This window comes from Kitasatospora sp. NPDC058048, assembly GCF_042885555.1.
Taxonomy (GTDB): Bacteria; Actinomycetota; Actinomycetes; order Streptomycetales; family Streptomycetaceae; genus Kitasatospora; species Kitasatospora lactacystinica.
In genome coordinates this window covers 1-54,643 of the sequence record NZ_JBHVRT010000043.1, presented here as the reverse complement: position 1 = coordinate 54,643, position 54,643 = coordinate 1, and the positions used below count along the sequence as shown (strand labels likewise).

The following is a 54,643-nucleotide window of genomic DNA, read 5'->3' as shown; positions in this document are numbered from 1 at the left end:
GCGATGGTCTCCAAGGACTTCGACGACCTCACCGAGTCCCCCCGGCTGGGCTTCGCCATCGTCGGCCGGCTCTGCCAGGCGTACGGTTTCCAGATCTCGCTGCGCCGCTCCGCGTACGGCGGTGTGCGGGCGGTGCTGGTCGTGCCGCAGGAGCTGCTCACCACCGCGCCGCCGACCGGGCGGGCGCACGGCATCGGCGCCTTCTCCGGCCCCCGTCCGCTCCCGGCGAACCCGCCCCGGCACGCGGCCCCGGGCCGTCCCTGGGGCACCCGGACGACCTCGGCCGGCGTCGGGCCGTCCTACGGTTCGACCAACCCGTGGGGGCCTTCCGGCCCGGGCGCCGGGGACGACGAGGTGATCGTGACCGAGTGGACGCCCAACGGCCTGCCGCAGCGCCGGCGGAGCCGCCCGATGATGCCGCGGGGCTTCGGCGGGGCCGCGCGCGCCACCGCGCAGCCCGCCGGACCGGTGGCGGGGCCGCCGGCCCGGGCGGCGGGCCCCGCCAAGGAGCCGAAGCAGCCGGGCCTGTGGCTGGAGGCGTTCATGGACGGCATCAAGGGCACCGGGCCGGGCCCGTCCGGCCCGGCGGGTGCCGGACGGACGGGTACCGGACAGGCGGGTGCCGGACACACCAGCGCCGCGCACACCAGTGAAGACACGGCAGGGAAGGGCGAGCAGTGATTCCGCACCGCAACAACATGGACTGGATCCTCAACGACCTCGCGGACAGCGTCCCGTGCGTGCGCCACGTCATCGTGCTGTCCGCCGACGGCCTGCGGATCGCCCAGTACGGCACCGACCCGGACACCGCCGACCGCCTCGCCGCCGCCTGCGCCGGGCTGCAGAGCCTGGCCGGCGCGATCGGCCACGAGTTCCCGCACGGCGACGGCTCGATGCGGCTGGTGGTGATCGAGGTGGACGGCGGCTACTTCTACCTGATGGCGGCCGGTGACCGCGCCTATCTCGCGGTGCTCGCCGACGAGGGCGTGGACGCCGGGCTGGTGAGCCACCAGATGCGCGACCTGGTCGCCCGGATCGGCGAGCACCTGTCGACCCCGCCGCGCAATCCCGAGGCGGTCGCGTGAACCGGCACCCGGCCCGGCCTGCCGCGGTGGGCTGCGACGGCGGGACGGGCACATGAACGAGCACAGCGAGGCGGTGGCATGACGGCCGAGAAGGGTGGCTGGGACGGCCCCGAGCCCGACCGGCTGTACGTCATCACCCGGGGCCGCAGCGGCCCCTCCGGACCGGGGGTCTTCGACCTGGTCACCCTGATCGTCTCCCGTGCGGAGCCGGCCCCCGCCCACCAGCCGGAGCAGGCCGCCATCCTGCGGCTGTGCCGCTCCCCGCTCTCGGTGGCGGAGGTCTCCGCCTACCTGGAGCTGCCCGTCAGCGTGGTCATCGTCCTGCTGGCGGACCTGCTCGACGACGGGCTGATCGAGGCCCGCAGTTCCGCCGTGCCCGCGGCGGAGCTTCCCGACCGTGCCCTGTTGGAGGCGGTGATCCATGGACTTCAGCGGCTCTGACACGGTGGTCGGGCCGGCCGGTCCGGACCTGCTGCCGGACACCGTCACCACGGCGGTCAAGGTGGTGGTGGTCGGCGGCTTCGGCGTCGGCAAGACGACGCTGGTCGGCGCGGTCAGCGAGATCCGCCCGCTGACGACCGAGGAGACCATGACCCAGGCCGGGGTCGGGGTGGACGACCCGACCGGGGTCGAGCAGAAGACCTCCACCACCGTGGCCATGGACTTCGGCCGGATCAGCATCAGCGACCGGCTCGTGCTCTACGTCTTCGGCACCCCCGGCCAGGAGCGGTTCTGGTTCCTCTGGAACGGCCTGTTCGAGGGCGCCCTGGGCGCGGTGGTTCTGGTGGACACCCGCCGGCTGGAGGTCAGCTTCGAGGTGATCGGGCGCCTGGAGGAGCGCGGCGTGCCCTTCGTGGTGGCCGTCAACGGCTTCCCGGAGGCGCCGCCCGTCCCGCTCGACGAGGTGCGGGACGCGCTGGACCTGCCGTCCGAGGTGCCGATCGTCGCGTGCGACGCGCGCAGCCGGGAGTCCAGCCGGGACACCCTGATGACCCTGATGCACTACCTGTACGAGCTGGCCGCCCCGTCCGGCGGCTGAGCCGACGGTCCGTCCGTACCACCCCGACCGACCGCCCGTCACCGAACCCACCCGCGACCGGAGACCCCCGTGACCACCCCGTTCCCCGAACCCGCCTTCCCCGCCGGCCCCGCCTCGCCCGCCGCCCCGCCGCCCGGCTGCCCGGCCCACGCGGGCGGCGGCATCGCCCCGACCGGCCCCGGCGGCCTGCGCCGCCTGTACGGGCCGGAGGCCGAGGCCGACCCGGCGGGCCTGTACGAGAAGCTGCGCGCCGAGTACGGCGAGGTGGCCCCGGTGCTGCTGCACGGCGAGCACCGGGCCTGGCTGGTGCTCGGCCACGGCGCCAACATCGCCGCGATGCGCACGCCCTCGCTGTTCTCCCGGGACTCGCGCCTGTGGAGCGCGTTCCGCAACAACGAGGTCCCGCCGGACTCGCCGCTGCTGCCGGTGGTCGCCTGGCAGCCGATCTGCGTGTTCGCGGACGGCGACGAGCACCGCCGGCTGCGCGGCGCGCTGCTGGACGGCCTGAACGGCTTCGACCGGCGCGGCATCCGCCGTCACGTCCGCCGCTTCACCACCGACCTGGTCCAGGTGGTCGGGCCGACCGGCCGGGCCGAACTGATCTCCCAGTTCGCCGAGCACCTGCCGATGCTGGTGATGACCAAGCTGCTCGGCATGCCGGACGAGTACGGGCCGCAGCTGGTGACCGCCGCCCGGGACCTGGTGAAGGGCACCGAGACGGCGATCGCCAGCAACGAGTACGTGGTCGCCGGTCTGCGCCGGACCATCGCCATCAAGCGCGACAGCCCCGGTGACGACCTGACCAGCCGCCTGCTGGCGCACCCGGCCGGGCTGACCGAGGACGAGGTGATGGAGCACCTGCGGGTGGTGCTGCTGGCCGCGAACGAGACCACCGTCAACCTGATCGCCGACTCGTTGAAGATGGTGCTCACCGACCCGCGGTTCCGCGCCCACCTCTCGGGCGGCCAGATGACCCTGGGCGAGGCGCTCGACCAGGTCCTCTGGGACTCCCCGCCGATGTCCCTGGTGGCCGGCCGCTGGGCGACCGCCGACACCGAGCTGGGCGGTCAGCGGATCGGTGCCGGGGACCTGCTGCTGCTCGGGCTGGCGGCGGGCAACGTCGACCCGGTGGTCCGGCCCGACCTGGCGGCCCCGCTGTACGGCAACCGCTCCCATCTGTCCTTCGGCGCCGGTCCGCACGAGTGCCCCGGCCAGGACATCGGGCGGCACGTCGCCGAGGCCGGGATCGACATCCTGCTCACCCTGCTGCCGGACGTCCGGCTCGCGGTGCCCGAGGAGGAGCTGACCTGGAGTTCGGCCTGGATCTCCCGTCATCTGACGGCGCTGCCGGTGGAGTTCACCGCCCGCGACATCGAGCCGGACCCGCTCTCGGTGGCGGAGGCCGAGGAGGCGGAGGCGGAGCAGGCGAAGGCCGGGGCCCAGCCGGCGGAGCAGGGCGGCTCGGCGGCGGAGCAGGCCCTCCCGGGCCCCCGGAACGCCGAGCGCGCCGGGACGGCCGGGCCGCCGGGCCCGACGGTCCCGGCGCAGCGCCGCGGCTGGTGGGACGTGCTCACCGGTCTGTTCCGGCGCTGAGCCGCCCCGGGCCGCCCTTGTCCGCCCCGGGCCGCCCGGTGCACGGCTGACCTGAGCCGGTCGGCCGTGTGCCGGGCGGCCCGGCCGTCAGCCGTCGCGCCCGTCGGTCCGGCGCCGGTACAGGGTGAAGGTGTCCACCGGGGTGAGGTCCCCGTGCGGTCCGTCGAAGGTGTAGTAGATGACCTTCATGGTGGTCGTGCCACCGCGCCGGTCGCCCGGGTCGACCTCGAAGGCCGCGAAGCCGTGGGCGTGGGTGCGGTCCTGGACGGCGGCCCAGGGCGCGTCCTCGGTGACCCAGACCGACTCCCGGTACGGCGCGCCCGGCTTCGGGTCCTCCAGCCCGACGACCACCCGGCCCTTGGGCTTCTCGAAGAGGTCGTCCTGCGTGGTGGCGGCGTTGCCGCCGGCCCCGATGATCATGTGGACGGTGCCCCGCCCGGTGTCGACCAGGTCGGTGCGGGTGTCGGTCGGCACCGGGGTACGGGTGTCGTTGGGCAGGGTGCCGCGGACGGGGTGGGAGCGCTCGTAGTAGTGCTCGTGGCCGCACACCACCAGGTCGACCCCGTAGGCGTCGAACAGCGGGCCCCAGGTCTCGCGGAGGCCGAGGTCGCTGCCGGAGCCGTGCATCGAGCTGGAGATCATCGGGTGGTGCATGCAGACCACGATCCAGTCGATCGCCCGGCTGCTCCGGGCCGCTCGCAACTCCCGCTCCAGCCAGCACCGTTGGGCGCCTCCGGAGTAGCCGCGCAGGTAGACGTCGCCGGAGTTCTGGATGGCCTCGTCGTCGTTGGCGAGGCTGATGAAGCGCACCGAGCCGACGGTGAAGGCGTACCACATGCCCCGGGTCTCCTCGTCGGAGGAGGCCGAGGAGTCGGGGAGGGTGAAGTAGGCCTGGTAGCCGGTCGCGCCGATCGGGCCGTTGCCGCCCTCGTTCTCGTGGTTGCCGACGCAGGGCATCCAGGGCCGCAGCCGGGTGGAGCGGCTGTTGCTGATGAACCAGTCGGCCCAGGTCGCGGTGCGGCTCTGGCCGTGGCGGCCGGCGTAGGAGGAGTAGCAGAGGTCGCCGTTGATGAGGTTGAACAGCGGCCCGACGCGTTCGACGGCGGCGACGATGTCGGCGGAGGCCGCGGTGCCGACCTGGCTGCTCATGAACACGGGGTACTTGCCGAGCGGGGAGGGCATGCCGTCGGGGAAGGTGATCCGGCGGCGGAGGTTGGGCGCGGCCTGGTCCCCGAAGCTCGTGAAGGTGAAGGGGGTTCGGCCGCGCGGGGCGGTGGTGAAGGTGCCGGTCTCGGCGTTGGCACCGTCGTGGCCGGCGCTGTAGAGGTAGGTGGTGCCCGGGCGCAGGCCGGTGAGCCGCGCGTGGTGGACGTACACCTCGGCCTTGTCGATCGAGTCCCGGTAGGTGCGGGTCTCGGCCTGGACAACCCGGCCGAGGCCGCCGTCCGGTGAGCCGTACCGCACCTGTGGTCGGCGCACGGACTGCGGGGTGAGCCAGGAGACGGTCATCTCCGTACTGGCGTCGGTGCCGAACTGCAGGTGCAGTCCGGTCACCGAGGCCGTTCCGGCGCGGTGCGGGGTGGTCTGCAGGAGCGGACCGGCGGGCGCGTCGTCGGCCGGCTGGGCGGCCGCGGGTTGCGCGGCCGCCGTCCCTGCCGCCACGAGGGCGGCTCCGGCCGCCGAGGTGCCCTTGAGGATGGACCTGCGTGCAATGGTCATGAAATCTCCGCCTGCCGAGTGGGGGGTTCGACGGGCAGTCACTTTAATGACATGAGCACGTAAAGACGATCGTTTTGACGAGGAAGGATCCGACTACGCCTTGCGGCCGACTCCCCCGTACACCGAGACCGTGTCCCCGCCCGAGCCCGGGACCTCGGCGAGCTCCGGGTGCCAGTGGTTGATCAGGACCACCCCCGGATCGTCCAACTCCAGCCCGGCGAAGAAGAGTTCGACGCGCTCGCGCGAGCGGAAGTGCAGCGTGATCCCGGCGTCCTCGTACCGGCGGGCGGCGGCCGCGCTGCGCTCCGGCGCGATGTCGGCCGTCCCCGCGGACAGCGCGAGGAAGCTGCCGGCGGGCAGGGCGTCCAGGATCTTGCGGACGGGCGGGTGCGCGGCCTCGTCGGAGAGGAAGTGGACGATGTTGATCAGCGTCAGGGCGACCGGCTCGCGGAGGTCCAGGGTGCCGGCCACCGCCGGGTCGGCGAGGAACCGCTCCGGTTCGCGCAGGTCGCCCTGGACGTAGGCGGTGCGGCCCTCGGGGGTGCTGGTGAGCAGGGCGCGCGAGTGGGCGAGCACGATCGGGTCGTTGTCGACGTAGACCACGCGGCAGGCCGGGTCGACGGACTGCACGATCTCGTGCAGGTTGGGCGCGGTGGGAATGCCGGTGCCGACGTCCAGGAACTGGCGCACGCCGTGCACCTCGGCGAGCCGGCGCACCATCCGGTGCATCACGGCACGGGCGGCGGTGGCGTCCGCGCGCACGCCGGGCAGGTCGGCCAGGACGCGGTCGCCGACCTCGCGGTCCGCGGGGAAGTTGGTCTTGCCGCCCAGCAGGTAGTCGTAGACCCGGGCCGAGTGCGCCCGGTCGGTGCGCAGGTCCACCTGCGGCGGCTCGTCGAACCCGGGCTCGGTCAGCCAGCTCTCCGACAGGCCGGTCCCCGGCGGGCGGTCGTAGGACCCCCAGTCGTCCGAACCCCAGTCGTCCGGACCACCGGCACCCGGACCGGTGTCCGATGCGCCGCCGTCCCGTCCGGCAGTGTCCGGCATGTCCGTACCCGAAGCGTCGGTACCCATGCTCCGCCCTCCCCGATCAGCAATGGTCCGGACCACTCAACCACAGGGAATGACTGTCCGTCAGGCGGTTCCCGGTGTCCGCTGAACCGAGGCTTCCGCGCCCCGGACGGCCGCGGCGAAGGACGGCACCTTCATCGCCGTCAGCAGCGCGAGGGCCGGACCGGCCGTGCAGACGGTGACGTATCCGGGGATCAGGCCCAGCAGATGACGGCCGTTCAGCCACTCGGCGAGCAGCGGGAAGGTGCCGCCGAACGCGGCGATGGTGGTCGCGTTGACCACGCCGAGGCCGACCGCCCGCACCTCGGTCGGGAACAGCAGCCCGGTGAAGACGTTGAGCGTGCCGAGCACCGTGGCCACCAGCATTCCCAGCAGCACGGCGACGACCTGGAACGGCAGCCAGCCCTGGCGCAGCCCGGCGAGCAGGATGCCGACCATCGGGATCGGCAGGCCGAAGCCGATCCGGGCGACCGGCAGCAGGCCGAAGCGGTCGGCGGCGACGCCGGTGAGCAGCATGGTGGCCAGCACCACGACGAGCACCACCGTCATGAAGGAGGCCGCCTCCTCCTTCCCGACCACGTGGTAGGCGGCGGCGTACTGCGGCAGGTACGCCAGCGCGAAGTAGTAACCGACCGTCCCCCCGAGGGTGTTGAGGAAGACGGTGAGCACCGCCCAGCGGTGCTCGCTCAGCGTCCGCAGGAACGGCGGGCGGACGGTGCGCCGCGCGCGCTCCCGGGTGCGGCGGAACTCCGCGCTCTCCGGCGCCCACCGCCGCACCCAGACGGCGGCCAGCCCGAGCAGTGCGGCGACCGCGAAGCCCAGGCGCCAACCACCGTTCTCCAGGCCGGACTTGCCGATGGTGTGGATCAGCACGGTGAGCACCCCGAAGGAGAGCAGCGAGCCGAGGACGATTCCGCCGTAGGAGATCGAGCTGAACGCGAAGCGGTGCCGGGGCGGGGCGGTCTCGGTCACGTACGCGGCCACGCTCGGCGCCTCCCCGCCGAAGGCGAGCCCCTGCACCACCCGGGCGAGCACGGCCAGCAGTGCCGCCCAGACCCCGATGGCCTGCTGGCCGGGGATGACGGCGATGCCCAGGCTGGCGGCGGCGATCACCGCCATGCCGAGGCTCAGCGCGAAGCGCCGTCCCCTGGTGTCGCTGAGCCGCCCGATCAGGTAGGAGCCGACCGGCCGGGCGACGAAGCCCACCGCGAAGGTGACGTACGCGCCGAGCACGCCGCTGACGCCGTGCTTGCCGTGCCCGAAGAGGTCCGCCGCGAAGTAGGGCGCGAGGACGGCGTAGATGCTCCAGTCGAAGGACTCGACCACCGATCCGACCGTCGCCGCGGCCAACTCCCGCCGCCGCCCGCCGGCTTCCGCCTGCTCACGGAGCGGGGCCACCGCACTGCTTTCTGTCATGACCTCAGCATGGCATCGTTCGGCGCCCCGCGGAATCACCCCTCGCGCCCGGCGGACGGCATCACCCCCGACCGTCGCGGCGAGCGGCGCCGCGGGGAACTCCGAGAATCCCATGTGACCGATGTGACAGGCAGGTGATATTCCTGTGCCGTGCATTTCATGATCACTCGGAATCCGCGGCGCGTCCTGCCCGCCGCCGTCGCAGCCGTCGCCACCGCCACCCTGCTGGCCGGCTGCACCGGCGGGAGCGGCACGGCCGCCGCGCCCGCGACCACCACGGCCCCCGCCGGCGCGACGCCGACGGCCACCCCGACGCCCACCCCGACCGTCAAGCCCACCGGTGCCGCCGACCCGGCGCTCAAGGCCTTCTACGGCCAGCAGCTCGCCTGGGGCCCCTGCGCAAAGGACCCGCAGAACAAGGAGGACGTCTCGGCGCTCCAGTGCGCCGCCCTCAAGGTCCCGCTCGACTACACCGCCCCGGCCGCCGGCACCCTGGACGTCGCCGTGGTCCGCAACCCGGCCACCAGGCCCGACCAGCGGATCGGCTCACTGCTGATCAACCCCGGCGGCCCGGGCGGCTCCGGCGTCCAGATGGTCACCTACGACCCGAAGGGCCTCGACGGCCCGCTGCACGACCGCTACGACATCGTCGGCTTCGACCCGCGCGGCACCGGCGGCACCAGCCCGCTCAACTGCCTGGACGACCGGGCCCGGGACGCCTGGCTGAACACCGACCAGGCGGGCGACGACCACGGCAAGCAGCTCGCCGACGCCTGCCAGGCCAAGTACGCACAGGTCCTGCCCTTCGTCGGAACCCGCAACACCGCCCGGGACATGGACGTGCTGCGCGCCGCCCTCGGCGACCAGAAGCTCAGCTACCTCGGCATGTCCTACGGCACCTACCTCGGCTCGCTCTACGCCGAGGAGTTCCCCGACCGGGTCGGCCGGCTCGTCCTGGACGGCGCCACCTCGGCCTCCACCTCGCTGATCCAGCACAACATCGAGCAGTCGGCCGGCTTCGAGCGGGCGCTGAAGGCCTTCGCCGCGGACTGCGTCACCAAGGACGCCTGCCCGCTCGGCAAGGACGCCGACCAGGCCCCGCAGAAGCTCGCCGCCTTCCTCGACGGGCTCAAGGAGAAGCCGCTCAGGACGGAGAAGGGCCGCACCCTGACCTCCAGCGCGGCCTGGACCGGCGTGCTCAGCCGGCTCTACGGCGGCGAGAAGGCCTGGACCGGCCTGCGCAACTCCATCGGCTGGGCGATGGTGCGCGGCAAGGCCGACTACCTGCTCGACCTCGCCGACGGCTACAACGGCCGTGACGAAGAAGGCCGTTACGGTCCGTCGGCGGACGCCTACACCGCCATCCACTGCGCCGACGGCGCCACCGACGCCCCGGCCGGTGAGCAGCTGCAGGCCGCGCTGACCGACCTCGCCGCCAAGGCCCCGCTGGTCGGCAAGCACGACCCGATGGCCTCGCTGTTCGACCCGGACTGCCGGATCTGGCCGTTCCGCGCGACCGAGAAGCCGCACGTGATCAAGTCGGCCGCCACCGCCCCGATCGTGGTCGTCGGCACCACCGGCGACCCGGCCACCCCGTACGCCTGGGCCGAGAAGCTCACCGCCGAACTCGGCAACGCCGTCCTGATCAGCCGCGACGGCGAGGGCCACACCGGCTACGGCGCGAGCAAGTGCGTCCGCGCCTCGGTGGACGCGTTCCTGCTGGACGGCACCGTCCCGGCCGCGGGCATCCACTGCCCGACGGACTGACCACGGGCCTGCTCCACCGGCGGCGCCGGGCTCACGGGCCCGGCGCCGTCGCCGTTCCCCGGGCCCGGCCCGGCCCGGCGGCCGGGGACCCGGTGGCAGGGCTCGGAGTTCACGGCTCGGAGTCCGGGAATCGGAGTTCACGGCTCGGAGTCCGGGACTCAGCGGCCAGGGCTCAGTGGCCGGGGTGGTGGACGAACCGGTAGGTGTCCCGGTCGAGTTCGGTGACCTGGACGCCGATCGCGGCGGGCCGGTCGATCCGGGCGCGCAGGGCGGCGAGCACCCGGGCGGTCAGTTCGGCGCGCTGCTCGGTGCTGCGGCCGGCCAGGATCTTCACCTCGACCAGCACGACGGCCTCGCCGCTCGTCCCGTCGCCGACGTGGTGCCGGCCGGCGGGGCGGAAGAGCGTCTTGCAGTCCGCCACCGTGGTGTCGATCACCTCGGTGATCGCCTGGTGGACCTCGGCGGCCAGCGCCGCCCGGTCGAAGTCGAGTTCGGCCGAGTGGTCGACCAGGATCTGCGGCACGGGAACCTCCAGGAGTCGTTGCCGGACGCCCCGACGCTATCGGACGCGCCCGGGGCCCCGGCGCGGGGTGCGGCGCCGGGGCCCCGGAGGTGCCCGGTGGAGCGGTGAGCGGTGGAGCGGTGGAGCGGTGAAACGGTGGGGCGGTGGCCGGTTCAGCAGCCGAAGTTGATCTTGCGGAAGGTCACGTAGTGGTCGGCGGTGTAGTAGTCCTCGTGGTACTGCTTGCCGGTGACGATGCGACGGGCGCCGCGGGTCGGCGAGCCCGGGGTGACCACGGTGTACTCGTGGTAGTAGCCGGAGGACTGCGCGGGCAGCACCCGCTCCCGGTTCTGGAAGACGACGCCGTCCTGGCTGTACGGGAAGGGACCGCCGGAGGCGATCAGGTCGAGGGTGGTGCCGGCCTGGGAGGGCAGGGCGGACAGGCACACCGAGCCGCTCACCGCGGCCTGCGCCTCGGTCGCGACGGCGATCGGCGCGAGGGTGACCAGGGCAACGGCGGCGGTGGCGGCGACGCGGGTCTTCCACGCGCGTAGAGTTCGGGTCATGACAACCAGGATGGCGGCGGCCGGGAGCCATCGGAAGCCCCGTTCCAACTCTTCACCTCCGGTCAACTCGACGTACCCGTCAGGGCCTCGGCCCGGTCAGCCGCCGGGCCGGCCTCAGCCGCGCGACAGCACCAGCGACTGCACCGCCGAGAGCCTGCGCCAGTCGCTGGAGACGATGCTCGCATGCGCCTTCGCCAGCTGCTCGGTGCGGGCCCGGGCCTGGTCCGCGGTCGGGTCCGTGCCGCTGATCTCCGGCGCGACCAGGTGGGAGTCCGTCATCACCAGCAGGTAGTGGGCGTTGTCGTACCAGGCGGTGTCGACGGTCCTGACGTAGGTGGAGGCGTCACCGTCGAAGACCACGAACCAGGGCCGGATCGAGGCGTCCGCTCCCGTGTACTGGCCGCGCGGGTCGCCGGTGGCGGCGCCGAGCACGGAGGGGAACACCTGCGCCTGGCCGATCCGGCCGGCCGCCGCCAGGTCGCGCAGGTGCCGGCCCTGCTCGACGTCGGTGTGCAGGGTGTCGAAGGGGTTGCCGAGCTCGACCGTGCCCGGGATCGCGTACAGCAGCACCTTCCCGGCCAGCGCCGAGCGGCTCGGCCAGGCGCCCGCCCGCACCGCCTCGTCGACGCTCGCGTACGAGCCGCCGCCGGGCCTGGCCAGCAGGTCGGCCGGGCGCAGCACGGCGGAGCCGAGGTGCTGGGCGATCAGCGCGTCCAGCTGGTCCGGGCCCATCCCGAGGTTCGCCGAGTAGCCCGGCTTGAGCTCCAGCTTGATCACCAGCGGCCCGGCGCCCGGGTGCGCCCCGAGCCAGACCCGGACGTCGTCCAGGCAGCTCTCCAGGTTCTGGTCGGTGCCGCCCGCGTACAGCTGCGCGGGGGTGCTCGCCGCGGTGCAGTTGTTGGAGTTGCCGAACGGGTTGGAGTGGCTGACCTGCCACGTCTTGGTGAAGACGTTCGGCCAGAGGTCCAGCTCGATCATGCCGGTGCCGGTGTCCAGGCCCTGGGCGAGGTACGGGAACGCGGCCGGGTCGTAGGTGTTGTGCAGGCCGACGGTGGTCGCGGAGCCGAACGGCAGGTCGCCCGACCCGCCCGTGGTGGCGTCGGCAGGGGCGGTCGGGATCAGGGCCGCCGCGGCGGCCATCAGGCCGGCGGCCAGGAATCCGGTCAGGGTGCGGCGTACGGTCATCGGAACGGTCCCCCCAAGTCATGGGATGCCGGCCGCCCTGCTCCCGGGCAGCCTGACGAAGCATCGCCCGCCCGGGCGTGCTCAGGATGAAGAAGGCACGACAATAGCGTGACGGCTGCACCGCTTCTCCCCCGCTCCCCTCCCCTTCCTCCACGCGCTCCCCATCCGCCGCACCCGCCACGCCCGAGGACGGTGACGGAACGTCGGGGTTCGGTGGCTCCAGGCTAGTTTGGCCCAGGCGCGGGGTGCGGGCGGTCCGCACCTGACACACGCGTGAGGCGCGCAGAGCGGCGGAGGAACCGATGTCCCTGGTCCGGGTCCACAACTTCTCGATCTCCCTGGACGGCTACGGCACGGGCGAGGGCCAGAGCCTCGACGCGCCGTTCGGCCACGCCGCCGACCGGCTGCACCGCTGGTTCTTCGACACCCGGACGTTCCGGCGGATGAACGGCAAGGAGGGCGGCGACACCGGCGTGGACGACGCGATGGCCCGCACCTGGGGCGACGGCATCGGCGCGGAGATCATGGGCCGCAACAAGTTCGGCCCGCAGCGCGGCCCCTGGCAGGACGAGGACTGGCGGGGCTGGTGGGGGCCGAACCCGCCGTTCCACACGCCGGTCTTCGTGCTCACCCACTACCCGCGCCCCTCCCTGGAGATGGACGGCGGGACGGTCTTCCACTTCCTCGACGCCTCCCCCGAGGAGGCGCTGCGCCGGGCCCGGGAGGCGGCCGGCGGCCTGGACGTGCGGATCGGCGGCGGCCCGAGCACCGTCCGGGCCTTCCTGGAGGCCGATCTGATCGACCACCTGCACGTGGTCGTGGTGCCGGTGCTGCTCGGCCGGGGGGAGCCGCTCTGGGGCGGGCTCGAAGGGCTGGAGCGGCGCTTTCGCACCGAGGCGGTGACCAGTCCGAGCGGCGTCACCCACTGCACCTTCACCAGGCCGTAGCCGGGGCCCGGCCCCGGCCGCTCCGGAACGGACGACGGCGGCCTCCCCGCAGGTGCGGGGAGGCCGCCGTCGTCGTGCGTCGCCACCGGGGCGAAGGCCCCTGATCGGACGATCAGACCCGGTCGGCCGCGATCAGCACGTACTGGAAGGAGCCGTCCTTGTAGGACTCGATGAACGCCTCCTCGATGCCGGTCACCAGCGAGGTGGTGTTGCGCAGCTCCCAGTAGGGCAGGGTGTCCGGGGTCAGGTCGATGACGGCCTGCGGCACCAGGCGGTTGTCGGCCATCGCCCGCAGGTACTCGCGGCGGGAGTGGATGTTGCACTCGAAGTGGGCGTTGATCTGCGAGACCCACTTCGACGGCTGGCCGTAGCGCGGGTTCCAGCAGCCCGTGATGGTCACGTACCGGCCGCCGACGCTCAGCACCCGGGAGTGCTCGGCGAACAGGTCGTGCAGGTCGACGTACATGCTGGACTCGTTGTTCCAGGAGCCCGCGACCGTGCCGGTCTCGACGGGCATGTTCAGCATGTTGGCGACCCGGGAGCGGACGAAGTCTCCGATGCCCAGCTCGGCGGCGCGCCTGTTGCCGAACTCGGCCTGCTGGGTGGAGAGGGTCAGGCCCTCGACCCGGCAGCCGAAGCGCTGGTGGGCCATCACCATCGAGCCGCCGCGGCCGCAGCCGGCGTCGACCAGGGTGTGGTCGGCCCGGATGTCGCCGAGGTGGTCGAGCAGCACGTCGGCCTGGGCGGACTCCAGGCGGTGCAGCTCGGCGATCACCTTCTTCTCGCGCTCGCTGTCGGCCGGGTCGCCGATCGCGGCCCGGTCGATCTCCCCGATCCCGTAGTGGTGGTGGTAGAGGCCGTCGACGTCACCCAGGCGAAGGTTGACCGGACGGGCCTCGTGGTCCCAGTAGCGTGCGATGTCGCCCTGGTACGGGGTCGCCGGGCCGGGGATGGTGTTGCCGGGGGTGGTGATGTCGTCGGTCACGGACATGGGTCAACTCCTAGTGGATGGTCAAGGGGTCGGTCATCAAAGGGGATTCGCTGCCGGTGCGAGGTGGCGCCGCCGGAAGGGCCGGTGTCACCAGAAGTCGGGCAGCGTGTAGCGGTAGGTGTTGGTCTGGTGCCAGTAGTGGTTGCCGTCCACCCACGCGGCCACACCGCGCAGGAACCGTGGGACGGCCGGTACCGGGCAGGACAGGGCCAGGGCCGCCGCCTCGGCCTCGAAGGCCAGCATCAGTTCGTTGTGGACCTCGACCGCCTTCAGGTAGCCCTCCTTGCGGGAGACGCCCTCGCGCTCGGAGATCACCACCGGCAGGTTCAGGTGCAGTCCGGGGCTGGCCAGCTCCTTCATGTACGAGTAGAGGTCGTTGACGATGGTGGTGGCGTTGGAGGCCAGCGCGATCACCCGCTGCATCGCGGGCAGCGCGTGCAGCTCGGCGGGCAGCTCGTAGCCGCCGACGGTGTCCGTGATCGTCGGGCAGGGGCGGAAGTTGTTGAACTGGCGCATGGCCAGGTACTCCCACACCTCCGGCACGTGGTCCGCCTGGTCCCAGGCGGCCTCGGCCAGGTACCCGAGGTGCAGCCGCGCCATGTCGTGCCGGAACCGGTCCGACTGGGAGGGCGTGGCGGCCCGGGTGAAGTACTCCATCGCCGAGCGGTAGGCGCGCCGGGGCGCGTCCGACGACAGCGAGGCCTCCCAGTCCGGGTGGTACTCCGTCGTGGTGTGCAGCGGGTCCAGCGCGGTGTGCGCGAGCAGCAGGCGGCTGCCCAGGCCGATCGGCGACCCGCCGAGGTCCTCGCAGTAGCAGTCGTCCACCGCGTTCTCGGCCACCATCAGGCGGGCCGCGAGCATCAGGTGGTCGACGCTCGGCGCGTCCGGGTGGCAGGCCACCATGTAGCGCCCGGTGGAGAAGCCGTCGAAGTCCTTCTCCCAGTCCGGTGGGTACAGCTCCACCTCCTCCATCGCCCAGACCTTGATCTCCGCACTGAGCGCCTCCACCCGCACCGGGTCGGGCTCGGCGATCGGGTGGTGGTACAGGCCGGGGATGGGGTCGCCGGCCTTGGGCTTTCCGCCGCTCGGCGCCTCGGCGGCCGGGCTCGCGGCCGCGGCGGCCGCGGCGGGCGGAACGGGCAGGACGTGGACGGGCGGCAGCCGGAACCCGGGGGTCGCCGCCGTGACCTCGGTCGCGGCTTCCGGGACCTCGGGCACCGGGACCTCGGAGGCTGGGGCCTCGGGCACCGGGACCTCGGGGGCCTCGACCCCGGGCACCGACACCTGCGGCCGGAACTGCAGCCCGGAGGTGCCCAGCCCGCTGGGCCCGCGCAGGATCCGGTCGATCGCCGGGGTGCTCATGGGCCCACCGCCGGGGCGGTCACGGGCCCGCATGGTGTCTCCGGTCTGGCACGCAGGGGCATGGAGCCTCCTCTGGGAAGGGGTCGCGCACATATGACGGATCGTCATTCCGTCGGCCTCGAACGGGAACCCGGGCTTCCGCCCCGTCCCGCTCGGTTCACCACCGTAGGCGCGAAGGCGCGTTCCGCATCGCAACGGACGATCTTCCTCACCCGATAGGGTGAACGTTCGGGCTGACGACGTTTGAGCGGGCCGCAGTCGTGCATTGATCACACCGGCCCCGGCCGCGAACCCTCCCGCCCGAGCCGCCCGCCCCCGCGTCAACCTGCTGACACCCACGCGTGTCCCGGGCCGCCGATCGCGTTGTTCCGGTCGCGGCAGAATCCGTTCGAATGCGGAACGACCGGAAGGAACGCGCGGTGGCAGCGCTTCCGATGCCCTCGCCCCGGAGAACCCGCTGGAGCGCGGGCCGCCCGGTCGGTCACCTCCCGGCCCGGTGCACGGCCCCACCGGTAAGGGGGACCAGAATGGCCTGGGCGCCGTGAGGACGGGGCCAGGAAGGAAGACCAGCGCATGGAGAGCCAGGCCCGCAGCCGCACCGCACTCGTCGAGGAGCTCATGGAGCGCTATCCCGACGTGCCCCGGGAGGCGGTGATCAAGGAGGACCTGCTGCGCGGCGGCATGGCCTTCGACGAGTCGGCACTCAGCGGCAGCGCCGGGGCCGACGGGGGCGGCGAGGTCAAGCCGAAGTCGTACTTCATCTTCTCCTTCGACCACCGCACCCTGCCCGAGCTGGGCGCCGCCGCGCTCAACCGGCCGCCGGAGGAGATCGTGCTGACCGGCGGGCCGTACGGGCTGCGCCGCACGGTGGTGTCGGTGCGGGTGAACCCGGACTCGCCCTACCGGGTCGGCGCCGGCGAGGACGGCACCCTCGGCCTCTACCTGGACGGCGCGCGGATCGCCGATGTCGGCCTGCCGCCGATGCCGGACTACTACCGGCACACGCTGGCCAACGGGAAGTCGGTGATGGAGGTCGCCCCGACCATCCAGTGGGGCTACCTGATCTACCTCACGGTCTTCCGGGTCTGCCAGTACTTCGGCGCCAAGGAGGAGTGCCAGTACTGCGACATCAACCACAACTGGCGCCAGCACAAGGCCGCCGGCCGCCCGTACACCGGGGTCAAGCCGGTCGAGGAGGTGCTGGAGGCGCTGGCGCTGATCGACGAGCACGACACCGCCCGCGCCTCCCAGGCGTACACCCTCACCGGCGGGGCGATCACCTCGCGCGTCGGCGGCCGGGACGAGGCCGACTTCTACGGGCAGTACGCCAAGGCCATCGAGGAGCGCTTCCCCGGCCGCTGGATCGGCAAGGTGGTGGCCCAGGCGCTGCCGCGCGAGGACGTCCAGCGCTTCCACGACTACGGCGTGCGGATCTACCACCCCAACTTCGAGGTGTGGGACAAGCGGCTGTTCGAGCTCTACTGCCCGGGCAAGGAGCGCTATGTCGGCCGGGACGAGTGGCACCGCCGGATCCTCGACTCCACCGAGGTGTTCGGCCCGGAGAACGTGATCCCCAACTTCGTCGCGGGCGTGGAGATGGCCGAGCCCTTCGGCTTCACCACGGTGGACGAGGCGATCGCCTCCACCGAGGAGGGCCTGCGCTTCTTCATGTCCCACGGCGTGGTGCCGCGCTTCACCACCTGGTGCCCCGAGCCCACCACCCCGCTCGGCAAGGCCAACCCGCAGGGCGCGCCGCTGGAGTACCACATCCGGCTGCTGCAGACCTACCGGGCGACCCTGGACGAGTTCGGCCTCTCCTCCCCGCCCGGCTACGGCCCGGCGGGCCCGGGCAAGGCGGTCTTCTCGGTGAGCTCCTTCATGGACTCGCTGCAGGGCTGAGCACGGCCCGCCCCGCAGGCGCCGCCGCCCATCGTCCGGGCGGCGGCGCCCCGCCCGTCAGCTTCCGTTCAGCGGGCGGACGGTGAGGATCTGCTCGGCCCGGCCCAGCGGGCCGTGGACGTCGTGCAGCACGGTGCTGGTGACGCCGTGGCCGGCCGGGCCGAAGCTCACGCTGGTGTCCAGGCCGGTCCAGGGGCCCTCGGGGCGGCGGTGGAAGTGGATCGTCAGGTCGGTGTTGGGGAACATCCACTCGGTGGGGTTCTGCCGCACCGCGATGCCGTTGGCGGTGTCCACCAGCTTGACGAAGGAGGCGTGCGGGCCGCTGGGCTCCCCCGCGACCAGCTCCACCGGGGTGGAGATCCAGGCGGCGGCGCGGCCCGGGGCGGTCTCCCGGCGCCGGACGTCGATCGAGGCGATGTAGCCGCCGCCCCACACCCCGGCCATCGTCCAGGGCTCGAACTCCTCGGGCCCGGGCAGCGACTCGTCGTGGGTGCCGGCGACGGCGGTGGTGTCCAGCTCGGCGAGAAACCAGGCGCGGGCCCGGACCACGGCCCGCCCGCCGGTCACCACGGTGGCCTCGACCAGCTCGATGGTGCGCCCGGGACGGACGGTCTCCACCGTGATCTCGAACTCGTCGAGGGCGATCAGGCCGAGTATGTCGTAGCTGATCCGGGCCAGCGCCAGGCCGTCGGCGGGGCGCCCGGCCGGCTGGTCGGCCCGCCGCTGGTCGGCCCGGTGGCGGTCGATGGCGTGCACGATCAGGCCGCCGAGCGGGCTGAAGTGCTGCTCGTCGGGGTGCCAGGCACCCTGCGCCTGCACGGTGGGCTTGTAGCTGTTCTCGCCGGTGCGCTGGTAGTAGCTGTCGGGCGCGGCGGTGGGGGTGGTCACGTGCGCTTCTCCTCGGGCCGGATCGCTGGCTGCCGGGCGGGCGCCGCCGTGGTACGACGGCGCCCGACCTCGGCGTTCAGGATCGTAAGGGGCCGAACCGCCGGTGGGGCGTCACGGGTGACGCATCCCACACCCCCGGAGGACCCGGAGTGTCAGCGCGCGGCGAGTGGGTAGTGGTCGGAGAGGTCGGTGTAGGTGTAGCTCTTGCCCCAACTGCTCACCGTCCAGGGCGCGCTGTGTACCCGGACCACCTGGTTGGTGTACTGCTGCGGGCGGGCGTGGTCGGCCCGGTAGAGGACGTAGTCGAGGTCCTCCTTGGGCTCGCCCGGGTAGCGGTAGGCGGCGACGGAGTTGTCGGCGGTGTCGAAGGAGTACGGCCAGCCGGTGCGGGCGGAGGCCGGGGCGAGGTTGCCATTGGTCAGCAGCGCCTGGTACTCGGAGCCGTGCGAGTCGATGTTGAGGTCGCCCGCGACCAGGATCGGCTCGTCGGCCGGGATCCGCTTGGCGTCCAGGAAGGAGCGCATCGCGGTGAGCTGCTTGGCCCGGATGTCCGCCGCCTGGCCGCTCGCGCAGCCCGAGTCGGTGGACTGGAGGTGGGTGCCGACCACGTGGGTCCGGCGGCCGTTGACGTCCAGCACCGCGTAGACGAAGCCCTTGTTGGAGAACCAGTCCGAGCCGCAGGCGTCCTTGTAGACGTACTGCTCCTTGCGCAGGATCGGCCACTTGCTCAGCAGGGTGACGCCGCCGTCCTCGGGGGTGGTGGAGCTGTAGCTGCCGGAGGTGGCGTCCCAGCCGCTGGTGGAGCGGCCGACCACCGGCGTGTGGTACGGGTAGGCGGCCGAGGCCTTGGCGGTCAGCGCGTCGGAGGCCGAGTTGTCGAAGGCCTCCTCCAGTACCACCACGTCGTGGCCCTGGAAGAAGTCCGCCGAGGCGATGGCCTGCGCCCGGTACTGCTGGCCCCAGTTGGGGTAGAGCGAGGTGCTCATCAGGAACGTGTTGTAGGTCAGCACGTCGAGCGGGGGTGCGGTCGCGGGGGCGGTCTCGGCCGAGGCCGGGACGGCGCCGAGCACGGCGAGGACGGTGGCGGCGGCGCCGGCGGCGAGGGCGCGGCGGACGGACGACAGGGGCATCGGGCCTCCGTGAGGGCGTTGTCGTGGACCCGTCGGGTCGAGGGATGTTGTTCATCCAACTTGGCCGTCCGCACGGACCGCAAGACATCGGGCGAGCATTCGGTGAACTCGTCGGTAACACCGTCGGCGAGGGGCCGACGGGCGGTCACCGCCCCGCCCTCCGTACCGCACCTCCGTACCGGCCCTCCGTATCGCGCGTCAGGAGCCGCGGTCAGACTGTCCCCAGCGCGACGAAGGAACGAACGGGGGAAGACATGGCCGGCAGGAAGAAACGGAAGAGGCCGCTCGCCGAGGGGGTGGTCCCGCCCCCGAAGCGGGTCCGCAGGCGCCCGGAGCCGCAGCTGTCGGCGCGGACGGTCCGCCGGACGGCGTGGCTGGTCGGGGCACTCACCCCGGTGCTGATGGTCGGCCTGGCGGCACTGGGCAGCAACCCGGACTACCAGCTGCCCTGCGGCATCCTGGCGTTCCTGGTGCTCTCGGCGGGCGTCGTCGCGCTCGGCTTCGTCCGCCCCCGCGGCTGGATCATCTGGCCGGCCGTCCTGCTCGGCGTGCTGCTGCTGGTACTGCCGACCGCGAGCATCCGCGCCCAGATCATGGCGCAGCGCGGCGTGGAGACCGCGGTGGTGGTCACCGCGGCCCACAGCGCGAAGGACAAGAACGGCAGGGTGAGCTGGACCTGCGCCATCCGCCGCGCCGACGGGCGGCCGCTGCCGCACGCCGAGGTCGGCGGCCACGGCTGCACGGGCACGCGCGACATCGGCGACACCGAGAACGTGCTGGTCGACCCGGCGGGCTGGGCGCCGCCGGTCCCGCTCGACGAGGACCTCGAATTCCGCCGCGGCGGCGTCCACGTCACCGCGGTGCTGGCCGTCCTGTGGGGCCTGCTCACCCTGGTCGCGGCGCGCCGAACCCTGCGGGAGCCGGGCGCCGCGGCCGGTCAGCGGGGCGGCAGGTAGCGCACCAGGACGTCGGAGCCGGTGCCGTTCGGGGCGCCGAACAGCAGGGTGGTGCCGAACGCGTCCACGGCCGGCGCGAAGGACGGGCCGACGGCCTCGGCGACCCGCTCGACCAGACCGGTCCGCAGGTCCCGCCGGAAGAGGTCCGGGGCGCCGTTGGTGTCGCCGGGCACCAGGCCCGCGTCGTCCGAGACGAAGTAGACCCAGCGGTCGTCCGCCGTCATGACGGCCGGCTGGGTTCCGGCGGGAGCCACCTCCGTCACCGTGCCCGTGTGCAGGTCCCGGGCGTAGAGCGCGACGCGGGTACCGCCCTGGTCCGGCTGGAACACCCGGAACAGCGCGTACCGGCCGTCGGGGCTCAGCCGGCTCAGCCGCACGGCGTCGCGCAGGGTGCCGCTCGGGTCGATGCTCGCGCCCTCGATCCGGCCGGTCCGGGCGTCGTAGACGTAGAGCGGGAACAGTTGCCGGGTGGGCGGCGGCTTTCGGACGGCTGGGGCGGATTGCGCGGAGTGCGCGGCAGGGGCGGCCGGCAGCAGGTTGGCCGCCTTCGACCGGAACGCGACGGTCCGGCCGTCGGCGCTGAGCGAGGGCTCCACCGAGCCGCCGTCGGCGGGGGCGCCGCCCTGCCCGGCCGTGACCAGGCGGGTGCTGCCGGTCCAGCGGTCCGTCAGGTAGACGTTGGCGGTGCCCGGCTGTGCCCCGGGGGCCAGGTCGGCGCGGTCCGAGGAGTAGGCGACGAACCGGCCGTCGGCGCTGATCGCGGGGCTGACGGAGTTTCCGGCGCCGGTGCCGGCGGTGACCAGCTCGGTCCGGCCGGTGAGGCGGTCGCGGACGTAGACGTCGGTGCGCCCGCTGCCGTTCCCGGGAACGGCGTTGACGGCGTCACTGCTGAAGGCGACGTACCGGCCGTCGCCGCTGATCGCCGCCTGGGCGGTGGAGCCGTCCAGCTGGGCACCGCCGTCGGCGAGGCTGACCCGCTCGGTGTGCCGCGTCCACAGGTCGCGGACGAAGACGTCGTAGAGGCGGTTGGTGTCGCCGGGCACCAGATTGGAGGCCAGCGAGGTGAACAGCGCGTAGCGGCCGTCGGCGCTCAGCCCGAGCGGCTCGGACCAGTCGTCGGCGGGCGTGCCGTCGGGGCTCACGTTCACCCGCACCGTGTCGCCGCTCGCGGGGCGCTCGGACGCAGATGTGGACGTGGACGCGGGCCGCGCGTGGGCTGCCGGTGCCGCGCTCCCCGCCAGCAGCGCGGCGGCCAGGACGCAGACCACCCGGAGCGTCGTCGTCTTCATGGGCTCCCCTCCCCTTGGATTCCTCGTCGATTCCCCCCGCGTTCCCCCTCCCCCGGGGCGAGCCAACCCTCCGGTCGTGGCCACGGTCAACCAGGCCACCCCGGAACGGGCACGATTTCGCCAACTCCCCTCCATATCAGGCGCGTTCCCACTCCCTCTTGCCGGTTCGGCAAAAACCCCTTGGTCGCACACGGCCACCGGTGCGAGGGTCCGGGAATGACCACCGACGAACCCTCTGCCCTGCCGATGCCCCTGCCCGGCGGCCTGCTCCTGCGCGAGTCCCGGCCGGAGGACCTGGAGCAGCTCGGCGCGCTGCTCGCCGAGCGCGGCGTCCCGGAGGACGCACTCGACCACCGCCTGGTGGTCGAGGACCCGGACGCCGGCTGGTCGGCCAGCGCGGTGGTGGCCGACGGCGACCGGGTCGTCTCCACGGCCACCCTGCTGGACGAGGATCTGCGCCTCGGCAGCGTCCGACTGCCCGCCGGGCAGGTCGAACTGGTCGCCACCGACAAGGAGTACGAGGGCCGCGGCCTGGTCCGGGCCCTGATGCGGTGGGCGCACGCACGCTCCGCCGCCCGCGGGCACGTGGTCCAGGTGATGATCGGAATCCCGTACTTCTACCGGCTGTTCGGCTACGAGTACGCCATCGACATCCCGGTCTCGCGGCCACTGCGCTCCACCCCGCCCGCCGAGGACGGCGCGCCCGCGCTGCGCACCGCCCGGGCCGCCGACCTGCCCGCCCTGGCCGCGCTCCAGGAGCAGGCGCAGCGCAGCTTCGACCTCGCGATGGGCCACGCCCCCGCCCGCTGGCGCTGGCTGCTGGCGCACGACGCGAGCACACTGCGGGTGGTCGAACGCGCGGGCGAGGTGGTGGCCGTGGGCCGCACCACCCCGGTGAACGACGGCGAGTTCCACCTCGCCGAGGCGGCCGCCGCGGACGAGCGGGCGGCACGCGAACTGCTGGCCGGCGTGGCGGCGTTGGCGCCCGAGGCGCGACTCCACGTGGTGGACCGGCCGGGCACCCTGCCGGCCGGCGTCTGGCACGAGCTGCTGGACCGCACGCCGCGCCCCGAGGCGGAGCAGTACTACGTCCGCATCCCCGATCCGGCCGTGCTGCTCGACCGGCTGCGCCCCCTGCTCCACCAGCGCCTCACCGCCGCCGGCCTGGACCGCGCCGACGGCGAACTGCTGCTCTCCACCTACCGCGCCCACTACCGCGTCCCGGTCGGCACGCAGGGGCCGGGCGAGGTGGTCACGGGCGGCACGATGCAGCACCTCGGCGCGTCCGGCGGCGTGGGCGTGGCGCCGGACGCGCTGGCGGCGCTGCTCTTCGGGCCGTACGGGATCGAGGGGTTGAGCCGCATCCGGCCGGACGTGTACGGGCGCGGGGACGAGGAGCTGCACCGGGCGCTGTTCCCGCCGCTGACGGCCGACCTGCTGACGTACTACCTGCCCTGACGTCCCGCCCGGTCCGCCCGGTCCGCCCGGTCCGCCTAACCACCCGTCCGAACCACGGACGGGCATCAGGTCGTCGCCCTCCCGGAGCAGCACCGTCAGGGCACCGCCCGCCGTCGGTTCCGTCACCCTCGCGCCCCCCGGTTCCCGTGGCTTGCGCCGATCGCGCCGCGCCGATCACAGGACCGGGCCTGTGGTGCGGAGCAGGCGGTGGCGGGTGACTCCCGGCACACGCCACGGGGCCGCTCACTCCTCCACGGGCACCACGGGCAGGCACTCGGCGAGCAGGCCGACGATGTCGCGCCAGGCCCGCCGGGCGTGCTCCGGGTGGTGGGCGACGCCGGGGAGCACGGTGTGACCGACCGTCGGGTGGTGGAACGCGTGCTGGGCACCGCCGTAGACCACGAGACGCCAGTCGACGCCCGCCGCCTGCATCTCGGCGGTGAAGGCCTCCCTCCGCTCGGCGGGCATGATCGGGTCCTCCGAGCCGACCCCGGCCCACACCGGGCACCGGATCCGGGCCGCCTCGCCCGGGCGGCCGGTGGTGAACCCGTTGACCGTCCCGATCGCCCGCAGGTCGACGCCGGCGCGCCCGAGTTCCACCGCGATGGCGCCCCCGGTGCCGTAGCCGATGGCGGCGATCCGGTCCGGGTCGGTCCGCGGTTCGGCGCGCAGCACGTCCAGGGCCGCGCGGCCGATGTCCCGCATCCGGTCGGGGTCGGCGAGCATCGGCATCACCCGCGCCAGCATCTCCTGCGGGTCGCTGATCCAGCGCCCGCCGTGGAGGTCGAAGGCCAGGGCCACGTAGCCCAGTTCGGCGAGGGCGTCGGCCCGGCGGCGCTGGAAGTCGTTCAGGCCCGGTCCCTCGGGCCCGATCAGGACCGCGGGCCGGGGCCCGGCGCCGGCCGGGAGCGCGAGGTGCCCGATCATCGTCATTCCGTCGGCCGGGTACTCGACCGTGCGTGTGGTGACCGTTGTCATGGGATCGGACAGTAGCGGGGTCCGCGCCCCGACCGGGCCGGACTTAGCCCTCGGCAGAGCGGGCGGCCCGCCGACGGCCGCCGCTGCGCTTCGCGTCGGCCCGACTCCGCTGCGTGAGAGACTGGCGCGGTCAGCGTGACCCCCGGGCAAGGAGAAGACATGGCCGAGCGCGAGAACGGCACCGTGAAGTGGTTCAACGACGAGAAGGGCTACGGCTTCATCACCCCGGAGTCCGGTCCCGACCTGTTCGTGCACTTCAGGGCGATCGAAGGGGCCGGCTTCAAGTCCCTCGTCGAGGGCCAGCGGGTGACGTTCGAGGCGGTCCAGGGCCAGAAGGGGATGCAGGCCGACAAGGTCCAGGTCGTCGAGGGCTAGGACCGGCGGGCGGCGGGGCAGCCCCGGCTGCACCGCCCGCCGAGGAGTTCCGCGGCCGCTGCACCGGCGCCCGTCTGTGGCCCGGGCCGGCCGCACGGTGCGCTCCGTCCAGCTTGTGAAAGGCTGCGGCATGCCTTCCTACCTGCGGTTCTTCTTCGAATACGGCGTCGACACCCCGCTGTGGCCGGGCCCGTCCGGCAGTCCCGACCTCGACAGCCCGTACGACTACCCCTGCGACCTCGACCGACTGCCGATCACCCCGGCCACCCGGGCCGAACTGGCGCGGCTCGCCGACCGGTACCAGTCGTCGCTCAACGAGGCGTACCCGCCGGATCCGTCTCCGTGGTCCGAGGAGGAGAAGGAGCTGTTCCGGCGGCAGGCGGCCGCTGCGCTGGAGGCCTTGCGCCGTGACCTGGGCGGCGGCTGGACGGTCGAGGACCTGTCGCGCCCGGTGCACTGACGCCCGGTCCGCCCCGGAGTGGTGCGGACCGGGGCCGGGGGCGGGAACATCGGGGCCCTCGGGGCCTGATCGGGACGGCTCTCAGACCTGGTTTACGACTTTTGGTCATGGTTTTGGCCGAAGTGGTTAAAGACCCGGCCAAAAATGCGGATGACCTCTTGCCGATAATGTGATCACATGTGCAGGCGCTGTGACGTTGCGCGTCGCAGGGGAGGGAACGGTCCGCTTTGCCGAGCGGGCCCGATCAACAGGAGTCGTACCATCAACACCGCCATCCGCAAGGCCGCCCGTGGGGCGATGCCCGTCGCCGTCACCGCCTCCGTGCTCGCCACCGGTCTCACCGCCTGCGGCACCGTCGAGCAGCTGTCCGCCGCGCAGAAGGTCTCGAAGGCCTTCGACAAGGTCCGTGACGCCAAGTCGGCCGGGTTCACCCTCTCCATCGACGCCACCCCCGAGCAGGTCGCCGCGTTCGCCAACTCCGGCGAGCACAAGGGCAACGGGCTCATCGGCTCCGCCCGGGGCCGCAAGGAGGACATGGACGAGAAGACCGCCAAGGCGATCTCCGGCCTCTCCGTCACGGTCGCGGTCTCCGCCGACAAGCCGCTCAAGGACATCGAGGCCTTCAAGAACGCCGGCCAGGCGGGCAAGAACACCGACCTGACGCTCGACAAGTCGGTGCGCGTCTCCTACCTGCTCGCCGACCGCAGCGGCACCGCGCTGCTGGAGTACCGCCAGGTCGACGCCACGGGGTACCTGCACGCCGACGCCAAGGGCCTGATGAAGCTGGTCGGCGAGGACCCGTCCACGGTGGACGAGCTCCGCAAGGACCTGCCGGAGGAGATGAAGCCGGTCGGGGACGTGCTGGCCGGCAAGTGGGTGTCCTTCGACCTCCAGTCGCTCGCCGACCAGGCGAAGGAGGCCGACGCCAAGAAGGCCGCGCCGAGCGCCGCCCCCAGCGTCGACCCGGAGCTCGGCAACCAGCTCCTCAACTCGATCAAGGACGCGCTCGGCCGCACCGTCACGTACGAGGACAAAGGCAAGAAGGACGGCACCGAGCACCTCTGGGTGAGCGCCCCGGCCCGCCAGCTGGTGGACGAGATGTACAAGGCCGTCAAGCCGCTGTCCGCCAAGTTCCCCAAGCAGCTGGGCGACTTCCCGGACAAGGCCCCGAGCGACGTGCCGGACCGGAAGATCGGCGTCGACCTCTACCTGAAGAACGGCGCCTTCTCCTCCGCCACCTTCGACCTCGCCCAGCTGGCCGACAAGGTCGAGCCGGGCGTCAACTTCCCGGTGAAGCTCGCCTTCAGCCAGGCGGCCCCGAACGTCCAGGCCCCGGCCGACGCGGTCAAGGTGACCAACGACCAGCTGATGGACGCGGTGCTCGGCCTGGCCACCGGGGGCGACGACGAGGAGGGCCTCGACCCCGAGGACTTCGGCGACCTCCCGGCCGCCCCGCCGCTGACCGGCGCCCAGCTCAAGGAGCTCGCCGGACTCGGCGTCACGGAGGCCGAGGCGCGCGAACTCAACGACGCGGGCCTGAGCTTCGGGAGCATCAAGCAGCTCGCCCAGGCCACCCCGCCCAAGGCCTGACCTGCACCTCTGACCGGCCGACCGCGCACCAGCGGTCGGCCGGTCCTGCGTTTCCGGCCGGTCCCGCGTTTCCGGCCGGGCACATGCTCCCGGCCCGCGGTCACCGGCCGGGCGGCCGCACCGGTGCCGTGCCGGTCGGCAGGTCGGCCGGCCTGCCCTCCTGGTCCACCGGTGTGCCGTCGGGGTAGCGGGCGCACTCGCTGCCCGCGCTCACCTCGAGGGTGTGGTACACGGGGTCGAAGCGCAGCGAGGCGCTCTCCGCGAGGGACCCCGGGCCGGTGACCGGTGGCGTCAGCGTCAGACTGGGGACCGGGGCGGACTCGTCGGAGGAGGCGACCGTCCAGCCCTGGGCGGTCAGGCTCTGCCGGGCCCGGCCCACCGCCTCCTCCCACTCGGACCGGGCGACCCCGGCAAGGGTGAACCGCGCGCGCAGAGCGGCTGTGCGGGGCTGGTCGGCGCCGGTGTCGTTCATGCTCTCCAGGAGGTGGGAGAGGCCCCGGGCGGGACATGCGTCGTAGATCCGGGCCGTGATCCCGTCGTCCGCGCGGTGGTCGGGCGCCGACGTCACCTCCGGGCGCAGCGCGAGGGCCTCGTAGACGGTCTGCGTCCGGGCGTCCAGGTGCCGCGCGACGGCGGCCGGGTCCGCCACGGGGTACGGCTTGCCCGTCCAGGCCTCCGCCGCCACCCCGTACGCCGTGTACCCGACCGTGCCGAGCACCAGCGCCCCGGCGGCCCCGGCCACCGCCGTGACCCGCACGGCCGTGCGGCGGCCCGGCCCGTCCTTCGTTGCGCGATTCCTCATGATCACCATGGTCCACCACCGGGCCGGGCCACCGCGTGAGTACGGATACTCACCCGGCGACGTCGGCGTACTCGTGGTCGGACGGGGGCGGCGCGTCAGGCGTGGGCGGCGGCGCACTCCGGGTGGCCCCAGGAGCCGCCCACCTTGGTGATCTTGTCGCCCTTGGCGTACGGGCGGCTGCACGGGCAGGTGCCGGGGAAGCGGGCGTTCAGGGTGCGCGAGCCGCCGCTCCGCTTGGCGGTGCCGGTGCCGGTGCCGGTGCCGCCGGTGCTACCGGCGGAGGCGGCGGGCCGGGCGGTGCGCGCCCTGGGGGCCTTCGTGGCGGCGGCCGGGTCGGGGACCGGCAGGTCGGCGGCGGTGCCGGAGGCGTCCTGCTGGGTGCGGGCGGCGTCGCTGGCGGCCTTGTCGGCGATGGCGTTCAGCGGGTCGCCGTCCACCTGGTGGGCCGGCACGTACACGAAGGTGACGTCCCGGCCCTCCAGCAGGGCGTCGATCGCCTGGATCAGCTCCTGGTTGGCGACCGGCTTGCCGGCCGCCGTCTTCCAGCCGTTGCGCTTCCAGCCCTTCAGCCACTTGGTCACCGAGTCACGGGTGTAGGTGCTGTCCAGCCGCACCTCCAGCGGCGCCGCCGGGTCCGTCGCGGCCAGCAGCTGCCGCAGCGCCGTCAGCTCGCCCACGTTGTTGGTGCTGTGCCCGAGCGCGCCGGCCTGCCAGCGCAGGGGCGCCCCGGTGGCGTCCGCGACCACGTACGCCCAGCCCGCCGGACCGGGGTTGCCCTTGGCTGCTCCGTCACACGCTGCAATGACTCGTTCGACCATGCCCCGATCATGCCTGGTCGGACGGCCCGGAGCCAAAGTCGCTCAGGTGCGCAGCAGGAGCAGCAGCAGCGCCGCCGACCAGCTGAAGTTGGTGGAGCTGCGCCCCTCCCCCGTCAGCGGGTCGTAGTTCTCCCGGACCGGGCCGTCCCCGGCCAGTCCGGCGGCGGTGGCCAGCAGCCGCTCGACTGTCCGCCGGGCGTCCTGCTCCCAGCCGTAGCGGCGCAGGCCCTCAATGGCGAAGTAGGTCTGGTCGAGCCAGGCCAGGCCGCGCCAGTAGCCGGCCGGGTCGAAGGACGGCGAGCTGCGGGCCACGGTGGGGAACGGCATGGCGGTGCCGAACTCCGCCGGGTCGAGCAGCAGCCGGCGGACGGTGCGGGCCTGGGCGGCGGTGGCGGTGCCGGACCAGAGCGGGATGGCGCCCTCGATGCCGCGGCCCCGGGCGGTGAGCCGGGCGCCGGTGGCCAGGTCGGTGTCGTGGAACCAGCCGCCGGCCGGGTCGTACATGGTGTCGCGCACGGCGGCGTCGATCCGGTCGGCGCGGGTGCGCAGCCGCTGGGCGGCGGGCCGGTCGCCGAGTTCGGCGGCGATCAGCGCCAGGTGGCGGTGGTCGGCGGCCAGGTAGGCGTTGAGGTCGACCGAGCGCTGGTCGAGCGACCAGCCGAGCAGTGTGCCGTTCGGGTCCCGGTTGGGGAGGACGCCGGCGGCGTCGAAGCGCGGGGCGTTGTCCATGCCGGACTCCCAGGCCGCCGCCTCCCGGCAGTCCTCGGCGCTCGCGTTGGCCGGGTCCACGGTGGCGCCGTACTCGCACAGGCCCTCGCCGAGGTGGTCCCGGGTGCGGTACCACCAGTCCTGGTAGGCGGTGAGCCGGGGCAGCAGCTCCCGCAGGAAGGCGCGGTCGCCGCTGCGCTTGTAGACCTCCCAGACCGCCCAGGCGGCCAGCGGGGGCTTGGAGTTGCGCTCGTTCCAGTTGCCGCCGCCGGTGGCCGGGTCGTTGTAGAAGACGCAGTCGGGGACCATCCCGGCGTCCTGCGGGCGCTCGGCGGAGCCCGCCGGCACCTGGTGGTCGAAGACCGCCCGGATCTGGTCGGCGGCCAGGCCGGGGGCGAAGGCGGCGGTGCCGACGGCCTGCTTCCAGGTGTCCCAGGCCCAGACCCCGCTGAACCACTTGTAGGAGAGCGTGGGGGTGACGGCGTCGTGCCGGATCCGTCCGGCCGGGCTGCGCCAGTTGGTGACCAGGGTCTGCACGCATTTGACGGCGGTGCGCCGGCGGGCGGCAGGGACGCCCTCGGTGGCCCGGGTGACATACCCGTGCCAGCGGGCGGTGCCCTCGGCCGCGACCCGCTCCGGGGCGCGCAGCGCGGTGTCCGCCTCCTTCGCGGCCCGGGCGTACTCGGCCTCGGTGAAGGTGTAGCTCTCGGTCCAGTCCAGGGTGCGGCTCTCCCCCGGTGCCAGCCGCACCGGTTCGGCGAGTTCGGTGCGGTGCTCGTCGCCGTCGGCGCTCAGCACGACCCGGACGGGCCGGGCGTGGCGGACGGCGAAGCACTCGGTGCCGTCGGTGAGGTAGTCCCAGGTCTGCCGGACCTTGGCGAAGCGCACCTCCACGCCGCGTTCGGCGGCGACCAGTCGCGGCGCCTCGTGCTGGGGGCCGGTGGCGGGGCGCAGCAGCCGGCCGGTCCAGGCGGCGGCCAGGGTCCGTACGGCCGGACCGGTGTTGGTGAGGCGGGCCCGGAGCAGGGCGGTGCGGTTGCCGGCGAAGCGCAGTTCGAGGGTGAGGGCGAGGCCGCCGCCGAGGTCGTGGGCCAGCCGCAGCAGGCCGGGCAGCGAGGTGCCGCGCGCGGGGGCGCCGGCGGTGAGGTCCAGGGGGCGGCCCTGTTCGGTGAGCTGGAGGCGGGTCAGGCCGTCGCTGAGCCACCACGGGTATTCCTGGGCGAGGTACAGCGGGCCGGTGAAGCCGCCGGGCCGGTCGGCCGGTCGGGGCAGGGCGTAGGCGTGCCAGGCGCCGAGGTCGGCGAAGACGGTGATCGGGTTGTTGCCGCGGGTATCGCCGGGGTAGGCCTGGGCGGGGGTGCCGTGCAGGTCGAGGACGTCGGCGTAGCGTTCGGCGTCGGGTCCTCCCGGTTCTTCCGGTCCTTCCTGGCCGTGGGCGGTGGCCGGGGCGGTCAGGGTGCTGGCGGCGGCGACCGCCGAGGCGGCGAGGAAGTGGCGGCGGGTCAGCGGGTTCACGGGCGCTCCTCGGTGGCGGGGAGTCGGAGGACGGCGGCGCCGAGCGGCGCGAGGGTGACGGCGTCGCCGGTGGCGGTGCCGGTGAGCAGGTCGGTGCCGGTGAGCAGGTCGGTGCCGGGCGCGTCGAGGGGCACTCGGCGCTCGACGGGGCCGTGGTTGAGCAGGAAGAGGTAGTCGGTGCCGTCCGCGGCGTGCCGGCGGGTGGCCTCGACGCCCTCCGGCAGGCCGGGCAGTTCGGCGCCCACCCCGGCTTCGGCGAGCGCCCGGTCGAGCACCGGGCCGGTGTCGGCGCCGAGGTGGCAGCTCAGGTACCAGGCACTGCCGGCGCCCAGGCGGTTGCGGGTGACGGCCGGGAGGCCTGCCAGCTCGCCGGAGCCGTAGTGGGCGACGGCCTCGGCGGTCCCGGTCTCGATCCATTCGCTCCAGCGTTCGGCCCGCAGCCCGGTGCCGTCCGGGGCGAGGACGACGGAGGTGGTCGCTCCGTCCGGGATCGGCCAGTGCTCGTCGACGACGATCCCGAGCAGCTCGCGCAGCGGCCCGGGGTGGCCGCCGGGGTGGATGTGGTCGTGCCGGTCGGCGATGCCGCTGAACGGGCCGCAGACCAGCCGGCCGCCGTCCCGTACGTAGGTCGTGAGCCGGTCGGCGGTGGCGGTGTCGAGCAGGTACAGGTTGGGGGCGAGCACCAGCGGGTAGGCGTCGAGTCCGGCGGTGGGCGGGACGAAGTCGACGGTGACGCCGCGCTCGTACAGTGCCGCGTACCAGGGGCGGAGCAGCTCGGGCCAGCGCATCCGGGCGGAGGGGTGGTCGTCCAGCTCCAGGGCCCACCAGCTGTCCCAGTCGAGCAGGACGGCGGCCCGCCCGCGCAGCCGGCTGCCGGCGAGTTCGCCGAGGCGGCGCAGTTCGGCGCCGAGGCGCAGGGTCTCCTGCCAGCCGCGCGAGGCGGTGCCCCGGTGCGGGAGCATCGCGCTGTGGAACTTCTCGGCGCCGGCCACAGAGGCGCGCCATTGGAAGTGCAGCACGCCGTCGGCGCCGCGGGCCAGTGCCTGCAGCGACCAGAGGCGGTGGAGGTCGGGGGGTTTGGGCACGTTGACCGGCCGCCAGCTGACCGCGGAGGGGGCCTGTTCCATCAGCAGCCAGGGGCGGCCGCCCTTGAGCGAGCGCATCAGGTCGTAGTTCATCGCGGCGTTGACGTGGGCGCGCGGGTCGGCCGGGTCGGGGTAGGCGTCGTCGGAGACGAAGTCCTCGTGCCGGCTCCACTCCCAGTAGTCCAGGGCCTTGAGCATCGACATGAAGTTGGTGGTGACCGGGACGCCGGGCGAGACCTCGTCCAGGACGGCCTTCTCGGCACGGTGCAGGGCGAGCAGCGCGTCCGAGCAGAACCGGCGCCAGTCCAGCAGCTGGGTGGGGTTGACCGGGCCCGGCGCGGTGCGCGGCGGCTCGATCTGCTCGAAGGATCCGTAGTGCTGCGACCAGAAGGCGGTGCCCCAGGAGCGGTTCAACTCCTCGATGCCGCCGTGCCGTTCGCGCAGCCAGCGGCGGAAGTCGGCGGCCGAGGCGGGGCAGAAGCACTCCTCGACGTGGTCGCCGTACTCGTTGTGGACGTGCCACAGGGCGAGGGCGGGGTGGTGGCGGTAGCGCTCGGCGAGTGCCCGGGTGAGCCGGACGGCGGCGTCCCGGTAGGCGGGCGAGGAGGGGCAGTAGTGCTGGCGCGAGCCGAACTCCAGCCGTACGCCGTCGGCGGTGACGGGCAGCAGCTCGGGGTGGGCGCGGACCAGCCAGGCGGGCGGGGAGGCGGTGGCGGTGGCCAGGTCGACGGCGATGCCGTGCCGGTGCACGAGGTCGAGCAGGCGGTCCAGCCAGCCGAAGTCCCAGCTGTGGGCGTCCGGTTGGAGCCGGGCCCAGGAGAACACGCCGACGGTGACCAGGTTGACCCCGGCCTCGGCCATCAGTTTCACGTCCTCGGCCCACACCTGTTCGGGCCACTGCTCGGGGTTCCAGTCCCCGCCGTACAGAAGTCCCGGCACCCGGGTGAGGCGGTCCTCGGTCACGGTCGTGGTCATCCCTTCAGTGCTCCGCCCAGCAGGCCCGCCACGAACTGCCGCTGGAAGACCAGGAAGAGCACCATCAGCGGGAGCGTGGCCAGGAAGGAGCCGAGCATCAGGCCGGAGTAGTCGACGTGGGTCAGCCCGGTCAGTGTGTTGAGCGCGACCGGCACGGTGTACTTGTCCTCGGTGTTGAGCATCAGCAGCGGCCAGATGAAGCTGTTCCACTGCCCCATGAAGGTGAAGATCACCAGCGCGCCCAGCTGCGGCCGCACGCACGGCAGGACGACCTGGTAGAAGGTGCGCAGCTCGCCGGAGCCGTCGATCCGGGCCGACTCCAGCAGTTCGTCGGGGAAGTCCAGGAAGCCCTGGCGCATCAGCAGGATGCCGAAGGAGTTGGCCAGGAAGGGCACGATCACGGCCTGGTAGCTGTCGATCCAGCCGAGGCTGGCCATCATCTGGAACAGCGGGACGAGCAGCACCTGCAGGGGGATCATCATGGTCGCCAGGACCAGGCCGAGCAGCAGTCCGCGGCCGCGGAAGCGGTACTTGGCCAGTCCGTAGCCGCACATCGCGGAGAGCAGCGAGCTGAGCACGGTGTAGACGACGGCGGTCCCGAGGCTGTTGAGCAGTACCCGGCCGAAGCCGATGGTCTCCTGGAGGTGCGCGAGGTTGCGCAGCAGCTCGCCGCCGGGCAGGAACGGCGGTGGGGAGTGGAACAGTTCGGAGCTGCTGTGGGTGCTGGCGATCAGCATCCAGGCGAAGGGCACCAGGCTGAGCACGGCGCCGAGGGTGAGGGCGGCGAGGACGGCGATCCGGCCGAGCCGGGCGGGCAGCGGGGTTCGGCCGGGCCTGGCGGGCAGCGGAGTGCGGCCGGGCCTGAGCGGCGCGGTGGTGGTCATCGGCGGCGCTCCCTTCCGTAGAGCCGGAACTGGAGCAGCGAGACCGCCGCGATGATCAGCACGACCACCCAGGCGATGGCCGCCGCGTAGCCGAAGTCGAGCTGCTGGAAGCCGACCTTGTAGAGGTAGACCACGGGGGTGAGGGTCGCGTCGCCGGGGCCGCCGCGGGTCAGCACGTAGTTCTCGTCGAAGAGTTGCAGGGTGCCGATGGTGGAGGTGATGACGCAGAACAGCACGACCGGTCGCAGCTGCGGCAGGATCACGCCGGTGTAGGTGCGTACGGCGCCGGCGCCGTCGAGGGCGGCGGCCTCGTACTGGTCGCGGCCGATGGCGTGCAGTCCGGCGAGCAGGATCACCGCGTTGTAGCCGGTCCACCGCCAGGTGACCGAGCCGATCAGCGAGATCCTCGCCCAGGTGGGCGAGTTGAGCCAGTCGACCGGGCCGAGGCCGAGGGCCTGGAGGAACTGGTTGGCGAGTCCGCCGTCGGTGCGCAGCAGGACCTGGAAGACCACGGCATAGGCGACCAGGGTGGTGATCGCGGGCAGGAAGAACACCGCCCGCCAGCCGGCCCGGAAGCGCAGCCAGGACTGGTTCAGCAGGACGGCGAGCACCAGGGCGAGGCCGATCATCACGGGTACCTGGACGGCGAGGATCAGGCCGGTGTTGACCAGGGAGTGCAGGAAGGCGGGGTCGTGCAGCATCCGCCGGTACTGGTCCAGGCCGACCCAGACGTCGGCGCCGTCGCGGCGGGCGGTGAAGCTCTGGTAGAGGCTGGCGCCGAGCGGGTAGGCGAAGAAGGCGACGAAGAGCGCGGTCGTGGGCCCGGCGAACAGCCAGGCGGCGGTGCGTGGGGAGCGCCGGCGGCGGGCGGGGGCAGGGGCGGCCTGGGCCGGGGCCGCGGGTTTGCGCAGGGACACCGGAGGACTGGTCATCGGGCCCGCCCCTACGCGACCGTTTGGCGGCCGGTCGCGGTGGCGATCTGGCGGGCGGCGGAGCGCAGCACGGTGCCCGGGTCGGCGCCGTTGTGCAGCACCTGGTTGACGGCGGTGGTGACGATGTCGCCGGCCTTGGAGTCGTCGGCGGTGAGTTCGACGGTGGGGATGTCCCGGGTGAGCCCGGCGAACAGCTGCATGGCGGGCTGGCCGCCGTAGTAGGGGGAGGGCTGCTGGAAGTACGGGTCATCCAGGGCGGGGAGGTAGGCGGGGAAGAGGCCTTCGTGCTGCATCATCGAGGCCTGGTTGGCCTTGTCGGCGAGCAGGAAGGAGAGGAACGCCCAGGCCGTCTCCGGGTTCCGGCTCTGCGCGGTGACGCACAGGGTGGAGCCGCCGCTGTTGGAGGTGCGGGTGCCGCCGGGGGTGAAGGCGGGCAGCGGGACGACGCCGAACTTGCCGCTGAGGTCGGCCATTTCGGTGGTGAGGGTGCCGTCCCACCAGGCGGCGGTGGGGGTGGTGGCGGCCTTGCCGTCGTGGGTGCCGGAGACGAACCCGTCCCAGCCGTTCTCGAAGTCCACCAGGTCGCGGTCGACGAGCTGTTTCAGCAGGGTGAGGGCGCGTTCGGCGGCGGGGGTGGCGACGGCCACCTTGCCGCCGGTGAACCAGCGCTGGCCCTGTTGCTGGAGCAGCATGGCGAAGAGGCTGTCCTGTTTGGCGTCCAGGATGAGCAGCTTCCTGCCGGTGGCGGCCTTGAGGGCGGTGCCGGCGGTGACGTAGTCGTCCCAGGTGGCGAGGCCCGCCGGGTCGATGCCGGCCTGTTGGAAGAGGTCGCGCCGGTAGAACAGGGCGCACGGCCCGCTGTCCCAGGGCAGGGCGAGGACCCGACCCTTGTCGTCCGTGACGGTGCGCCAGGAAGCCTGCGGGTACTGGGACTTGAGGTCGGCGGCGCGGCTGGTGAGGTCGACCAGGGCGTTCGGGAAGTTGCCGATGTAGGTGGGGAGTTTGTGGCCCTCGACGGTGAGGATGTCGGGCAGGCCGCTGCCGGCCCCGAGTCCGACGGTGATCTTGTCGTAGGCGTTGTCGTAGCCGATGTCCACCACCTCGACGGTCGTTCCGGGGTGGGCCTGTTCGAAGACCTTGCCGAGCCGCTGCATGGCCTTGGCGGCTACGTCCCAGGACCAGATGGTGACCTTCCCGGCGAGGGTGGCGCCCGGGCTGCCGGCGAGTTGCTTGGCGCTGGTGCCGCCGGCACCGCCGGTCGCGCAGCCGGTGGCGCCGGCCAACAGCAGGGCGCCGCCGGCGAGTCCGGCGGCGAGGATCCGGCGGCGTGCCGGGCCCGAACTGAATCCGCCCTGGTGGAGGGCGAGTTGGGGATGTTTTTCGTGCCGGGTTTCTGCGGACATCTTGCCTCCCGACTGGTGAATGCCGAATGCTGTATACAGAACTCAGCATTCACAACCCCGTCAAGGCTTGTGACTGAAATCGCGGAAGGTGCCAGCATGAGCACACGCGTCCCCCGAACCCACCCGTACATCCCCAACTCCGCCCCGCAGGTGAGGAAAGCGATGCTGGCGGCGGTCGGCGCCCAGGACGTCGAGGAGTTCTACGCCGACATCCCCGCCGCCCTCCGGCTGGACCGCCCGCTGCGACTGCCCGAGCCGCTCGGCTCCGAGGCCCGACTGGTCGCCCACATGGAGGAGCTGCTCTCCCGCAACACCGCCGTCCCGCCGGGGCGCAGCTTCCTCGGCGCCGGCTGCTACCGCCACCACGTGCCCGCCGTGGTGGACGAGATCGTCAACCGCAGCGAGTTCCTCACCGCCTACGCGGGCGAGCCGTACGAGGACCACGGCCGCTTCCAGGCGCTGTGGGAGTACCAGTCGATGATGGCCGAGCTGCTGGCCGTCGACGTCGTCAACGTGCCGACGTACGACGGCTTCCAGGCCGCCGCGACGGCGCTGCGGATGGCCGGACGGGTCACCGGGCGGCGCCGGCTGGTGCTGGTCGGCGCGATCGACCGGGACCGGCTCTCCCGGATCCACGACTACGTCCGGGGCGTCCACAAGCTGGTGCCCGTCCCCGCCGAGCCCGCCGCCGTCCGGTCGGCCCTGGCCGAGGGCGACGCGGCCGCCGTCTACGCCCAACTCACCGACCACGACGGCCTGGTCGACCACGAGCTGCCGCAGTACATCGAACTCGCCCACGGCGCCGGGGCGCTGGCCGTCGTCCACGTCAACCCGCTGAGCCTCGGCGTGCTCACCCCGCCCGCCGAACTCGGCGCCGACCTCACCTGCGGAGACCTCCAGCCGCTCGGCATCCACCCCGGCTACGGCGGCGGCAACGCCGGCTTCATCGGCAGTGCCGACGACGAACGCCTGGTCGCCGAGTACCCCAGCCGGCTGTTCGGGCTCACCCCCACCGACGTCCCCGGCGAGTACGGCTTCGGCGACGTCGCCTACGAGCGCACCTCCTTCGCGCTGCGCGAGGAGGGCAAGGAGTGGGTCGGCACCGCCGCCGCCCTGCACGGCATCGCCGCCGGGGTCTACCTCGCGCTGATGGGCCCGCACGGCATGCGGGAGATCGGCGCGACGATCCTCGCCAACACCGCCTACGCCCGCCGGCGCCTCGCCCTCGTCCCCGGCATCGACCTGGCGGACCCGCAGGCCGTGCACTTCGCCGACTTCACCGTCCGCTACACCGGCGAGCGCACCGCCGCCGAGATCTCCGAGGCGCTGCTCGCCCACGGCCTGCACGGCGGCACCCCGGCCGGCCCCCACGAGGGCCGCTACTGCGTGACCGAGCTGCACACCCGGGCCGACATCGACCGCCTCGCCGACGCGCTTGAGGAGATCGTCAAGTGACGAACCACCCGAACACCGGGTCCGTGGACCCGCGGATCGCCCCCAAACCCGCCGTGCGCCGCTTCCACCAGGCCCGCTGGGACGAGAAGCTGATCTTCGAGCTCGGCGCGCCCGGCGAGCGCGGCGTCCTGCCGCCGCTGCCCGAGCCCGCCGTCACCGCCGCCGTCGGCGACCCCGCCGAACGGCTGCCCGCCGCCCTGCGCCGCGGCGCGCCGCCCGCTCTGCCCGAACTCGGCCAGCAGCAGGTGCTCCGGCACTACCTTCGGCTCTCCCAGGAGAACCTCGGCGCCGACCTCAACGTCGACGTCGGCCAGGGCACCTGCACCATGAAGTACAGCCCCAAGGTCAACGACACCTTCGTCCGCGACCCCCGGATCGCCGCCCTGCACCCCGCGCAGGACGCCTCCACCGTCCAGGGCGTCCTCGAACTCGTCCACCGGCTGGAGCAGTTGCTCAAGGAGATCTCCGGCATGGACCGGGTCAGCCTCCAGCCCGGCGCGGGCTCGGCGGCGATCTGGACCAACGTCTCGGTGATCCGCGCCCACCACGCAGCGCGCGGCGAGCTGGAGCAGCGCGACGAGATCATCACCACCGCCTTCTCCCACCCCTCCAACGCCGCCTGCGCCAAGACCGCCGGCTTCCGGGTGATCACCCTGCACCCCGACGCCGACGGCTACCCCGACATCGAGGCGCTGCGCGCCGCCGTCGGCCCGCGCACCGCCGCACTGCTCATCACCAACCCCGAGGACACCGGCATCTACAACCCCCGGATCGCCGAGTTCGTCCGGATCGTCCACGAGGCCGGCGGCCTGTGCGCCTACGACCAGGCCAACGCCAACGGCATCCTCGGCATCACCCGGGCCCGCGAGGCCGGCTTCGACCTGTGCCACTTCAACCTTCACAAGACCTTCTCCACCCCGCACGCCTGCGGCGGCCCGGCCGCCGGCGCCTGCGGAGTCACCGCCGAGCTGGCGCCCTACCTGCCGCGCCCCACCGTCGAGTTCGACGGCGAGCGGTACGTCCTGGACGACGACCGGCCGGACTCGATCGGCAAGATCCGCCCCTACCTGGGCGTCGTCCCGAACCTGGTGCGCGCCTACGCCTGGATCACGGCCCTGGGCGCCGAGGGGCTGCGCGAGGCCGCCGAGACCGCCGTCCTCAACAACAACTACCTGCTGCACCGGGTCCGGCAGATCCGGGGCGTCTCCGTCCCCTACGCCGAGGGGCGCCCCCGGGTCGAACAGGTCCGCTACAGCTGGCAGCAGCTCAACGAGGACACCGGCCTGCACAGCGAGGACCTCGGCTACCGCGCCGCCGACTTCGGCACCCACTACTGGACCAGCCACCACCCGTACCTCGTCCCCGAGCCGATGACCCTGGAGCCCACCGAGTCCTACTCCCGGGCCGACCTGGACGAGTACGCGGCGATCCTCGCCGAGGTCGCCCGCGAGGCGTACGAGGACCCGGAGACCGTCCGCACCGCGCCGCACAACTCCACCGTGCACCGGATCCGGCACGAGCCGCTGGACGACCCGGCGGTCTGGGCGGTCAGCTGGCGCGCCTACCGCCGCAAGGTCCTCGGCGAGCAGCCGTGACCTCCGCCCCGAGCGCCCGGATCGGGCTCGTGGTCAACCCGGTCGCCGGCCTCGGCGGCCGGGTCGGGCTCAAGGGCAGCGACGGCGCCGAGGTCCAGCGACGGGCCCTGGCACTCGGCGCCCGCCCGCAGGCCGTCGCCCGGGCCGCGCTGACCCTCCGGCGGCTGCCGCCCGACGTGGAACTGATCACGGCCGACGGCGCGATGGGCGCCGACGCCGCCCGGGCCGCCGGCCGCACCGCACGCGTCGTCCACCGGCCCGGCACGGCGGACACCACCGCCGACGACACCCGGGCCGCGGTCCGCGCCCTCGTCGCGGCCGGCGCCGCACTGCTGCTGTTCTGCGGCGGCGACGGCACCGCCCGCGACGTCCTCGACGCCCTCGGGCCGGAGCCCCGCCTGCCCGTGCTCGGCATCCCGGCCGGGGTCAAGATGCACTCCGCCGTGTTCGCTGTCCACCCCCGGGCCGCCGCCGAGGTCGCGGCGGCCTGGGCCACCGGCCGGGGCGTGCGCCTGGAGGACGCCGAGGTGGTGGACCGGGACGAGGCCGCGCTGCGGGCCGGCCGGGTCTCCGCCCGGCTCCACGGCCGGCTGACCGTCCCGGTGCTGCCCGCCCGCGTGCAGCAGCGCAAGACCGGCAGCTCCGGACCCGACCCGGGAACACCCGCCGGCCTCGCCGCCGAGGTCGCCGAACGGGTCGGCCCCGGCGGGCTGCTGCTCCTCGGACCCGGCAGCACCACCCACGCGGTGGCCACCGCGCTCGGCGCGCCCGGCGCCAGCCTGACCGGCGTCGACCTGCTGCGGCTCGGCCCCGGCAGCGCCCTCGGGCCCGGCCGCTCCGACGGCCTCGCCAGCGCCGCCCGGATCCTGATCCGCGACGCCCGGGCCGACCAGCTGCGCGCCCTGCCCACCACCCCCCACATCGCCCTCTCCCCGATCGGCGGCCAGGGCTTCCTGCTCGGCCGCGGCAACCAGCAGCTCACCCCCGAACTGCTGCGCGCCGCGGGCCGGGAGAGGCTGCTGGTGCTCGCCACCGACGCGAAGCTCGCCGCCCTGGCCGGACGCCCGCTGCTGCTCGACACCGGCGACCCCGACCTCGACGACGCCCTCACCGGCCACGTCCGGGTGATCACCGGCCGCCGCTCCGGCGCCGTGTACCGCCTCTCCGCCTGACCCCTGTAGAGGAGTTCCCCATGATCGACCTGCACGGCAAGCGCGCGATCGTCACCGGCGCCGCCTCCGGCATCGGCCGGGCCACCGCCGCCCTGCTCGCCGAACTCGGCGCGGCCGTCGTCCTCGCCGACCTCGACACCGAACGCGGCGAACGGGCCGCCGAGGAGATCGGCGGCACCTTCGTCCGCTGCGACGTCTCTCGGCGCGCCGACTGCGAGCAGGCCGTGCGCACCGCCGTCGAACAGCACGGCGGCGTCGACGTCCTGTTCAACAACGCCGGCATCATCCGCCGCTCCACCGTCACCGGGATCAGCGACGAGGACTGGGACCTGGTGATGGCCGTCAACGTCCGCTCGATCATGCTGCTCAGCGGACTCGTGGTGCCGCTGATGGCCGCGAACGGCGGCGGCAGCATCGTCAACACCGGCTCCGGCTGGGGCATCAGGGGCGGCGGCCGGGCCGTCTCCTACTGCGCCTCCAAGGGCGCCGTGGTCAACATGACCCGGGCGATGGCCATCGACCACGGCCCGGACAACATCCGGGTCAACTGCGTCTGCCCGGGCGACACCGACACCGGCATGCTCGCCGAGGAGGCCCGCCAGCTGGGCGAGAACCCGGACGCCTTCTACACCGACGCCGCCGACCGTCCGCTCGGCCGGATCGGCCAGCCCCGGGACATCGCCCAGACCGTGGCCTTCCTGGCCAGCGACGCCGCCGCCTTCGTCAGCGGCGCGGTCATCGCCGTGGACGGCGCCGGCACCGCCTGACGCCCGCGAACCGTACAGCACCGCAACCCCGTACGACGGCCGGGCGACGGCACGCGCCGCCCGGCCGGTACGCTACGGACCGAGGAAGAAGGGACGTTTGATGGCGATCGAGCGGCGGCCGCTGCGCGAGCAGGTGAAGGACGAACTCCTGGAGCAGCTCGGCCGCGGCCGGTTCACCCCCGGCGAGTCGATCAACGAGGTCCAGCTCGCCGAGGAACTGGGCGTCAGCCGAACCCCCCTGCGCGAGGCCCTGATCAGCCTGGAACGCGAGGGCATCATCACCAGCGAGCGCGGCAAGGGCTTCCGCTTCGCCCCCACCGGCAAACAGGAGTTCCTCGACCTCACCGCGATCGTGATCGCCCTGGAGTCACTGGCCCTGCGCACCTCCGACCCGGCCCACCTGGCCGAGATCGCCCCCAGGCTGCTCGCCGAGGCCCGCGCCTTCTCCGCCCCCCAGGCCCCGCACGGCACCATAGAGCGCTACGACGACGCCTGGCATGCCCTGCTGCTCTCCGGCTGCGCCAACGCCCGGCTGCGCGAGATGATCGAGTCGCTGAAACTCACCCTGCACCGCTACGAGCGGGTGGTGGTCGGCGACCACGAGATCCTGGAACGCGCCGCCGAGGAGCACGAGCGGATCGCCCAGTGCCTGCTGGAAGGCGACGTCGACCAGGCCGTCACCGCGCTGGAGGCCAACTGGACCAGCGGCATGGAACGCATCCTGGACCGCCTGCCCCCGGTCGCCGCGCTCTGAACCCGGCGCCCTGGACCCGGCGCCCTGAATCCGGGGTTCTGAACCCGGTCCGCTCGTCAGTCGAGCACCTCGGCGACGCCCGGGGTGAGCCAGTGCAGCCGGTCGGCCAGGCCCGCCGCCGCGAACCGTGCGGCGGTCTCCGTCCGCCCCTCGGTGAAGTGCTGCCACGAGGTGTAGTGGACGGGCACGACCCGGCGGGCTCCGAGCGAGGCGGTGAGCGCGGCGGCCTGCGCCGCGTCCATGGTGATCAGCTCGCCGCCGCCGAAGGCCTCGATCCGGGCGGCGCCGAGGTGCAGCAGGGCCGTGCCGATCCGGAACCTCCGCCCCACCTCGTCGAGTTCGGGGATGTGGACGGTGTCGCCCGAGACGTACAGCGCCTCCGGCTCGCCCGGCACCTCGACCACGAACCCGGTGACCTCCCCGACCGGACCGTGCACACCGGGCGTGCCGGTCACCCGCAGGGTGCGGCCGTCCACGGTGAGGTCCCGGGTCTGCCACGGCGCCAGCCCGAGCGCGCCGCCACCGAGCCGGGCCGCCCCGCCGACCGTGGTCAGCACCGGGCGCCCGGCGAGCAGGGTACGGCCGGTGGCGTCCAGGTTGTCGGGGTGCTCGTCATGGCTGAGCAGTACGGCGTCCACCGGCGGCAGCTCGTGCACACCCGCCTCCGGGCCCCGGGTGCTGCGCAGGACCACCGGGTCGTGCCGGTACTCGGCGGGGGCCGGATCGAAGACCGGGTCGGTCAGCAGCCGCAGGCCGCCGACCTCCAGCAGGACCGTCGCGGTTCCGATGTGCGTGGCCTTGATCCTCACAGCATTCCTTCTCTCATGGTGAATTGACGTTCGATCAGACACGTTCGATCAGACAGCCGTCGCCGGGATCCGGAACCGGCGCCGGTACTCCCCCGGAGTGGTGGACAGCCGGTCCCTGAACACCCGGTGCAAGGTCTCCACGGAACCGAAGCCGCAGGACCGGGCGACCCCGGGCAGCGGATGGTCGCTGCGCTCCAGCAGCCGGCGGGCCGCCTCCAGGCGCAGCTCCTCCACGTAGGACCCGGGGGTGGCACCGGTCTCCGCACGGAAGACCCGGGCGAAATGCCGTTCGCTCATGGCGAGTCGCCCGGCGAGCACGGACACCGACAGATCGGCGTCCAGGTGCTCGGCGATCCAGCGGCGCAGGCCGCCCAGGTCCGCCCGGCCGCCCGTACGGTGCGCCAAGGGCACGCTGAACTGGCTCTGACCACCCGGGCGTTGGAGGTACATGACCATGATCCGCGCGATCTGCAGGGCCAGGTCGTCGCCGTGGTCCTCGGCGACCAGGGCGAGGGTGAGGTCCATGGAGGTGGTCAGGCCCGCGCTGGTCCACAACCGTCCGGAGCGGATGAACACCGGGTCGGCGTCCACCTCGACGGCCGGATAATCAGCGGCCAGCCGCTCGGCGGTCGCCCAGTGGGTGGTCGCGCGATGCCCGTCCAGCAGTCCGGCCGCCGCCGCCACGTGCGCGCCCGCGCACACCGAGGCGATCCGCCCGGCCCGCGGCCCGGCCTCCCTCAGCCAGGCGACCACCGCCGGGTCCACCCGCGGCACCGGCCCGTCCGGGCCCAGGTCCACCCGCCCCGGCACCAGCACCGTGTCCGGCCGCACCCGCTGCTCGGCCAGGGTGGCGGTCACGTACAGCGGCACCCCGGAGAAGGTCTCCACCGGCCCGCTCCGCTCCGCGCACACCCGCACCTCGTACCCCGGCCGCCCGGGCGGCAGTAGCCGCCCGGCCAGCGCGAGGATCTCGGCGGGCCCGGTCACGTCCAGCGCGTTCACTCCGGGGAACACCGGGATCACGACCAGATGCGGCAGGCGGGGTGCGTCGTTCATGCCCCCACTCTCGCCCGGCGGCAGTGATGGCGGCAATGACGGGACTCTGCAACATCCGGACAGCACCGCATCCGGACAGCAGCCCATTCGGTCGACGCCGCATCCGGACACCGCCCCCGGCGCGGGCCCTACACCCCTGGTCCTACCGCCCCCGGGACCAACGCCCGATTGCCTCTCCGCCGCCTCCCCGCAGCATGATGGCCCGCATGATCGGCAAGTGGATCGACTGCCGGGTCCGGCCCGGAGCACGCGAGGCGTTCGCCGCCGGCCAGCGCCGCTGGTCGGCGATCTCCGACCAGCCGGGCCTGGTCGGCCAGACCGGCGGCTGGGAACCCGGCGCCGACCGCGCCCTGCTGCTCGCCCTGTGGAGCGACGAACCCGCGTACGCCCGCTTCATGCGCGAGCGCCACGACCGGGCCGCCGCCCACGCCGACCAGCGCTCCAGCTGCACGGGGATCGAGGTCGCCACCGGCCCGGTTGTCCTCACCATGCCGGGCGCGGCCCCCTCCCTCCCCGCCGCCCTCGCCCGCGCCACCGTCCTGCGCGCCGCCGACTGCCGGCTCCGCGCCGGCCGCGCCGGCCACTTCCTCGACGTCCAGCGCGAGCTCTGGGCGCCGGGCATGGCGGCCGCGGACGGCATGCTGGGCGGCACCGTCACCCGCCTCTCCCCCGGACGCCACCTCGTCACCACCCTCTGGACCACCCCCGCCGCCCACCGCGACTACACCACCCACCACCTCCCGGCCCTGCTCGCCCGCGCCGGCGTCCCCACCGACGTCCGCACCCTGACGGGCCACCTGCTCCCCCTCGAACCCTCCTGGCGCATCGGGGCCGGCACCTGAACCGACACCGAGCACGCCCACGGCCTGTCCGTGACCGGGCCCGAGAAAGCGGCGCTGACCGAGATGCCCGACACCTGCGCGCAGCGGCGGCCGGGTCGGGGCCGCTCGGGCCGCCGGCTGTTCCCGCCTGCGTCGGCTCGCTTCGACGGTGCCTGATGTGATGGGGCGGCCCCGGCACCGGAGTGCCGGGGCCGCCCTGCCGACGGGATGTCAGGTGAACATCTGCTGGAAGGCCCAGATGCCGTTGTCGGAGCCGCGGTGGGGAACCAGGAGACGGTTGTCGTGGTACCTGGCGGGGACGGGCAGGCCCGCCACGTGTCCGCCCAGCGGAGCGGCGTCGGCGAAGACGTCGGCGTTGGGCTGCTTCTGCTCGCAGACGTACAGGCTGCGGTCGGTGGCCACGACGAAGACCTCCAGGCGGCCGTCCATCGCCAGGATCGCCACCGGGGCCTCGACGATGGTGCCCTGAGTGGTTCCGGGGGTGGTGTAGGAGGTGCCGTAGCCGGCGGGCTGGACGGCGTGGAAGCCGGTGGTGCCGGCCCGCCAGAACACGCGGATGCGGTGGTCGGCGTCGGTGACGGCGGTGGGGCTGCCGACGACGCCCGCGTTGCGTGCCGAGACGAGGAAGTAGTTGGTCCAGTTGTCGGTGCTGTCCGGGTCCTGCTCGCTGATGCCCCAGATCTCGTCGTTCGCGCCGTGGACGAAGACCTGGACCCGGCCGTCACCGCCGCGGGCCGCGGCCGGGGCGAGCACGTTGTTCGCGAGCGTGTCGCCGCCCAGGCTCTCGGCCGGTTCCCATGAGGCGTAGTCCACCGCCGTCTGGTGGACGTGCCACAGGGCCCGGTCGGTGCCGTTGTAGAACGCCGAGACGCGGCCGTCCGCGTTCAGGACCGCCGCCGGGTCCGATGCCGCGTCCGAGGCGATCCGCGACACCACGTAGCCGGTGCTGTTGATCACGTCGTGCCGCAGCGCCCACACACCGCCGTCGGGGCCGCGCCAGACCACGTTGACGATGCCGTCGGGGCCGCGCACCGCGGCGGGCGTGCCCGCGACCTTGCCGACCGCGCCGGCGATCCGGGTCCAGTTCGCTTCCCAGCTCCAGTCGCGCTGCTGCGACTTGACGTACAGGTCGGGGCCGTTGCCCCGCACGAAGACCGACAGGCGGTCGTCCGCGTTCGGCACCACCGCGGGGTTGAACGTGGTGCCTCCCCCGAGGCCGAACGGCGAAGCCCACACCAGACCGGGAGTGGTCGAAGGCGCCATGACGGGAATTCCCCTCGCTCGCACTGCACAACACGGATGCTCCGGAGCGGATCGCGCCCCTGGCAGGTACGCGCCCATGTCCGGCGGAGGCAACGATTCACCCATCCGCTTTCACCTGCGCCCGAATACTGGCGGGTGTTCACCCGATCGAGTGAGGCCCCGTTTGAACGCAGGCCACCTGCCGGGGCGCGCGGGATGCGAGAGGCGCGGGGAAAGTGCCGAGCCGAAGGCCCTCACGTCGGAACGCCGGCACCGTCCGGCCGCTGCCCCGCCTCCCGGTCCGGAACGGGCCGCCAATGATGATGTGCTGACGCTTCGTCATGGAAGGATGCAGGCGCATCGGCAGCGAGCCGTTCAGTGAGGAGACGCCATGTCCGAGTCCACGCCCAACGCCAAGGGCCCCGCCAAGGTGCAGATGTCACCCGAACAGATGGCCAACCTCGGATCGTCTCCGTCCCCCGGGGCAACCGCGCCCGAACCGGCGCTGATCCCGGCCGACCAGGTCGAGCCCGAGGACATCGCGACCCTGTCGATCGAGTACCGGGACGGCCGGCCCGTGGTGGTCGTGAGCGGTGGGAGGTACGTCCCGTCCGAGCTCCCCGTCGTGAACAGTTCCGGCGTGGCGTGCGCGGCCCGGTTCGCCTGGTCGAACGGCGTGGCGCACCTCCACACGCCGGACCCGGCGCCCGCACCGAACAGGTCGCCCCAACCGTCGCCCGCCGCCCCTGACGTGCTGCTCGTCCTGTTCGACAACGTCCCCGACCAGGTCGACATCCGGGAGCCCGGGGAGGGGATTCACTTCGGGCTCAGCTGAGCTCCTGAGCACGGTGCTTCGCCCGCCGCAAGCGGTTGCGCACGATCGGCACCGGCTTCGACGAACTCGCCTCCCGCTACCGCGCCGGAGCGGTCAGGGCGGGGTGTCCCCCGAGCAGTTGGCTTCGAAGTCGTCCTGCTGGTCCGCCAGGGTCTGCTGGTCCTCCTCCGCCTTCTCGCGGGCGTCGCCCAGCTCCGCCCGCAGCTCGGCGACCTGCGCCGGATCGGGATCCGGCTGGCTGCTGAGGTCGTCCAGCTGGTTCTGGAGATGTCTGACCCTCGCCGCGTCCTGGGCGAGCGCGGCCCGGGAGGCGGCGATCAGGTTCCGCAGGCCGGCGCAGGGGTCATCGGTGGCCGGGGCCATGGCTTCTCCTTCGCGCTCGGGCGGCGCAGGGCACCCGCAGGGCGAGCGCCGCGCTTCCATGATGGTGTCCGCTCGGGCCGGACGCATCCGCGCCCACGGACCGGAGCCCACGGACCCCGTGGGCGCCGTGGGCGCTGTGGGCCGACGGGAGCGTCCCCGGCGGCCCCGGCCGCGGCTGCTCAGACCGTGAACCAGCGCCCGACGGCCGTGCGCAGCTCGGCCTGTTCGGCCGGGTCGGGGCGGGGTGAGCCGCCGGCCCAGGCCACGTAGCCGTCGGGGCGGATCAGCAGACCGGTGAGGCCGGCCGGGCCGTCCTTCGCGATGACGACTTCGACGGCGTCCTGGTCCTCCGCCAGTGCGGCTGCCAGCGACTGGTCCTCGCTCAGGTCGATCAGCAACGGCCGGGCGCTTCGGGCGAGTTCGGCGATCCTGGTCTTCCCCGTCCCGGTGGTCAGCTCCAGGTCCGGTGCGAACCGGCCGACTGCGGGGTGGGGATCGGTGAGGCCCATGTCGTAGCGCACGTCGGTGCCCGCGGTGAGGTCGGCGAGGTGCTGGACGACCTCCTTGTGGGTGAGCAGTTCGGCGAAGAGTTCGCGCAGGGCGGTCGTGTCGCTTCCCGGTGCGGTGAGCGCGGACTGCGCCTCGGCGTTGAGCACCATGCGGCGGGCGGCCTGGCGGCGCTCGGTGTCGTAGCTGTCGAGCAGGCCGGTCGGGGCGGTGTCGCGCAGCACGGCGGCGAGTTTCCAGCCGAGGTTGGCGGCGTCCTGGAGGCCGAGGTTCAGCCCGGGGCCGCCGCCGGAGGTGTAGACGTGGGCGGCGTCGCCGATCAGGAGGACCCGGCCGTCGCGGAACCGGTCGGCGACCCGGGTGTTGCCGCCGGTCAGCCGGCGCAGCACGTGCGGGCCGGTGCCGTCCGGCGGGCCGAGCGGCAGGTCGACGCCGAGGACCCGGCGGATACTCGACTCCATTTCGGCCAGGGTCATCGGCTCGTCCGTCGCGACCTGGTCCCACTCGGTGGTGCTGATCAGCGGCGGCTGCCCGGGGAACGGCGCGTAGGAGAAGCCGCCCCGTTCGGCGCGGTGGGGCAGGAAGGGCAGGACGGGTCCGTGGCCGGGGACGGTGAGGGCGCCGTTGACGGGGTCGACCCAGTCGGTGGGGACGGTGGCGTGGACGGTGCGGTTGGTGCGGCGGTCGTAGCTGACTCCGGGGAACCCGATACCGCTCCCCTTGCGGATCACGCTGTGCGCGCCGTCCGCGCCGACCACCCAGCGGGCGCGCATCCGCCGGTCGCCGTCGGGACCGGTGACGTCCAGGGTGACGGCCTCCTCGTCCTGGGCGACGGCGCCGACCCGGTACCCGCGCCGCAGGTCCACGCCGAGGGCGCGGGCGCGTTCCTCCAGGACCTCGACGATGCGGTGCTGCGGGGCGGCCAGGCCGAAGACCGGGCTGGCGTCCAACCGGCCGAGGTCGAGTCCCATGGCAGCGAACATGAAGTAGGCGGAGTTCGGCCGCGGGGGCTCCGAGCTGCCGCTGAGCGGCTCGTACAGGCCGCGGTGGTCGGCCAGGCGCACCACCTGGCCGAGCAGGCCGTTGGCCTTGGGTTCGGTGCTGGGCTGCGGGAGCTGCTCCAGCACGATCGGGCGAATGCCGGCCAGGCTCAGTTCGCAGGCCAGCATCAGCCCGTTCGGGCCGCCTCCCACGATGATCACGTCGGCTGTCACGGTCATGTCTCCTTGGTGCGAACGGGAAGAGGTGGCACCGCGGGCGAGTCGGTCGCCGCCGCTCGCCACGGGACGGGCAGGCCGGCGGCGACCTGCTCGAAGACCTGGGCCAGGACCGTGCCGAGCGGCTCGGGATCGTCGGCGCGCAGGCTGTGCTCGACGGCCACCGCGCTGCCGGCCCCGACCACGGCCGCCACCAGTTTCGGGTAGACGTCGCGTTCGGCGTCGGTCCCGGTGCGCCGCGCGACGGCCTCGGCCAGCTCCTGCTGGGCGGCGGCGTTGGCCTTGACGATCTCGCCGGCCAGCGCCGGTTCGGCCAGCATCAGCCGCACCCCCTCGCGCCAGCGCTCGCTCTGCGCGGCGGAGTTGCCCTCCCCGGAGGCTTCCGGCGGCGCGAACTGGCCCAGCACGGCGTGGAGCAGCGAGTCCCAGAGCGCTTCGTCGGCCGGGCGGGCGAGCAGGTCGTCGGCGACCCGGAGCATCCGCTCCAGGTGGCTGGCGGCGATGGCCTCGGCCTTGCCGGCGAAGTAGTTGCGGAAGGTGCGGACCGAGACGTCAGCCTCGGCGGCGATCTGATCGACCGTCACGGCGTCCCAGCCGTGCAGGACACAGAGCCGGATCGCCGCCCGGCTCAGCGCGACCCGGGTCTCCCGCTTCTTGCGCTCGCGGAGTCCGGGCCGACCGGTCGTACGGGCCTCAGGTGCAGGTGCCATGCGAGCAGCGTAGGGCCAAACTTGCCGCCACGGCAATGTTTCCGTGGCGGCAAGTTTCATTGGGCCCGAGGGCCCAAGGGCCGAGGGTCAGATCCGCGTGGACAGCGGCACGGATATCCGCTTCATCCAGGCGCCCGTCGCGAAGTCGCGCGCCCTGATGACGACCCGGTCCCGGTACACGTCCACCTGGAGCCCCTGGTTGAAGTGCCCGGGGACGGTGACCTCGCCGCCCTGCCCGTCGTCGGCGAAACCGGTCTGCACCGCGCCGGTGTTGATCACCGAGAAGCCGTCGAGGTTGGCGGTGCCCGGCACGACGCGGCGCACGTACCAGTCGGAGAGGGTCAGGTCCCAGTGGGTGTGGCCGCTGAAGAGGAACACGTCGCGGTAGCGCCCGAGGAGGCCGAGGAGGCGGTCGGGCTGGAGGTAGTCGCTCCGGTAGATCTTGCTCCGGGTGCCGGAGACGGTGTCGGGCAGCGGGTGGTGGGTGATCACCATGACCGGCTTCCGGCGCCTCGCCCAGTACTGCAGCCGGTCCTCCAGCCACCGGAACTGCGCGTCGCTGATCCACACCTCGTCCCACAGCGAGTTGTCGTGGTACTTCATGTAGCGCTCGGTGCCGAGGGTCAGGACCGGGATGCCGCCGAAGGTCGTCTCCGCGTAGATCGTCGACCGCTCGGCGAAGCGGTAGAAGCTGCGGAAGAGGGACTCCTCGGTGGTGCCGTTGGGCCAGCTGCTCTGGGCGAGCGTGTCCGGGTCGGCCCACTTGGGGACGTAGAACTCGTGGTTGCCGATGGCCCAGGCCACCTCGCGGGGCTTCGGCCCCTGCTCCAGCACCTTCCGCACGTCGGCGTACTCGAAGTCGTAGCCGCGCGGCGTGATGTCCCCGGCGACGGCCAGGCCCGACGAGTGCGGGTTGGTGGCCCGGATGTCCTTCAGCGCCTGGGCGAAGTCGCCGAGGTCGCCCTGAATGTCACTGATGACGTTGAAGGTGCTCACCAGGCCGCCGCCGTCGGCGGGTTCCGCCTCGGCGGTCACCTGGGCGAGGCCTCCGAGCACCAGTGCCCCGGCGGTCGCGCCGAGCAGGGTCCTGCGTTCCATGGTCATTCCTTTCGGCTGTCGCACGGGGTCGAGGAACCTCGGCCGCGCGCTTCGGACCAGACCCGTTATCAATATGCGATCAAGTGGGCGGCCAGGTGAACGGGCACTGTCGGGCAGGCCCTGCGTGGGCCGTCCGGGGTCGAGCGACCGAACCCGGCCCGGCGGACCGGGTCGTCGGCTCCTGCGAACCGCGCCGCCCGGCCGACTTCTTCGTGTCATCCGCCAGTACGGCCACGGACGGGCGCGGAGGAGACTTTCCGCCGGGACCGCGGCCCGGCCGGGCGGGGCCTCCGAACCCGGAGGCCGTGTTCGGCCGCGCGCGGGACGCCGTACGGACAGGACGACGCACCGGAGGGGGCGGCACATGGGCGTGCAGCAGTACGACGGGATCGGCGAGGCGTTCGAGGGGTTCAAGGCCCTGCCGTTGACGCGCTACGGGGAGGTGCCGAGCTTCCTCGGCCTGGTCGGGGACGTCAGTGGCCGGTCGATCCTCGACCTGGCGTGCGGCACCGGCTTCTACAGCAGGGAGTTCAAGCGACGCGGTGCCACCGACGTCCTCGGCGTCGACATTTCCGTCGAGATGATCGCCGCCGCGCGGGCGATCGAGCGGCGCGACCCGCTGGACGTGCGCTACGAGGTCGGCGACGTGGCCGAACTGCGCCCGCTCGACCGGCGGTTCGACATCGCCCTGGCGGTGCAGTGCCTCAACTACGCCGAGGACATCGCGGCGATGGAGCGGATGTGCCGCGCCGTCCACCGGAGCCTGGTGCCGGGCGGGGAACTCTTCGTCCTCGCCCAGAAGCCGGACTACCGGTTCGACTGCCCGTCCCTGGAGGAGTACGGGTTCCGCTGCGAGCCGATCGGCGGGGAGACCGAGACGGGTCCGCGGGTGCGGGTCACGGCGCTCCTCGACCCGCGGCCGATCAGCATCGTCGGCGCGGCCCCGCGCCGCGAGGTGTACGAGGAGAGCCTGCGGGCGGCTGGGTTCACCGCGCTGGAGTGGGTGCCGCTGGGTGTGTCCGAGGCCGGAATCCGCGCGTTCGGCAGGGAGTTCTGGGCGGACCTCCTCGCACACCCGCCACTGGAGATGCTGCGCTGCCGCGCCTGACCCGGCCGCACCGGCCCCGCGGCCGCCCCCGGCCCACCGCCCACCCCCGGTCGGCGGGTCGGCGGGCCGGCGGCGGCCGCCGTGGGTCCAACCCGTCGGGGCCGTGCCCTACTTGGCGAAGCGGACCTCCGGGAAGGCCGCCGACGGCCCGTCCAGCAGTCGGCCAGGGCGGTCGAGCAGGTGCCGGTCGAAGAACGCGCCGAGGTACGCCCGGGTGGCGGCGAGCGCGCGGGCGCCCTTGATGCTGCCGTACTGCTCCGGAGCGGTGTCGGCCGGCACCTGGTCACGGATGCCGAGGGCGTCCACCAGCCAGTGCACGTCGCAAAACGACAGGTGCCCGCCCTCCGGCAGGTCCAGCCAACGCTTCCAGCCGGTCAGGTGCTGCCAGGTCTCGTCCCAGTTCGCCGTCGGGGACGCGCCGGCGTGCCGCTGCGCACCGAGCAGCAGCACCGGGCGGGAGAGGCCCTCGGCCGGCAGCGGGGCGAAGAAGTCGCCATCCAGGTTGGCGGCGGCGCGGATCCGGCCGTCCACCCGCATCGCCTCGACGGCGCTCGCGCCGCCGATGGAGTGGCCGGCCGCGCCGATCCGGGAGGCGTCGATCCGCAGCCCGCGGACGAGCCCCGGACCGGGCGCGGTCAGCCGGTCGATCAGGAAAGCGATGTCCTTCGCCCGGCTGCGGATGACCTCGGCCGCCAGCCGGTCGTCCACCTTGTCGCAGATCAGGCAGGACTCCAACCGCCCGTCGGGGAACTGCACAGCCGTCTCGTAGGTGTGGTCCAGCGCGGCCACCGCGTAGCCCCGGGCCGCGAGGTCCTCGGCGAGGGCGGTGAGCGAGGAGCGGTCGAAGCCGAAGCCGGGCGAGAGCACCACCAGCGGGTGCCGCCCGGGCGCGGGCACCGTACGGACCCGCACCCCCGTCCCGACGGCGCTGAGGTCCGGAGTGCCGTACCGGGCGGTGGACATCTCCGGGGAGAGGTACGGCAGTTGCCCGCCGCGCGTGGACTGCGCCGGGTACCAGAGGGTGGCCATCAGTTCGCGGGTGGCGGCGTCCGGCCGCCAGGGGTCGTGCCGACCGGTGTCCACCAGGCGGACCGAGGCGGCACCGATCAGCCGGTGCGTGGTGGGCGCGGGCACCTGCGGCGCCCCGGCCTTCGCGTCCACGCCCGCCTGCGCGTCCGGGCCCAGGTCCGCGCCCGCGCCGACGCCCACGCCCACGTCCGCCCCCACCTCCACGGGAACGGGCACGAGCACTGGCGGGCGAGACGAGGTGGCGACGGAAGGCGGTGCGGCGGTCGGGGAGGCGGCCGACGCGGCCTGCGGGCCGGTCAGCGGGAGGAGGACGGCGATGGGCACGGCGAGGAGCGCGGCGCTCCGCCACCGAGGAGTTGTCGACATGACGCCACGTTAGGTGCGCCACCGGCACCGGCGCGTCCTGCCCGCGGCGTAGCCCGCTCAACCGCAGGTCGGAGCCGCCACGCCGGGCGGACCCGCCGCTCGGACGGGCCCGCCTCCACCCTGGGCGGCGGGCGGGCCGCGGGTGGCGGTCCGGATCGCCCCGGCCCGCACCGGCCTGCACCGCTCCTGGCGAACCCGGACGGGTCGAACACGACCGCGTGCCTGGACGCCGAGGGCAACACGGTGGCGACCCTGCTCACCTTCGAGGAGTGACCCCGGCCCCGCCCGCCCCTTCCCCGCACCCACCCCCGCGTGCAACCGGCAAGCCTTCAGGGAAAGCGCTTTCCAAGTGCCCCCGAACTGGGTACGCTCGATCATCGTGGCAGCCACCCTGCCTCCCCTCCCGCAGCCCTCCGAAAGCTGGCCCCTGATGCTCGACCACGACGAAACCGGGTACGTCCGGGACGGGGCGCCGCACCGCGTCGTCTCCGGTGCCCTGCACTACTTCCGCGTCCATCCCGACCTCTGGGAGGACCGCCTGCGCCGGCTGCGCGCGATGGGCGCCAACACCGTCGACACCTACATCCCCTGGAACTTCCACGAGCTGCCCTCCGGCGCCTTCGACTTCACCGGCTGGCGCGACGTCGCCCGCTTCAGCCGCCTCGCCCAGCAGCAGGGCCTCGACGTCATCCTGCGGCCCGGCCCCTACATCTGCGCGGAGTGGGAGTTCGGCGGCCTGCCCGCCCGACTGCTCGCCGCCGACGGGATGCAACTGCGCTGCGCCGACCCGGCCTACCTGACCGAGGTGGACGGCTGGTTCGACGCCGTCGTGCCCGAGATCCTGCCGCTGCTGGCGAGCCGGGGCGGCCCGGTGGTGGCGGTGCAGATCGAGAACGAGTACGGCAGTTTCGGCAACGACCGCGGCTACCTCCTCCACCTGCGCGACGGCCTGCTCGAACGCGGCGTCGACTGCCTGCTGTTCACGGCGGACGGCGCGGAGGACGCGATGCAGCAGGGCGGCGGCGTCCCGGGCCACCTCGCCACGGCGACCTTCGGCTCCCGGCCCGCCGAGCGGTTCGAGGTGCTGCGGCGCTACCAGCCCCAGGGCCCGCTGACGGCCATGGAGTTCTGGATCGGCTGGTTCGACCACTGGGGCGAGCCGCACCACGTGCGCGACGCCGCCGAGTCCGCCCGGGCACTGGACGAGCTCCTCGCCACCGGGGCCTCCGTCAACCTCTACATGGCCCACGGCGGCACCAACTTCGGCTTCTGGGCCGGCGCCAACCACACCGGCACCCGTCCGTTCGACACCGGGTACCAGCCGACCGTCACCAGCTACGACTACGACGCCCCGATCGGCGAGGCCGGCGAACTCACCGAGAAGTTCCACGCCTTCCGCGCCGTCATCGGCAAGTACCTCCCCCTGCCCGAGGGCGAGCTGCCCGGGCCGGTCCCGCGCGTCGCTCCGCAGCGCGTCCGGCGCCGCGCCGCCTCCGCGCGGCTCCTGGCGAACCTCGACGCCCTGTCCGAGCCGGTGCGCCGCCCCGTCCCCGAGCCGATGGAGAAGGTCGGCCAGTCCCTCGGCCTCATCCACTACCGCACCCGGATCTCCGGCCCCCGGCCGTCCATGCCGCTGCGCATCGACGGCATCGGCGACCGCGCCCACGTGTTCGCGGACGGCCGGCCGCTCGGCGTCCTGCACCGCGACGCCCCGGCGGACACCCTGCCGCTGGAGGTCGGGCCGCAGGGCGTCGTGCTCGACATCCTGGTCGAGGCGCTCGGCCGGGTGAACTACGGCCCCCTGCTGGACGACCGCAAGGGCATCGGCCGCGGCGTCTCCCACGGCCACCAGCGGCTGTTCGACTGGGAGATCCGCCCCCTGCCGCTCTCCGATCTGGGCCGCCTGCGCTACGAGGAGGCGGATGCGGCCGTCGACGCGGACCCGGCCTTCCACCGCTTCGAGGCCTCGCTCACCGAGCCCGCCGACGCCTTCGTCGCCCTGCCCGGCTGGGGCCGCGGACTCCTCTGGCTCAACGGCTTCCTGCTCGGCCGCTACTCCGCGCAGGGCCCGCAGCGGACCCTCTACGCCCCGGCTCCGCTGTGGCGGGCGGGCGTCAACGAGCTCGTGCTGCTCGAACTGGACGGCCACGGCGAGGAGATCGAGCTCCGCGACCGGCCCGACCTCGGGCCGCTCGCCGCCGCCCCCAGCTCCGAGTACTGAGCCCGCGGGCTCCGGCCCGCTCCACCGGCCCGGGGGGGGGGGGGGGGGCCCCGCGGGGGGGGGCCCCCCCCGCCGCGGGGGGGCGCGGGGGGGGGGGGGGGGGGGTGGA

The 54,643-nt window shown here is 73.5% G+C and carries 49 protein-coding genes (1 of these 49 cut by a window edge); 22 read left to right on the top strand and 27 right to left on the bottom strand.

Annotated features, from left to right (window positions below; translation table 11 throughout):
• From ACFVVA_RS33830 to ACFVVA_RS33810, 5 genes are all read left to right on the top strand, one after another.
• Positions 1-681 carry the 3' end of a sensor histidine kinase gene (locus ACFVVA_RS33830; protein ID WP_387694569.1) on the top strand. Its footprint begins 975 nt before the window's first position, so the window shows 681 of its 1,656 coding nt (coding positions 976-1,656); its start codon lies off the left edge, out of view; it ends in the stop codon at positions 679-681.
• A 17-nt stretch (positions 682-698) separates the two neighbouring features.
• Entirely contained in the window at positions 699-1,085 is a 387-nt protein-coding gene (locus ACFVVA_RS33825; RefSeq protein ID WP_380551404.1) for a roadblock/LC7 domain-containing protein, read from the top strand.
• Between the two features lie 78 nt (positions 1,086-1,163).
• Complete coding sequence (locus ACFVVA_RS33820) at positions 1,164-1,526, top strand: DUF742 domain-containing protein (protein WP_387694568.1); 363 nt, start codon at positions 1,164-1,166, stop codon at positions 1,524-1,526.
• Entirely contained in the window at positions 1,507-2,124 is a 618-nt protein-coding gene (locus ACFVVA_RS33815) for an ATP/GTP-binding protein (protein WP_387694567.1), read from the top strand. Before ACFVVA_RS33820 ends, ACFVVA_RS33815 begins: the two co-directional genes overlap by 20 nt.
• A 69-nt stretch (positions 2,125-2,193) precedes the next feature.
• Positions 2,194-3,717, top strand: a complete 1,524-nt coding sequence (locus ACFVVA_RS33810; protein ID WP_387694566.1) for a cytochrome P450 — start codon at positions 2,194-2,196, stop codon at positions 3,715-3,717.
• Between the two features lie 87 nt (positions 3,718-3,804).
• On the opposite strand, the gene ACFVVA_RS33805 is transcribed toward ACFVVA_RS33810, so the two are convergent.
• The 3 genes from ACFVVA_RS33805 to ACFVVA_RS33795 all read right to left on the bottom strand — a co-directional run bounded on the left by ACFVVA_RS33805 (position 3,805) and on the right by ACFVVA_RS33795 (position 7,923).
• Positions 3,805-5,436, bottom strand: a complete 1,632-nt coding sequence (locus ACFVVA_RS33805) for a purple acid phosphatase family protein (protein ID WP_387694565.1) — start codon at positions 5,434-5,436, stop codon at positions 3,805-3,807.
• A gap of 93 nt (positions 5,437-5,529) precedes the next feature.
• Entirely contained in the window at positions 5,530-6,510 is a 981-nt protein-coding gene (locus ACFVVA_RS33800) for an SAM-dependent methyltransferase (RefSeq protein WP_387694564.1), read from the bottom strand.
• Positions 6,511-6,570: 60 nt separating this feature from the next.
• A complete protein-coding gene (locus ACFVVA_RS33795) occupies positions 6,571-7,923 on the bottom strand; it encodes an MFS transporter (protein WP_387694563.1) in 1,353 nt (450 codons plus the stop codon).
• 159 nt (positions 7,924-8,082) lie between these two features.
• On the opposite strand from ACFVVA_RS33795, the gene ACFVVA_RS33790 reads away from it, so the two are divergent.
• Positions 8,083-9,690: an alpha/beta hydrolase gene (locus ACFVVA_RS33790; protein WP_387694562.1), complete on the top strand. Its 1,608-nt coding sequence runs from the start codon at positions 8,083-8,085 to the stop codon at positions 9,688-9,690.
• A gap of 172 nt (positions 9,691-9,862) precedes the next feature.
• Here the strand turns inward: ACFVVA_RS33790 and ACFVVA_RS33785 are convergent, their stop codons facing one another.
• The 3 genes from ACFVVA_RS33785 to ACFVVA_RS33775 form a co-directional block, all read right to left on the bottom strand.
• Positions 9,863-10,213, bottom strand: a complete 351-nt coding sequence (locus tag ACFVVA_RS33785; RefSeq protein ID WP_359915600.1) for an isomerase — start codon at positions 10,211-10,213, stop codon at positions 9,863-9,865.
• A 152-nt stretch (positions 10,214-10,365) separates the two neighbouring features.
• Positions 10,366-10,758: a ribonuclease gene (locus ACFVVA_RS33780; protein WP_359915598.1), complete on the bottom strand. Its 393-nt coding sequence runs from the start codon at positions 10,756-10,758 to the stop codon at positions 10,366-10,368.
• A 114-nt stretch (positions 10,759-10,872) separates the two neighbouring features.
• On the bottom strand, positions 10,873-11,943 hold the full coding sequence (locus ACFVVA_RS33775) for a phosphatidylinositol-specific phospholipase C domain-containing protein (RefSeq protein ID WP_387694561.1): 1,071 nt from the start codon (positions 11,941-11,943) through the stop codon (positions 10,873-10,875).
• Positions 11,944-12,245: 302 nt separating this feature from the next.
• Between ACFVVA_RS33775 and ACFVVA_RS33770 the strand changes: the two genes are divergently transcribed.
• Positions 12,246-12,890: a dihydrofolate reductase family protein gene (locus tag ACFVVA_RS33770; protein WP_387694560.1), complete on the top strand. Its 645-nt coding sequence runs from the start codon at positions 12,246-12,248 to the stop codon at positions 12,888-12,890.
• Between the two features lie 112 nt (positions 12,891-13,002).
• Here ACFVVA_RS33770 and ACFVVA_RS33765 read toward each other — a convergent pair whose 3' ends face one another.
• Together ACFVVA_RS33765 and ACFVVA_RS33760 are read right to left on the bottom strand one after the other, a co-directional pair.
• Complete coding sequence (locus ACFVVA_RS33765) at positions 13,003-13,881, bottom strand: geranyl diphosphate 2-C-methyltransferase (RefSeq protein ID WP_387694559.1); 879 nt, start codon at positions 13,879-13,881, stop codon at positions 13,003-13,005.
• An 87-nt stretch (positions 13,882-13,968) separates the two neighbouring features.
• Positions 13,969-15,243 (bottom strand): family 2 encapsulin nanocompartment cargo protein terpene cyclase, encoded by a 1,275-nt coding sequence (locus ACFVVA_RS33760; RefSeq protein ID WP_387694558.1) that lies wholly within the window; start codon positions 15,241-15,243, stop codon positions 13,969-13,971.
• A 573-nt stretch (positions 15,244-15,816) separates the two neighbouring features.
• On the opposite strand from ACFVVA_RS33760, the gene ACFVVA_RS33755 reads away from it, so the two are divergent.
• Complete coding sequence (locus ACFVVA_RS33755) at positions 15,817-17,142, top strand: radical SAM protein (protein ID WP_359915267.1); 1,326 nt, start codon at positions 15,817-15,819, stop codon at positions 17,140-17,142.
• A 57-nt stretch (positions 17,143-17,199) separates the two neighbouring features.
• Here ACFVVA_RS33755 and ACFVVA_RS33750 read toward each other — a convergent pair whose 3' ends face one another.
• Positions 17,200-18,030, bottom strand: a complete 831-nt coding sequence (locus ACFVVA_RS33750) for a thioesterase family protein (protein ID WP_387694557.1) — start codon at positions 18,028-18,030, stop codon at positions 17,200-17,202.
• Positions 18,031-18,182: 152 nt separating this feature from the next.
• A complete protein-coding gene (gene sph, locus ACFVVA_RS33745; RefSeq protein WP_387694556.1) occupies positions 18,183-19,160 on the bottom strand; it encodes a sphingomyelin phosphodiesterase in 978 nt (325 codons plus the stop codon).
• 254 nt (positions 19,161-19,414) lie between these two features.
• Here sph and ACFVVA_RS33740 point away from each other — a divergent pair, with 254 nt between their 5' ends.
• Positions 19,415-20,116: a hypothetical protein gene (locus ACFVVA_RS33740; RefSeq protein ID WP_387694555.1), complete on the top strand. Its 702-nt coding sequence runs from the start codon at positions 19,415-19,417 to the stop codon at positions 20,114-20,116.
• Here the strand turns inward: ACFVVA_RS33740 and ACFVVA_RS33735 are convergent.
• On the bottom strand, positions 20,098-21,405 hold the full coding sequence (locus ACFVVA_RS33735; protein WP_387694554.1) for a TolB family protein: 1,308 nt from the start codon (positions 21,403-21,405) through the stop codon (positions 20,098-20,100). The genes ACFVVA_RS33740 and ACFVVA_RS33735 overlap by 19 nt on opposite strands.
• Before the next feature lie 216 nt (positions 21,406-21,621).
• Between ACFVVA_RS33735 and ACFVVA_RS33730 the strand changes: the two genes are divergently transcribed.
• Positions 21,622-22,863: a GNAT family N-acetyltransferase gene (locus tag ACFVVA_RS33730; protein WP_387694553.1), complete on the top strand. Its 1,242-nt coding sequence runs from the start codon at positions 21,622-21,624 to the stop codon at positions 22,861-22,863.
• A 243-nt stretch (positions 22,864-23,106) separates the two neighbouring features.
• Here the strand turns inward: ACFVVA_RS33730 and ACFVVA_RS33725 are convergent, their stop codons facing one another.
• A complete protein-coding gene (locus ACFVVA_RS33725; RefSeq protein ID WP_387694552.1) occupies positions 23,107-23,841 on the bottom strand; it encodes a dienelactone hydrolase family protein in 735 nt (244 codons plus the stop codon).
• 159 nt (positions 23,842-24,000) lie between these two features.
• Here ACFVVA_RS33725 and ACFVVA_RS33720 point away from each other — a divergent pair, with 159 nt between their 5' ends.
• The 3 genes from ACFVVA_RS33720 to ACFVVA_RS33710 all read left to right on the top strand — a co-directional run bounded on the left by ACFVVA_RS33720 (position 24,001) and on the right by ACFVVA_RS33710 (position 26,266).
• Positions 24,001-24,216, top strand: coding sequence for a cold-shock protein (locus ACFVVA_RS33720; RefSeq protein WP_387694551.1), 216 nt, complete (start codon positions 24,001-24,003; stop codon positions 24,214-24,216).
• Between the two features lie 130 nt (positions 24,217-24,346).
• Positions 24,347-24,676, top strand: a complete 330-nt coding sequence (locus ACFVVA_RS33715; RefSeq protein ID WP_387694550.1) for a hypothetical protein — start codon at positions 24,347-24,349, stop codon at positions 24,674-24,676.
• Between the two features lie 297 nt (positions 24,677-24,973).
• Entirely contained in the window at positions 24,974-26,266 is a 1,293-nt protein-coding gene (locus tag ACFVVA_RS33710) for a hypothetical protein (RefSeq protein WP_387694549.1), read from the top strand.
• A gap of 100 nt (positions 26,267-26,366) precedes the next feature.
• On the opposite strand, the gene ACFVVA_RS33705 is transcribed toward ACFVVA_RS33710, so the two are convergent.
• From ACFVVA_RS33705 to ACFVVA_RS33675, 7 genes are all read right to left on the bottom strand, one after another.
• The gene (locus ACFVVA_RS33705) at positions 26,367-27,068 is read right to left on the bottom strand and encodes a hypothetical protein (protein WP_387694548.1); all 702 of its coding nucleotides are present in this window, start codon (positions 27,066-27,068) and stop codon (positions 26,367-26,369) included.
• Between the two features lie 95 nt (positions 27,069-27,163).
• The gene (locus ACFVVA_RS33700; protein WP_387694547.1) at positions 27,164-27,886 is read right to left on the bottom strand and encodes a ribonuclease H; all 723 of its coding nucleotides are present in this window, start codon (positions 27,884-27,886) and stop codon (positions 27,164-27,166) included.
• Between the two features lie 42 nt (positions 27,887-27,928).
• Positions 27,929-30,109, bottom strand: a complete 2,181-nt coding sequence (locus ACFVVA_RS33695; protein ID WP_387694546.1) for a trehalase family glycosidase — start codon at positions 30,107-30,109, stop codon at positions 27,929-27,931.
• On the bottom strand, positions 30,106-32,169 hold the full coding sequence (locus tag ACFVVA_RS33690; protein WP_387694545.1) for a beta-galactosidase: 2,064 nt from the start codon (positions 32,167-32,169) through the stop codon (positions 30,106-30,108). Before ACFVVA_RS33690 ends, ACFVVA_RS33695 begins: the two co-directional genes overlap by 4 nt.
• Positions 32,166-33,053: a carbohydrate ABC transporter permease gene (locus tag ACFVVA_RS33685; RefSeq protein WP_387694544.1), complete on the bottom strand. Its 888-nt coding sequence runs from the start codon at positions 33,051-33,053 to the stop codon at positions 32,166-32,168. Before ACFVVA_RS33685 ends, ACFVVA_RS33690 begins: the two co-directional genes overlap by 4 nt.
• Complete coding sequence (locus tag ACFVVA_RS33680) at positions 33,050-33,985, bottom strand: carbohydrate ABC transporter permease (RefSeq protein WP_387694543.1); 936 nt, start codon at positions 33,983-33,985, stop codon at positions 33,050-33,052. The genes ACFVVA_RS33685 and ACFVVA_RS33680 overlap by 4 nt, the downstream gene beginning before the upstream one ends.
• Before the next feature lie 11 nt (positions 33,986-33,996).
• The gene (locus ACFVVA_RS33675) at positions 33,997-35,388 is read right to left on the bottom strand and encodes an ABC transporter substrate-binding protein (RefSeq protein ID WP_387694542.1); all 1,392 of its coding nucleotides are present in this window, start codon (positions 35,386-35,388) and stop codon (positions 33,997-33,999) included.
• 96 nt (positions 35,389-35,484) lie between these two features.
• On the opposite strand from ACFVVA_RS33675, the gene gcvPA reads away from it, so the two are divergent.
• From gcvPA to ACFVVA_RS33650, 5 genes are all read left to right on the top strand, one after another.
• Positions 35,485-36,843 carry an aminomethyl-transferring glycine dehydrogenase subunit GcvPA gene (gcvPA, locus tag ACFVVA_RS33670; protein ID WP_387694541.1) on the top strand — a complete coding sequence of 453 codons (1,359 nt, stop codon included), beginning with the start codon at positions 35,485-35,487 and terminating at the stop codon, positions 36,841-36,843.
• Positions 36,840-38,438 (top strand): aminomethyl-transferring glycine dehydrogenase subunit GcvPB, encoded by a 1,599-nt coding sequence (gcvPB, locus tag ACFVVA_RS33665; protein ID WP_387694540.1) that lies wholly within the window; start codon positions 36,840-36,842, stop codon positions 38,436-38,438. Before gcvPA ends, gcvPB begins: the two co-directional genes overlap by 4 nt.
• On the top strand, positions 38,435-39,610 hold the full coding sequence (locus ACFVVA_RS33660; RefSeq protein ID WP_387694539.1) for an ATP-NAD kinase family protein: 1,176 nt from the start codon (positions 38,435-38,437) through the stop codon (positions 39,608-39,610). The genes gcvPB and ACFVVA_RS33660 overlap by 4 nt, the downstream gene beginning before the upstream one ends.
• 20 nt (positions 39,611-39,630) lie before the next feature.
• Positions 39,631-40,377, top strand: coding sequence for an SDR family NAD(P)-dependent oxidoreductase (locus ACFVVA_RS33655; RefSeq protein WP_387694537.1), 747 nt, complete (start codon positions 39,631-39,633; stop codon positions 40,375-40,377).
• A 100-nt stretch (positions 40,378-40,477) separates the two neighbouring features.
• Positions 40,478-41,131, top strand: coding sequence for a GntR family transcriptional regulator (locus ACFVVA_RS33650; protein ID WP_380548517.1), 654 nt, complete (start codon positions 40,478-40,480; stop codon positions 41,129-41,131).
• Between the two features lie 56 nt (positions 41,132-41,187).
• Here the strand turns inward: ACFVVA_RS33650 and ACFVVA_RS33645 are convergent, their stop codons facing one another.
• Positions 41,188-41,940: an MBL fold metallo-hydrolase gene (locus tag ACFVVA_RS33645; RefSeq protein ID WP_387694536.1), complete on the bottom strand. Its 753-nt coding sequence runs from the start codon at positions 41,938-41,940 to the stop codon at positions 41,188-41,190.
• 48 nt (positions 41,941-41,988) lie between these two features.
• Positions 41,989-42,996 (bottom strand): GlxA family transcriptional regulator, encoded by a 1,008-nt coding sequence (locus ACFVVA_RS33640; protein WP_387694535.1) that lies wholly within the window; start codon positions 42,994-42,996, stop codon positions 41,989-41,991.
• 206 nt (positions 42,997-43,202) lie between these two features.
• Here ACFVVA_RS33640 and ACFVVA_RS33635 point away from each other — a divergent pair, with 206 nt between their 5' ends.
• The gene (locus tag ACFVVA_RS33635; protein ID WP_387694534.1) at positions 43,203-43,838 is read left to right on the top strand and encodes a DUF4937 domain-containing protein; all 636 of its coding nucleotides are present in this window, start codon (positions 43,203-43,205) and stop codon (positions 43,836-43,838) included.
• Between the two features lie 210 nt (positions 43,839-44,048).
• Here ACFVVA_RS33635 and ACFVVA_RS33630 read toward each other — a convergent pair whose 3' ends face one another.
• Positions 44,049-45,101, bottom strand: a complete 1,053-nt coding sequence (locus ACFVVA_RS33630; RefSeq protein WP_387694533.1) for a hypothetical protein — start codon at positions 45,099-45,101, stop codon at positions 44,049-44,051.
• Between the two features lie 370 nt (positions 45,102-45,471).
• Here ACFVVA_RS33630 and ACFVVA_RS33625 point away from each other — a divergent pair, with 370 nt between their 5' ends.
• On the top strand, positions 45,472-45,915 hold the full coding sequence (locus ACFVVA_RS33625; RefSeq protein WP_387694532.1) for a hypothetical protein: 444 nt from the start codon (positions 45,472-45,474) through the stop codon (positions 45,913-45,915).
• Positions 45,916-46,008: 93 nt separating this feature from the next.
• On the opposite strand, the gene ACFVVA_RS33620 is transcribed toward ACFVVA_RS33625, so the two are convergent.
• From ACFVVA_RS33620 to ACFVVA_RS33605, 4 genes are all read right to left on the bottom strand, one after another.
• Entirely contained in the window at positions 46,009-46,278 is a 270-nt protein-coding gene (locus ACFVVA_RS33620) for a hypothetical protein (protein ID WP_387694531.1), read from the bottom strand.
• A gap of 179 nt (positions 46,279-46,457) precedes the next feature.
• Positions 46,458-48,005, bottom strand: coding sequence for an FAD-dependent monooxygenase (locus ACFVVA_RS33615; protein WP_387694530.1), 1,548 nt, complete (start codon positions 48,003-48,005; stop codon positions 46,458-46,460).
• Positions 48,002-48,712, bottom strand: coding sequence for a TetR family transcriptional regulator (locus ACFVVA_RS33610; protein WP_387694529.1), 711 nt, complete (start codon positions 48,710-48,712; stop codon positions 48,002-48,004). The genes ACFVVA_RS33615 and ACFVVA_RS33610 overlap by 4 nt, the downstream gene beginning before the upstream one ends.
• An 87-nt stretch (positions 48,713-48,799) precedes the next feature.
• Positions 48,800-49,810: a metallophosphoesterase family protein gene (locus tag ACFVVA_RS33605; protein WP_387694528.1), complete on the bottom strand. Its 1,011-nt coding sequence runs from the start codon at positions 49,808-49,810 to the stop codon at positions 48,800-48,802.
• 364 nt (positions 49,811-50,174) lie between these two features.
• Between ACFVVA_RS33605 and ACFVVA_RS33600 the strand changes: the two genes are divergently transcribed.
• A complete protein-coding gene (locus tag ACFVVA_RS33600) occupies positions 50,175-50,918 on the top strand; it encodes a class I SAM-dependent methyltransferase (protein ID WP_387694527.1) in 744 nt (247 codons plus the stop codon).
• A gap of 108 nt (positions 50,919-51,026) precedes the next feature.
• On the opposite strand, the gene ACFVVA_RS33595 is transcribed toward ACFVVA_RS33600, so the two are convergent.
• Positions 51,027-52,313, bottom strand: a complete 1,287-nt coding sequence (locus tag ACFVVA_RS33595; protein WP_387694526.1) for an alpha/beta hydrolase family protein — start codon at positions 52,311-52,313, stop codon at positions 51,027-51,029.
• 379 nt (positions 52,314-52,692) lie between these two features.
• Between ACFVVA_RS33595 and ACFVVA_RS33590 the strand changes: the two genes are divergently transcribed.
• Positions 52,693-54,534: a beta-galactosidase family protein gene (locus tag ACFVVA_RS33590; protein WP_387694525.1), complete on the top strand. Its 1,842-nt coding sequence runs from the start codon at positions 52,693-52,695 to the stop codon at positions 54,532-54,534.
• Positions 54,535-54,643 lie beyond the last annotated feature (109 nt).

What these genes read in the sequence shown, in the direction of transcription:
- ACFVVA_RS33825 (WP_380551404.1), top strand. Translation starts at nt 699, where the DNA reads ATGGACTGGATCCTCAACGACCTCGCGGACAGCGTCCCGTGCGTGCGC.
- ACFVVA_RS33820 (WP_387694568.1), top strand. Translation starts at nt 1,164, where the DNA reads ATGACGGCCGAGAAGGGTGGCTGGGACGGCCCCGAGCCCGACCGGCTG.
- ACFVVA_RS33815 (WP_387694567.1), top strand. Translation starts at nt 1,507, where the DNA reads ATGGACTTCAGCGGCTCTGACACGGTGGTCGGGCCGGCCGGTCCGGAC.
- ACFVVA_RS33805 (WP_387694565.1), bottom strand. Translation starts at nt 5,436, where the DNA reads ATGACCATTGCACGCAGGTCCATCCTCAAGGGCACCTCGGCGGCCGGA.
- ACFVVA_RS33800 (WP_387694564.1), bottom strand. Translation starts at nt 6,510, where the DNA reads ATGGGTACCGACGCTTCGGGTACGGACATGCCGGACACTGCCGGACGG.
- ACFVVA_RS33795 (WP_387694563.1), bottom strand. Translation starts at nt 7,923, where the DNA reads ATGACAGAAAGCAGTGCGGTGGCCCCGCTCCGTGAGCAGGCGGAAGCC.
- ACFVVA_RS33790 (WP_387694562.1), top strand. Translation starts at nt 8,083, where the DNA reads ATGATCACTCGGAATCCGCGGCGCGTCCTGCCCGCCGCCGTCGCAGCC.
- ACFVVA_RS33780 (WP_359915598.1), bottom strand. Translation starts at nt 10,758, where the DNA reads ATGACCCGAACTCTACGCGCGTGGAAGACCCGCGTCGCCGCCACCGCC.
- ACFVVA_RS33775 (WP_387694561.1), bottom strand. Translation starts at nt 11,943, where the DNA reads ATGACCGTACGCCGCACCCTGACCGGATTCCTGGCCGCCGGCCTGATG.
- ACFVVA_RS33770 (WP_387694560.1), top strand. Translation starts at nt 12,246, where the DNA reads ATGTCCCTGGTCCGGGTCCACAACTTCTCGATCTCCCTGGACGGCTAC.
- ACFVVA_RS33765 (WP_387694559.1), bottom strand. Translation starts at nt 13,881, where the DNA reads ATGTCCGTGACCGACGACATCACCACCCCCGGCAACACCATCCCCGGC.
- ACFVVA_RS33760 (WP_387694558.1), bottom strand. Translation starts at nt 15,243, where the DNA reads ATGAGCACCCCGGCGATCGACCGGATCCTGCGCGGGCCCAGCGGGCTG.
- ACFVVA_RS33755 (WP_359915267.1), top strand. Translation starts at nt 15,817, where the DNA reads ATGGAGAGCCAGGCCCGCAGCCGCACCGCACTCGTCGAGGAGCTCATG.
- sph (WP_387694556.1), bottom strand. Translation starts at nt 19,160, where the DNA reads ATGCCCCTGTCGTCCGTCCGCCGCGCCCTCGCCGCCGGCGCCGCCGCC.
- ACFVVA_RS33740 (WP_387694555.1), top strand. Translation starts at nt 19,415, where the DNA reads ATGGCCGGCAGGAAGAAACGGAAGAGGCCGCTCGCCGAGGGGGTGGTC.
- ACFVVA_RS33735 (WP_387694554.1), bottom strand. Translation starts at nt 21,405, where the DNA reads ATGAAGACGACGACGCTCCGGGTGGTCTGCGTCCTGGCCGCCGCGCTG.
- ACFVVA_RS33730 (WP_387694553.1), top strand. Translation starts at nt 21,622, where the DNA reads ATGACCACCGACGAACCCTCTGCCCTGCCGATGCCCCTGCCCGGCGGC.
- ACFVVA_RS33725 (WP_387694552.1), bottom strand. Translation starts at nt 23,841, where the DNA reads ATGACAACGGTCACCACACGCACGGTCGAGTACCCGGCCGACGGAATG.
- ACFVVA_RS33720 (WP_387694551.1), top strand. Translation starts at nt 24,001, where the DNA reads ATGGCCGAGCGCGAGAACGGCACCGTGAAGTGGTTCAACGACGAGAAG.
- ACFVVA_RS33715 (WP_387694550.1), top strand. Translation starts at nt 24,347, where the DNA reads ATGCCTTCCTACCTGCGGTTCTTCTTCGAATACGGCGTCGACACCCCG.
- ACFVVA_RS33710 (WP_387694549.1), top strand. Translation starts at nt 24,974, where the DNA reads ATGCCCGTCGCCGTCACCGCCTCCGTGCTCGCCACCGGTCTCACCGCC.
- ACFVVA_RS33705 (WP_387694548.1), bottom strand. Translation starts at nt 27,068, where the DNA reads ATGAGGAATCGCGCAACGAAGGACGGGCCGGGCCGCCGCACGGCCGTG.
- ACFVVA_RS33700 (WP_387694547.1), bottom strand. Translation starts at nt 27,886, where the DNA reads ATGGTCGAACGAGTCATTGCAGCGTGTGACGGAGCAGCCAAGGGCAAC.
- ACFVVA_RS33690 (WP_387694545.1), bottom strand. Translation starts at nt 32,169, where the DNA reads ATGACCACGACCGTGACCGAGGACCGCCTCACCCGGGTGCCGGGACTT.
- ACFVVA_RS33685 (WP_387694544.1), bottom strand. Translation starts at nt 33,053, where the DNA reads ATGACCACCACCGCGCCGCTCAGGCCCGGCCGCACTCCGCTGCCCGCC.
- ACFVVA_RS33680 (WP_387694543.1), bottom strand. Translation starts at nt 33,985, where the DNA reads ATGACCAGTCCTCCGGTGTCCCTGCGCAAACCCGCGGCCCCGGCCCAG.
- ACFVVA_RS33675 (WP_387694542.1), bottom strand. Translation starts at nt 35,388, where the DNA reads ATGTCCGCAGAAACCCGGCACGAAAAACATCCCCAACTCGCCCTCCAC.
- gcvPA (WP_387694541.1), top strand. Translation starts at nt 35,485, where the DNA reads ATGAGCACACGCGTCCCCCGAACCCACCCGTACATCCCCAACTCCGCC.
- ACFVVA_RS33655 (WP_387694537.1), top strand. Translation starts at nt 39,631, where the DNA reads ATGATCGACCTGCACGGCAAGCGCGCGATCGTCACCGGCGCCGCCTCC.
- ACFVVA_RS33650 (WP_380548517.1), top strand. Translation starts at nt 40,478, where the DNA reads ATGGCGATCGAGCGGCGGCCGCTGCGCGAGCAGGTGAAGGACGAACTC.
- ACFVVA_RS33640 (WP_387694535.1), bottom strand. Translation starts at nt 42,996, where the DNA reads ATGAACGACGCACCCCGCCTGCCGCATCTGGTCGTGATCCCGGTGTTC.
- ACFVVA_RS33635 (WP_387694534.1), top strand. Translation starts at nt 43,203, where the DNA reads ATGATCGGCAAGTGGATCGACTGCCGGGTCCGGCCCGGAGCACGCGAG.
- ACFVVA_RS33630 (WP_387694533.1), bottom strand. Translation starts at nt 45,101, where the DNA reads ATGGCGCCTTCGACCACTCCCGGTCTGGTGTGGGCTTCGCCGTTCGGC.
- ACFVVA_RS33625 (WP_387694532.1), top strand. Translation starts at nt 45,472, where the DNA reads ATGTCCGAGTCCACGCCCAACGCCAAGGGCCCCGCCAAGGTGCAGATG.
- ACFVVA_RS33620 (WP_387694531.1), bottom strand. Translation starts at nt 46,278, where the DNA reads ATGGCCCCGGCCACCGATGACCCCTGCGCCGGCCTGCGGAACCTGATC.
- ACFVVA_RS33615 (WP_387694530.1), bottom strand. Translation starts at nt 48,005, where the DNA reads ATGACCGTGACAGCCGACGTGATCATCGTGGGAGGCGGCCCGAACGGG.
- ACFVVA_RS33610 (WP_387694529.1), bottom strand. Translation starts at nt 48,712, where the DNA reads ATGGCACCTGCACCTGAGGCCCGTACGACCGGTCGGCCCGGACTCCGC.
- ACFVVA_RS33605 (WP_387694528.1), bottom strand. Translation starts at nt 49,810, where the DNA reads ATGGAACGCAGGACCCTGCTCGGCGCGACCGCCGGGGCACTGGTGCTC.
- ACFVVA_RS33600 (WP_387694527.1), top strand. Translation starts at nt 50,175, where the DNA reads ATGGGCGTGCAGCAGTACGACGGGATCGGCGAGGCGTTCGAGGGGTTC.
- ACFVVA_RS33595 (WP_387694526.1), bottom strand. Translation starts at nt 52,313, where the DNA reads ATGTCGACAACTCCTCGGTGGCGGAGCGCCGCGCTCCTCGCCGTGCCC.